We start from the raw sequence: 57,671 nt of genomic DNA, 5'->3' as shown, positions 1-57,671 counted from the left end.
GCGTGACCGGGGGCGGCCCGCGGTCGCCGTGGGAGCGCCTGCTCGGGACCTGGGACCTCGTGTCGTTCGTCCGGCTCGTCGACGGCGACCCGGTCGGTGACGTCCTCGGGCCCGACCCGGTCGGCCGGCTGACCTACCAGCCGGACGGGCGCGTCACCGCCCTGCTCGCGCGTCGCGACCGTCCGTGGCGGTCCGGTGAGACGTTCCTGTCCGCCGGCGACGAGGCCCGCGGGGCCGCCGCCCGTGAGTTCGTCGCCTACTCGGGCCGGTTCGAGGTCGTGGACGACCGCGTCGTGCACCACGTGGACATCTCGCTGTACCCGGAGCACCCGGGGACCGACCTGGTGCGGACCGTCTCCTGGCGCGACGGGCTGCTCGAGCTGCGCACGCCGTCGCGCGACACCCGGTCCGGGCGCTCGATGTGCGACCGCCTCACCTGGCGCCCGGAGTCCGGGGCCTGCCGTCCGCCGTCGGTGACGAGCGCAACGGCGACACAGGGCCCGGAAGGCTGGTGAAACAGATGACGGATCCTGTAGCACTGATGCATCAACTCCGGACCGCGTCGTCGCGGCACTGACCGCGGACCGCCCCGGATGCCAACGACGTCGATCCCTGGAGGTCAATCGTGCGGGACGCAGTAATCGTCGAAGCGGTGCGTAGCCCGGTCGGCAAGCGCAAGGGTGGTCTGGCCGGGGTGCACCCGACCGATCTGTCGGCCCACGTGCTGCGGAGCGTGGCGGAGCGGTCGGGGGTCGACCCGGGCGAGATCGAGGACGTGATCTGGGGCTGCGTGTCGCAGTCCGGTGAGCAGACCCTGGACATCGCCCGCAACGCGGCGCTGGCGGCGGGGTTCCCGGAGTCGGTGACGGGTGTGACCGTCGACCGGCAGTGCGGGTCGAGCCAGCAGTCGGTGCACTTCGCCGCGGCCGGCCTGATCGCAGGCCAGTACGACGTCGTCGTCGCCGGTGGTGTCGAGTCGATGACCCGGGTGCCGATGTTCTCGTCGAGCCAGGGCGAGGACCCGCTCGGTGCGGACTTCGCGGCGCGGTACGGCACCGCCCCGAACCAGGGTGTGGGCGCGGAGATGATCGCCGAGAAGTGGGGCTTCTCGCGGCAGCAGCTCGACGAGTTCGCGCTGCGGTCGCACGCGCGTGCCGCCGAGGCGCAGGACGCGGGCCGGTTCGACGCGCAGATCGCCCCGCTGGCCGGGGTGGAGGCCGACGAGGGTGTGCGGCGTGGCGGGACGCTGGAGGGCCTCGCGCAGCTGAAGACGGTGTTCAAGGAGGCCGACCAGGGCGGGGTGATCCATGCGGGGAACTCGTCGCAGATCTCCGACGGGTCGTCGGCGTTGCTGATGACGACCTCGGAGAAGGCGGCGGAGCTGGGGTTGCGGCCGGTGGCGCGGGTGCACACCGCGGTGCTGGCGGGTGCGGATCCGGTGATCATGTTGACGGCGCCGATCCCGGCGACGGAGAAGGCGCTGGCGAAGTCGGGTCTGGGTCTGTCGGACATCGGGGCGTTCGAGGTGAACGAGGCGTTCGCGCCGGTGCCGCTGGCGTGGCTGGCCGACATCGGTGGGGACGACGCGGGTGTGGCGCAGCGGTTGAACCCGAACGGTGGGGCGATCGCGCTGGGGCACCCGCTGGGTGGCTCGGGTGCACGGATCATGACGACGCTGGTGCACCACATGCGGGACAACGGCATCCGTTACGGCCTGCAGACCATGTGCGAGGGCGGCGGGCAAGCGAACGCCACCATCCTCGAACTCCTCTGACACACCTCTGATCCCGGTGCGCCGCCGCCGCACGCGTGCCGGCGGCGCACCGACCCCACAGCTCCCCGGAAGGACTGGATTCATGGGCATCACCGGCTCCGTCGCCGTCGTCACCGGCGGCGCCTCCGGCCTCGGCCTGGCCACCACCGAGAAGCTCCTCGAGCAGGGCGCGAAGGTGGTGATCATCGACCTGCCTTGGTCGCAGGGTGCGGCCGTCGCCGACAAGCTGGGCGAGAACGTGCGCTTCGCCCCCACCGACGTCACCGACGAGGCGCAGGTGCGGGCCGCCCTGGACCTGGCCGAGGAGCTCGGCACCGTCCGGGTCGCGGTCAACTGCGCGGGCATCGGCAACGCGGAGAAGACCTTCGGCAGGAAGGGGCCCTTCCCGCTGGACGGGTTCACGAAGGTGATCAACGTGAACCTGATCGGCACGTTCAACATGATCCGGCTGGCGGCCGAGCGGATCGCGAAGGCCGAGCCGGCCGACGGCGACCGCGGCGTGGTGATCAACACGGCGTCGGTGGCGGCGTTCGAGGGGCAGATCGGGCAGGCGGCGTACTCGGCGTCGAAGGGCGGCATCGTCGGGATGACGCTGCCGATCGCGCGTGACCTGGCGGACCTGGGGATCCGGGTGTGCACGATCGCGCCGGGGCTGTTCGAGACCCCGCTGCTCGGAAGCCTGCCCGAGGACGTGAAGGCGTCGCTGGGCAAGCAGGTGCCGCACCCGTCGCGGCTGGGGCAGCCCGCGGAGTACGCGACGCTGGCCGCGCACATCGTCGAGAACCCGATGCTCAACGGCGAGACGATCCGCCTCGACGGCGCGATCCGGATGCAGCCGCGCTAGCGAGCCCGGCGCAAGGACGAGGCGTCCGATGCGGCGCACACCGCACGAGTCCGACCACGAGGAACTCCGGACGTGTATGCGGGTGGCTGCAGCACGTTGCACGCTGCGTGATTCGGGCAGTAGTGGTCTTGCTCGTCACGCACCTCCGAACACGGCGAGATCGATCGGGTGCTCCAGGCGCCGGCGGAGCCGCTCTGCTGGCTCAGTAGGCGCCCGCGGGGCCGCACCGACGTCATCGCCGCCTTGCTGCGTAGCCAGCGGCGCCTCTGGTCCTCGCTGCTGGTGAAGCCGGACCATCCCCGTTCGTGGAGGCCGATCCGCCCGCAGGCCAAGATGATGTTGCCGGTGTTCGGTCGGGGTGGTGTCGTGCACGGTCGGCGAAGGGCAGGGAGCTTGTCGAGAGAAGGGGGATCGTCGGTCGCGGCGGCTGGCTGGGCGCATATCGATCACGATGCCTCCTGATGTCAACGGCGGGTTGGGAGTGACCCCGTAGCGACGGATTGGAACTGACCCCCGGCGTGGTGTGGTGATGGTCAGTCGTTGCTGGCGCGGTTGTGTTTGGCCAGGAGCTCGCGTCGGGCGCGGGTGCGGTAGGAGTCCCCGGACAGGGTCAGGACTTCGGCGTGGTGGACGAGGCGGTCGATCATGGCTGCGGCGACGACGTCGTCGGAGAAGGTCTCGCCCCAGCGGCCGAAGGGCAGATTGCTGGTGACCATGACGCTGCCTTGTTCATAGCGGGAAGCGATGAGCTGGAAGAACAGGTTCGCTGCGTCCTGGTCGAACGGGATGTAGCCGACCTCGTCGATGATGATCAGTTTGTAGCGGCGGATCTTCTTCAGCTCGGCCTCGAGCCGGCCGCTCTGGTGCGCGGCGGCGAGTCTGGTGATCCAGTTGCTGGCGGTGTCGAACAGGACCGAGTAGCCGGCGTGGGCGGCTTTGACGCCGAGCCCGATCGCGAGGTGGGTCTTCCCGATCCCGGGCGGGCCGAGCAGGATCACGTTCTCGCACTTGGCGACGAACGTGCTCGTGGCCAGGTGGGCCAGGATGTCGCGGCGCAGCGAGGGCAGATGGTCGAGGTTGAAGTCCTCCAAGGTCTTGACCTGGGGGAAGTGCGCGGTGCGGATCCGCATGACCGTGCCCTTGGACTCGCGGTCGGCGACCTGGCGCTGCAGCAGCGCGCCCAGATACTCCTCGTGCGACCAGTTCTCCTCACGGGCCTGGGCGGCAAGCTGTTCCCAGCTGGCCGCGATGGTCGGGGTCTTCAGGACCCGGGTCAGGTAGGCGATCATCGCCGGCAGTCCGTCGGGGACCGCGGCCAGCACCGGACCGGCCGGCCCCGAGCTCCCAGCGGGGTCGGTGGTGATCTTCGGTGGTGTGGTTGTCATGAGCTGCTCGCTTCCTCGGCAGTGGAGACGAAGTCGACACCGAACAGGGCGTCGTAGTCGGGCAGTGCGCGCAGGGTCACCGGGTGGCCGTCGAGGTGACGGCGTGCTGCGGCCTGTCGGGTGTTGCGGTCGTGGGCCAGGGCGCGGCGCATCGCCGCGGCGGTGTGCTGGTGCGCCGGGTCGGTGATCACCGCGTGGCGGGCCCAGCTGCGGTCGTGACGGGCGACGACCTGGCCGGCGCAGTAGACGACGACCTCGCGCGGTGAGGCGGCGACATCGACGAACCGGCCGATCATCTGCGGATCCACGGAGTAGTCGTTGGCATCGACGCGGACGTAGTAGTCCCGTGCCAGCCGGATCCGCTGGGCCAGCCCGATCGGCGGGTCCAGCGGCGGCAGCGGAGTCATCGCCGCGTAGTCGTGGGCGAGCACGTCCACCGGGCGGCCGCCGATCGCTCGGACGGTGCGGGTGTTGGCCCGGGCCAGCCAGTCGTCGATCTGGTGGTTGAAGTCGGCTGGGGAGGCGAAGCGACGTCCGGGCAGGAACGAGGTCTCGAAGTAGCCGTTGTTGCGTTCGACCAGCCCCTTGAACTCCGGATCCCGCGGTGGGGCAAGCCGGATCCGGGTGGCCAGAGTGCCGGCGAACGCAGCGGCCGGTGCCGAGACCCGCCCGGTCCCGCCGATCGCAGACTCCCGGTCCCAGACCAGCGTGCGGGTCACCCGCCCGACGTCGCTGATCAGCTGCCACATCCCGGACAGGATGTCCCCGGCCTGGCGCGAGGGGATCATCGTCGCGGACAAGAACCGCGAGTAGCCCAGCGTCATCACCAGCACCGGTAGGACCCGTTCCTAGCCTGGGCCGACGGGGATCGTGGTCTCGGGGAACCACAGGTCGCACTGGGTGATCTCGCCCGGTGCGTAGGCGACCCGGTCGACCGGGTCGATCCCGACATACTCGGGGCGGATCTGGCGGATCCGGTCCTTGAGCACGGTCAGCGAGTGCTCCCACCCGATCCGCTCTGCGATCACCGTGGCCGGCATGCGTGGGAACTGCGCCAGCAATGCCCGCACCTGCGGCTCGACCGCATCCGCCAGCGATCCCCGCGGGCCCCGTTCCCGCTTCGGCGGGCCCGGCGCCCGCAACGCGGAGCGCACCGTGTTGCGGGCCACCCCCAGCCGGCGGGCGATCTCCTTGATCGGGACACCCTCGGCCCGATGCAGACGACGGATCTCGGCCCAGTCCTCCACCGACAACACCCCCTCAGCGTCGTGCAGAGGGGGTCAATCCCAAGCCGACGCTAGGGGGTCAGTCTGAGCCCGTCGTCGACACCTGACGCCTGGTTCGTGACCGAACGGTGCAATCCAGGTGAACAATGCGGCCGGTCAGCGACGGCGCCGCCCGCGCTGCGTCGCGACCACGCTGCCTCGGCAACCGTGAGTGCGGGCATCAGCTGAGGTCAAGTCCGCTGGCGTGGTGTGTGACGACGACCGCGTGATCTTCTTGTTCGGTCAGGCGCTGAGCGCCGGGATGGTGGTGGTCGAGGTCGCCTCCTCAGCGCTGGTGGCGGTGTCGGGGATCGTGGTGACGCGGGAGCGGGCGAGGACGTCGAGGCCGAGGTAGCGGCGTCCTTCGGCCCATTCGTCGTGTTGCTCGGCCAGGACCGCGCCGACGAGGCGGATCAGGGAGTCGCGGTCGGGGAAGATCCCGACGACGTCGGTGCGGCGCCGGATCTCACGGTTCAGGCGCTCGGAGGGGTTGTTCGACCAGATCTGGCGCCACAGTTCTTTCGGGAAGCCGGTGAAGGCCAGGACGTCGGCTCGGGCGGCGTCGAGGTGCTCGGCGACCTTCGGGAGCTTGTCGGCCAAGGCGTCGAGGACCCGGTCGAACTGGGCGTGCACCGATGCGGCGTCGGGCTGGTCATAGACCGAGTGCAGCAACGCCCGCACCCACGGCCAGGACTGCTTCGGGGTCGCAGCCATCAGGTTCGCCGCGTAGTGCGTCCTGCACCTCTGCCAGGCGGCGCCGGGCAGGGTCGCCCCGATCGCGGACACCAAGCCGGCGTGGGCGTCGCTGGTGACCAGCGCGACGCCGGTCAGATCGCGGGCGGTGAGGTCGCGGAAGAACCCCAGCCAGCCGGCGCCGTCCTCGGCGGAGCTGACCTGCAGGCCGAGGATCTCCCGGTGTCCGTCGCCGTTGACCCCGGTGGCGAGCAGGGCGTGGACTGCCACGACCCGGCCGCCCTCGCGGACTTTGAGCACGAGCGCGTCGGCGGCGACGAAGGTGTAGGGGCCCTGGTCGAGCGGACGCGTCCGGAACTGCTCGACTTGGCCGTCGAGGTCCCGGGCCATCTCTGAGACCTGCGACTTCGACAACCTCGTGATGCCCAGGGAGTCGACGAGTTTCTCCATCCGCCGCGTCGAGACCCCGAGCAGGTAGCAGGTCGCGACCACCGTGGTCAGGGCCCGCTCCGCCCGGCGACGACGCTCCAGCAACCAGTCGGGGAAGTAGGAGCCGTTGCGCAGCTTGGGGATCGCCACGTCGATCGTGCCAGCGCGGGTGTCGAAGTCGCGGTGGCGGTAGCCGTTGCGGGTGTTCGTGCGAGCCTCGGAACGCTCGCCCCAGGCCGCGCCGCACACCGAGTCGGCGTCGGCGGACATCAGGGTGTTGATGAACGTGGTCAACATGTGGCACAGCAGATCCGGGCTCGCCTGGGACAGCTGCTCGTGCAGGAACTCGGTGGGGTCGATACTGGAGGGTGCGGTCATCGCGTGATCCATCTTCTGTGGGCTGTGAGAGGCGTTCAGAAGATCACGCGGTGGCCGCCCTACAGCTCGACCAGCTCGTCACCGGGCCGGTCGCACACCACCTTGGTGGACGCCACTCAGGGTTGTCGTCGAACGACCCTGGCAGTCAAGGGGTCAGGGGTTCGAATCCCCTCAGCTCCACCCTACGAAACAGGCGGTATCACCTACTGGTGGTGCCGCCTTTTTCGCGTTTGACCTGCGGTTCTGTCGAAGCTCTTGATCATAGGATGATCGTCTTATCTGATCATGGTTGTGTCTACTTTGGTCTCATCGTGTAGCAATCGTGGAGCACGCTGCTCCACGATGCGAAATGGGGTCAGGCTCCCGGTCCACTCCCGGACTGCCCAGGGGAACCGACTACAAGCCGCGCACCGGCAGAGCGTTCGTCCACACCGTCATCGACGACCACTCCCGCGTCGCCTACGCCGAGATCCACAGCGACGAGAAAGCCGACACCGCCACCGGTGTGCTACGCCGGGCCGTGGACTGGTTGAACGCCCGCGGCGTGACCGTCGAACGGGTCCTGTCCGACAACGGCAGCTGCTACCGATCACACGCCTGGCGTGACACCTGCAGCGAACTGGGCATCACCCACAAGCGAACCCGGCCCTACCGGACTCAGACCAACGGCAAGATCGAACGTTTCCACCGCACCCTCGCCGACGGGTGGGCATACGCCCGCTTCCACCCCTGCGAAACGGCTCGGCGAGACGCGCTCCCCGGCTGGCTGCACTTCTACAATCACCACCGGCCCCACAGCGCAACCAACGGCCTACCGCCGATCAGTCGCCTGACCAACCTGCCTGGACATCGGGACTGTTTCAAGATCGGTGTTTTCGGCCCGACACGCCGGGCTGAGGTGTCAAGTCCCGGGTTCGATAGAGGCTCGGTTCTCACGCTCCGGCGGGTTGCCGGGCGGGTTCTGTGACGGCGTGCAGGGCCTCGTGCTCAACGGGCGGGATCAGGCCGAGCTCGCCGTGTAGGCGGCGGTGGTTGTACCAGTCGATGTACTCGGCGACGGCCAGCTCGAGGTCGTCGGTGCCTCGCCACGGGCCCCGGTTGCGGACGAGTTCAGCCTTGAACAGCGAGTTGAACGCCTCCGCCATCGCATTATCGTAGGAATCGCCGACCGACCCGACTGAAGCCACAGCGTCGACTTCGGCGAGTCGCTCGCCGTACCGCACGGCGACATATTGGACTCCGCGATCCGAATGGTGTATCAACTCGGAGAGGTCCGCGCCCGCCCGTTGCCGGGTCCAGATCCCCATGTTGAGCGCGTCCAGCGCGAGATCGGTGTACAGGTTACGAGAGAGCTGCCAGCCCACGATCCGTCGGGAGAACACGTCCATCACGAAAGCCGCGTACACCCATCCAGAGAACGTGCGGATGTAGGTGATGTCAGCGACCCACAGGCGGTCCTGGGCGGGTGCGGTGAAGTCCCGTTCGACCAGGTCCGGGCGCCTGTCCGCGCCCTTGGCTCGGACCGTGGTGCGCGGCACACGCAGCCGGGACACTCCACGGAGCCCGTTGCGGCGCATCAGTCGTTCCACGGTGCAGCGAGCGACCCGGCGGCCGCCTACTCCGCCTTCCCGACATAACGCCGCCCACACCTTCCGGCTGCCGTAGACGCTGAAGTTGTCGCGATGCACCCGTTCGATCTCTTTCAAAGTCTCGGCGTCGGTGAGTGCCCGCGCCGAGGGCGGTCGCTTCTTCGACGCATGGAAAGTGGACGGGGCGATCGGAACACCCTTGGACTCAACCGGTCAGCGCAACACCCGGGTAGTTGATCATGATAGGGGTGTGGGATGGCGCGACTGGGACGACCTGGGATGTCCGATGCCGACCGCGCGGATCTGTGGGTCCGGTGGGGGCGTGGGGAGTCGATCAGTGACATCGCTCGGGCGATCGGACGCCCGCCGGGGTCGGTGTTCACGGTGCTCAAGTCCACCGGTGGCTACGTGCCGCCATCACGTCGTCGCCGACCGGGGACGCTGACCGCGGCCGAGCGGGAGGAGATCTCTCGTGGTCTGGCCCAGTATCGTTCGATCCGGGCCATCGCGGCTGGGCTCGGTCGTCCGGCCTCGACGGTGAGCCGGGAGGTCGCCCGCAACAAGGGTCGGCGTGCCTACCGTGCTGTGGACGCCGAGGACCGCGCCTGGCGCCGGGCCCAGCGCCCCAAGACGTGTCTGCTCGCCCGTCGTCCGCTGCTGTGTGGGTTCGTCGCTGCCAGACTGGGTGAGGACTGGTCGCCCGAGCAGATCGCCGGGCACCTGGCCAAGCACTACGCTCCGGGATCGGGGATGCGGGTGTCACACGAGACGATCTACAAGTCGCTGTTCGTGCAGACCCGCGGTGTGCTGGCCAAAGACCTGCAGAAACACCTGCGGTCGGGCCGTCCGATCCGGCGTAACGTGCACAACACCACCGGTGGGCAGTGGCGCTCGCAGATCCCCGGCGCGGTCTCCATCCACGACCGGCCCGCCGAGGTGACTGATCGGGCGGTGCCCGGGCACTGGGAAGGTGATCTGCTGCTCGGGCGTGGCACCACCCAGATCGCGACCGTGGTCGAGCGCGCGACCCGGTTCACCGTGCTGGTCGCGCTCGGAGGGCGCGACATGCACACCGTCGCCCACCAACTGTCCCGGCAGATGGCCCGACTGCCCGAACACGTCCGCAAGTCGCTGACCTGGGACCGCGGGATGGAACTGGCCCGCCACACCATCGTCACCGCCCGGACCGGGTTGGACGTCTACTTCGCCGACCCGGCCAGCCCCTGGCAGCGTGGCACGAACGAGAACACCAACCGGCTACTACGCCAGTACTTCCCGAAGGGCACCCGGCTCGACCACATCACCCAGGCCCAACTCGACCGCGTCGCGGAACGCCTCAACACCCGACCGCGCAAAACGCTTGATTTCGACACCCCGGCTGATAGATTCGGAGCACTGTTGCGCTGACCGGTTGAGTCCAAGGAAGCCGACTTGAGAATGGCGTTCGCCCGGCGCAACTCCCGAACCTCACGTTCGAGCTCTGCGAGCCGGGTCGCGTCGTCGGTGGTCGTGCCCGGCCTGGTGCCGTTGTCGATCTCGACCTGCTTGACCCAGCCCCGCAGCGTCTCCGGGTTGATCCCCAGCTGCTCGCCGATGCGCTTGAAGATGTTCCCGCCCGCGGACGCCGGGTCGGCCTTGGCGTCCAACACGAGCCGGATCGCTCGCTCCCGCAGCTCGTCGGGGTACTTCCTCGGGGCGGCCATCGGTCGATCATCCTCCAGGCTTGATGGTCTCCATCAAACCCGGGACGAGACAGTCGGGTTCAGCTCGACACCGCCGAGGCCGGCTGCAATCTCTGCTGAACGGCGAAGATGTGCCTGGAGCCGCGCCAGGGTCTGCGGGTCCACGACGATCCTTCGTCGCTGGTGCGATTTCGTGGTCTTCTCCCAGGTCCTGGCGCCGACCTGCCCGATCGAGGTGCCGATGTCGAGGAGTCCCGTGGTGAAGTCGATCCGGTCCCAGCGCAGAGTTCGCCCCGGCGGGCACCCGTCGTCATCGCGAGCCAGACGAGCATTCCCCAGTGCGGGTCACCCCACGCTTCGTTGGCGATGGCGGCCGCCTGGCTCGCCGTCGGTGGCTGCGGATCCGGTGTCGGTCGGGGTGGCGCCTCGGCCTGACGGACCGGGTTCGTGCCGACCCAGCGCCGGCGGACGGCGCGGGTGAACGCTCCGTTCAGGACGTTGTGGATCTGCCTGATGTAGGAGCCACCGAGCGGGCGGCAGGTGTGCGGCTTGCACCGCCGGTCGCAGTCGTGGACCCCTGTCGTGTGGTGGTCGGTCCTGGCTCGTCGGTCGCAGCGGCGACGGCAGCGCCGCAGCTCGGCGAAGAAGGCGTCGAGGGTCTCGCCGTCGATGCGCCCGATCCGCAGCTCTCCGAGGACCGGGCGGATGTAGTTCCGGCACATCGACTCGTAGCCGGTCCTGGTCGATTCCTCGACCTCGACGACGCTCAGGTAGCGGTCGAGGAGCTGGTTGACCGTGGTGCTGGTCCGCGGATTCCGACGCTCGTCGACCTCGGCGAGTAGCCGGGTGCGGGCCTTCTCCGCCTCCTTGGCCGCGTTCGGCCCCGCGGGGAGCGTCTCGCGCAGGTAGTGGCGCTTCCCCGAGAGCGGGTCGACGCCCGCATAGACACGGACCCTGAACGAGCCGCTCGGGAGGACCTCGACGTCGCCACGATGCCGCTTCCGTCGCGCGGGCTGACCGGCCATGACGGGAACCGTAGAAGCAGACTCGCGCCACGTCTCGCTCCACGGAACACGGTCAGAGCGCCGTCACGACGCTCTGACCTGGTGCCCCCGGTTGGACTCGAACCAACGACCTAGAGATTAGAAGGCTCTTGCTCTATCCAGCTGAGCTACGAGGGCCGGCCGCCCCGGACCTCGTCCGGTGCGCCCCCACCGTAGCGAGGAGGGCAAGCCATCACAGCTGCGGCTCCGCCGTCACGAACCACCCGATCTGGCCCGTGCGCCGGGCTTAGCGCCATCCGACCGGTTGAAGCACACGCCGAACGGGCCTCGCCTGCGACGCTGACGGACCGTGACGTCCATACTGTCCCCATGGTGCTGGGACTGCGATCCGCGCTCGGGTCGGATGTGGGCCGTCGCCGGACGTCGAACCAGGACTCCGGAGCGACGACCGGCCGACTGCTGATCGTGGCCGACGGGATGGGCGGTCACGCCCACGGCGAGATCGCGAGTGCGACGACGGTGTCGGTGTTCACCGAGCTGGAGTCTCGACTCCCGCAGGACCTCACTGACATCGACCTCGCGGCCGAGATGATCGAAGCGCTCAACGACGCCACGGACCGGTTGGCCCGCCGCGCCGCGGACGAGCCGGAGATGCGGGGGATGGGTACGACCGTCGTCTCGCTGCTCCTCACCGGTGACCAGCTCGCGCTCGCCCACATCGGGGACTCCCGGATCTACCTGCTGCGGGACGGCGAGCTGAGCCGGCTCACCCACGACCACACGATGGTCCAGCAGCTCGTCGACCAGGGCCAGATCACCCTCGAGGAGGCGGCGCACCACCCGCGCCGCTCCGTCCTGATGCGCGCGCTGAGCACCGACCACGCGCCGGAACCGGACCTCGACCGTGTCGACATCCTCGTCGGGGACCGCTATCTCCTCTGCTCCGACGGTGTGACCGCCGTTCTCGACGACGACGTCCTGCACCGCGAGCTCGCTTCCGGCGCCGAGCCGGAGCAGGTCGTCGATGAGCTCATCAGCCTCGCCAACGAGGGCGGCGGGCCCGACAACATCACCGCGATCGTCGCCGACGTCGTGGAGGTCGACGACGCCGGCGGCCCGGGTCAGGATCTGCGGATCGCCGGGGCCGTCGCCGAGATCGCCACCGCGGACTGATCCTCAGCGCCGGGCCACCACCCGGCGCAACCGGACTGTCCGCAGCGCCGTGCGGTGCCCCGCGAGGTCCGCACGCGCCCGGTCCGGGAGATCAGGCGGGTAGACGCCGGCCGCGCACAACTCGTCGGCGCCGCCCGACGCTGCGTCCCCGTCGAGGGTGAAGTCGAGACGGTCGTCGGCGAGTACGGCGAAGTCCGCGGCGGCCGCCAGCCACTCCGGGTGCTCGACGGCCGACCTGTGCCGCCACGCACCACGGACCGCCTTCCGCAAGGCGGCCCCGTGCCAGCCGAACGACCGCGGCGCCGGCACCAGGACCGAGATGAGCCCGTGCGGAGCGAGAACCCGCCGCAGCTCCGCGAACAGACCATCGATGTCCCGCAGGTGGGGGAGCAGCATCGGGACGGCGACCCGGTCCACCGACCGGGTCCGGAGGGGAAGCGCCACGGGCGACGCCGTGATCCGGAGTGGCTCACTGTCGCCCGCATCCACCACGATCTGCCCGGCGACGACGGTCGCCCGGACCCGACCCGTCGCACCCGGGGTACGGCACCAGGCCGCGGCCGTGAGCTGCGCGCCGGCACGCAGCCGGTGCAGGACGGGTGGAAGGACGTCTCCGTCGGAGTGCACGCGCCGAGTCTCGCGTGGCGACGCACCGGGCCTACGAGGCACCACGACGAACGGCCACCCGCGGTCGACGATCGTGATCAACCGCCTGAGCCCGTCGCCCCCGGGGACGACCTCCCGCCCACCGACCGCTCGTCGCGGCCGGACGCCACGACGGACGGTCGAGAAAAATCTTGAAAACAGTTGGCGAGCAGGCAGGCGTGGGACGAACGACGGATGGAGCTGCGGTTCGAACCCCCACCGCGAGCTTTCACTTGCGCGATCGGCGCTGGTCAACCAGTATCCGAGGTGAGCTCGTCAGGGCGACCGTTCGTCGCTCGGCAGGGTCGGGCTCGACCGCGGTGCCGTGCGGCCCGGAGACGGGTTTGCGCAGGTCAGCGGCTGTTTCCGACCCCGGTTTGACGTGCTCGAATCCCATGGCGTAACTTTCTTCCTGTCAGCGAGTGAGCCGGACAGAACGGGCCCTGAGTGGTTCGGTCAACAGGCCCCGTGGACGACTGACCTTCTGGTGGCTCGCCGGGTTTCTCGGTGTGGTTGTCTTGGTGGGTCGAGGCGATCCGTCTTCAGGATCCCGCTTCCTTGTGTTGGGGGTTGGGTGGTTGCGGTGCGGGTGTCTTTTGAGAACTCAACAGTGTGTCGAGCTATATGATCGGTTTGGCGTTTTGTGCCAAGTTTTGTTTGGTTGCAGCATTCGGCTTCGTCGGGTGTTGTGGCCAGTGTTTGTTTGTCGGGGTTTTGTTGGAGAGTTTGATCCTGGCTCAGGACGAACGCTGGCGGCGTGCTTAACACATGCAAGTCGAGCGGTAAGGCCCTTTCGGGGGTACACGAGCGGCGAACGGGTGAGTAACACGTGGGTGACCTGCCCTCCACTCTGGGATAAGCCTGGGAAACTGGGTCTAATACCGGATAGGACCATTGATCGCATGGTTGGTGGTGGAAAGTTTTTTCGGTGGGGGATGGGCCCGCGGCCTATCAGCTTGTTGGTGGGGTGATGGCCTACCAAGGCGGTGACGGGTAGCCGGCCTGAGAGGGTGACCGGCCACACTGGGACTGAGACACGGCCCAGACTCCTACGGGAGGCAGCAGTGGGGAATATTGCGCAATGGGCGGAAGCCTGACGCAGCGACGCCGCGTGGGGGATGACGGCCTTCGGGTTGTAAACCTCTTTCGCCAGGGACGAAGAGTGATTGACGGTACCTGGAGAAGAAGCACCGGCCAACTACGTGCCAGCAGCCGCGGTAACACGTAGGGTGCGAGCGTTGTCCGGAATTATTGGGCGTAAAGAGCTCGTAGGCGGTGTGTCGCGTCGGCCGTGAAAACTTGGGGCTTAACTCTGAGCGTGCGGTCGATACGGGCATCACTTGAGTTCGGCAGGGGAGACTGGAATTCCTGGTGTAGCGGTGAAATGCGCAGATATCAGGAGGAACACCGGTGGCGAAGGCGGGTCTCTGGGCCGATACTGACGCTGAGGAGCGAAAGCGTGGGGAGCGAACAGGATTAGATACCCTGGTAGTCCACGCCGTAAACGTTGGGCGCTAGGTGTGGGGACCATTCCACGGTTTCTGTGCCGCAGCTAACGCATTAAGCGCCCCGCCTGGGGAGTACGGCCGCAAGGCTAAAACTCAAAGGAATTGACGGGGGCCCGCACAAGCGGCGGAGCATGTGGATTAATTCGATGCAACGCGAAGAACCTTACCTGGGTTTGACATGCACCAGACATCCCTAGAGATAGGGCTTCCCTTGTGGTTGGTGTGCAGGTGGTGCATGGCTGTCGTCAGCTCGTGTCGTGAGATGTTGGGTTAAGTCCCGCAACGAGCGCAACCCTTGTTCCATGTTGCCAGCACGTTATGGTGGGGACTCATGGGAGACTGCCGGGGTCAACTCGGAGGAAGGTGGGGATGACGTCAAGTCATCATGCCCCTTATGTCCAGGGCTTCACACATGCTACAATGGCTCATACAGAGGGCTGCGAGACCGTGAGGTGGAGCGAATCCCTTAAAGTGAGTCTCAGTTCGGATCGGGGTCTGCAACTCGACCCCGTGAAGTTGGAGTCGCTAGTAATCGCAGATCAGCAACGCTGCGGTGAATACGTTCCCGGGCCTTGTACACACCGCCCGTCACGTCACGAAAGTTGGTAACACCCGAAGCCGGCGGCCCAACCCTTGTGGAGGGAGCTGTCGAAGGTGGGACTGGCGATTGGGACGAAGTCGTAACAAGGTAGCCGTACCGGAAGGTGCGGCTGGATCACCTCCTTTCTAAGGAGTCCCATCATGTGATGGGGCACCACATGGCTTCACAGGGTTCTTGTTGTGCAAGGTGTGCTCTGTGGGTTTCTGTGGTTCCTTCATTGATTCGCATCATTAATTCCGTTCGTGGGTTGGGTGCGTTGGGTGGAACGCAGTTCGTTGGACCGGTTGTGGCTTGGCATACTGTTGGGTCCTGAGGAGACACCTGGTTCCTGTGGATCGGTGGGTCTTTTCTGGTCGCTCTGGTCGAGGGCTTCCTAACGCCTGCTTGTTGTGGGTGGTGGTTGTTTCTTGGTTGGGTGTGGTTGTGGGTTGAGTGTTGCATAGTGGATGCGAGCATCTTGTTGTGGTCAAGTTGTTAAGAGCACATGGTGGATGCCTGGGCATCAGGAGCCGATGAAGGACGTGGGAGGCCGCGATAGGCCTCGGGGAGCTGTCAACCGAGCTGTGATCCGAGGGTGTCCGAATGGGGAAACCCAGCGCCCGTCATGGGGTGTTACCCGTACCTGAATTCATAGGGTGCGTGGAGGGAACGTGGGGAAGTGAAACATCTCAGTACCCACAGGAAGAGAAAACAATAGTGATTCCGTGAGTAGTGGCGAGCGAAAGCGGAAGAGGCTAAACCGTGTCCGTGTCAAGCCGGCAGGCGTTGCGGGTGCGGGGTTGTGAGGCGTGTCGTTCATCTTCTGCCGAGGATGGGGCAACGAGAACCGGTGTTAGCGGAACGATTCTGGGATGGTCGGCCGTAGTGGGTGATAGCCCCGTACGCGAAAATGTTTGGTTCTGTTGTGGGCATTGTTCTCGAGTAGCAGCGAGCCCGTGGAATTCGCTGTGAATCTGGCGGGACCACCCGTCAAGCCTAAATACTACCTGGTGACCGATAGCGGACAAGTACCGTGAGGGAAAGGTGAAAAGTACCCCGGGAGGGGAGTGAAATAGTACCTGAAACCGTGTGCTTACAAGCCGTCAGAGCCTTTCGGGGTGATGGCGTGCCTTTTGAAGAATGAGCCTGCGAGTTATGCTTCGTGGCGAGGTTAACCTGTGTGGGGTAGCCGTAGCGAAAGCGAGTCCGAATAGGGCGGTTGAGTCGCGGGGTGTAGACCCGAAGCGGAGTGATCTACCCATGGCCAGGGTGAAGCGTCGGTAAGACGTCGTGGAGGCCCGAACCCACCAGGGTTGAAAACCTGGGGGATGAGCTGTGGGTAGGGGTGAAAGGCCAATCAAACTTCGTGATAGCTGGTTCTCCCCGAAATGCATTTAGGTGCAGCGTCGTGTGTTTCTCGCCGGAGGTAGAGCACTGGATGGCCTAGGGGGCCGACAAGCTTACCGAAGTCAGCCAAACTCCGAATGCGGGTGAGTGAGAGCGCGGCAGTGAGACTGCGGGGGATAAGCTTCGTGGTCGAGAGGGAAACAGCCCAGATCACCGGCTAAGGCCCCTAAGCGTGCGCTAAGTGGGAAAGGATGTGGGATCGCCCGGACAACCAGGAGGTTGGCTTAGAAGCAGCCACCCTTGAAAGAGTGCGTAATAGCTCACTGGTCAAGTGGTCCTGCGCCGACAATGTAGCGGGGCTCAAGCGCACCGCCGAAGCCGTGGCAATGACATCTTTGGTGTTGTTGGGTAGGGGAGCGTCCTGCGTCTGGTGAAGCCCGGGAGTGATTTACGGGTGGAGGGTGTGGGAGTGAGAATGCAGGCATGAGTAGCGAATGCAGAGTGAGAATCTCTGCCGCCGGATGACCAAGGGTTCCTGGGCCAGGTTGTTCCGCCCAGGGTGAGCCGGGACCTAAGGCGAGGCCGTCAGGCGTAGTCGATGGACAACGGGTTGATATTCCCGTGCTCGTGATAGTGCGTCCATGCCGAGGCTGGTGATGCTAACCATCCGAACCCACCTTCGTTCCTTCGGGAGTGTTGTTTGTGGGGGAGCGTGGGATCCGATCTGGTAGTAGGCAAGTGATGGGGTGACGCAGGAGGGTAGCTCCGCCACGCGGTGGTTGTCGTGGTGTAAGCCTGTAGCCTGATCTCCTAGGTAAATCCGGGGGGTTGTGAAGGGTGAGAGGTGATGCGTAGCCGATTGAGGCGAAGAGGGTGATCCCATGCTGTCGAGAAAAGCCTCTAGCGAGTGCTGTTGCGGCCCGTACCCCAAACCGACACAGGTGGTCAGGTAGAAAATACCGAGGCGATCGAGCGAACTGTGGTTAAGGAATTCGGCAAAATACCTCCGTAACTTCGGGAGAAGGAGGGCCGGTTGTCTTGATGCCCCGTGCGGGCTAGGGATGGCCGGTCGCAGAGACCAGGCCCAAGCGACTGTTTACTAAAAACACAGGTCCGTGCGAAGTCGCAAGACGATGTATACGGACTGACGCCTGCCCGGTGCTGGAACGTTAAGAGGACCTGTTAGTCCCTTTCGGGGGGCGAAGCGGAGAATTTAAGCGCCAGTAAACGGCGGTGGTAACTATAACCATCCTAAGGTAGCGAAATTCCTTGTCGGGTAAGTTCCGACCTGCACGAATGGCGTAACGACTTGGGCGCTGTCTCGACCACAGACTCGGCGAAATTGCACTACGAGTAAAGATGCTCGTTACGCGCGGCAGGACGGAAAGACCCCGGGACCTTTACTATAGCTTGGTATTGGTGCTCGGTTCGGCTTGTGTAGGATAGGTGGGAGACTGTGAAGCTATCACGCCAGTGGTGGTGGAGTCGTTGTTGAAATACCACTCTGGTCGAATTGGGTGTCTTAACCTCGGGCCATGATCTGGTTCAGGGACAGTGCCTGGTGGGTAGTTTAACTGGGGCGGTTGCCTCCCAAAGAGTAACGGAGGCGCCCAAAGGTTCCCTCAGCCTGGTTGGCAATCAGGTGTTGAGTGTAAGTGCACAAGGGAGCTTGACTGTGAGACTGACGGGTCGAGCAGGGACGAAAGTCGGGACTAGTGATCCGGCACCACCTTGTGGAAGGGGTGTCGCTCAACGGCTAAAAGGTACCCCGGGGATAACAGGCTGATCTTGCCCAAGAGTCCATATCGACGGCATGGTTTGGCACCTCGATGTCGGCTCGTCGCATCCTGGGGCTGGAGTAGGTCCCAAGGGTTGGGCTGTTCGCCCATTAAAGCGGTACGCGAGCTGGGTTTAGAACGTCGTGAGACAGTTCGGTCCCTATCCGCCGCGCGCGTTGGAGACTTGAGGAAGGCTGTCCCTAGTACGAGAGGACCGGGACGGACGAACCTCTGGTGTGCCAGTTGTCCCGCCAGGGGCACGGCTGGTTGGCTATGTTCGGGAGGGATAACCGCTGAAGGCATCTAAGCGGGAAGCCTGTTCCAAGATGAGGTCTCCCACCACCTTTGAGTGGGTAAGGCTCCCAGGAGATGACTGGGTTGATAGGCCGGAGATGGAAGCCCTGTGAGGGGTGGAGTTGACCGGTACTAATAGGCCGAGGGCTTGCCACAACGAGTTGTTCGCATCCACTGTGTGACCCTGAGCCCATAACCCCTGTGCGGGTTGTGTGTTCGTAGGTCCCCCTATGCTGTTGTGTGGGGGTTTGTTGAATAGTGTTGTCGGTGGTCATTGCGGTAGGGGAACGCCCGGTCCCATTCCGAACCCGGTAGCTAAGCCTTCCAGCGCCGATGGTACTGCACTCGCCAGGGTGTGGGAGAGTAGGTCGCCGCCGACATTCAACATGATCAGGTGATGCCCCGGACTTTCGAGTCCGGGGCATCATTTGTTTCCGGGGCATTTGTTCCGGTCCGCTGTAGGTGGGCCGGTGGGCGCAGCGCCTTGTGTGCCTGTGGCCGGGACGTCCCGTCCCGTCCCGTGCCGGCTGTGGGCCGGGCGGGGCATGTCGCACAGGTTTCTGCGACCTCGCATCTGCTGCAGGTTCTGCGAGGTCGCAGGACGGTGTGCGAGGTCGAACGCACCCGCGGCGATAGATGAGGCGCGGCGGGGTGGGAGTGGGCGGGGCCTCGGCCCGGGAGCCTGGCCACGGTGACCCCCAGTCCACCGAGGACGCCGGCCCCACCGACGACGTCGCTCCACCCGAGGGCGCTGCTCCACCGGAGGGCGCTGCCGCACCGGTGCGAGCGGCGGGAGCGGGGCGACGCACGTCGGTGACGTCGTTCTGCTGCGCGCGGGAAGGGCAAGGGACGGGGTTCTCCGAGGGCCCGCGGGGCCGCCGACGGGACGTCAGGTGCCGCGGTCACCGAGGAACGCGCCGTACGGACCGCGGAACACGGACGGGGGTCGGGTGGAACCGGACGGGCTTCGTGTACGACAGTGATGGTATGGACTGTCAGGGCTACCGCGAGGTGCTGTCCGCCCGGCTCGACGGCGAGGCGGCCGACGACGAGCGCGCGATGGCCGAGGACCACCTCGCCGGCTGCGCGTCCTGCCGTGCCTTCACCGACGGTGCCGAGCGGCTCGGCCGGCTCGCACGCGTCGGTCCGGCGGAACCGGTCCCCGATCTCACCGACCGGGTGCTCGCCGCGCTCGGCGTAGCCGCTCCGGCTCCGGCACCACCGCCCGCGGCCGTCCCGCGGCTGAGCTGCCTCGACGGCGGCTGCTGCGGCGGCTCGGCGGCACCGGCCCCGGTGGGCGCGGCGACCTCGGCCTGCGGATGCGCGAGTACCTGTGGCTGCGGCTGCCAGCAGGGTGCACCCTGCCGCTGCGCCGTCCGCGCCGCCTAGTACTTCAGCCGCAGTTCGTGATATCTCTAGGCTAGGCTTTGATCTTGTGTATGTGGAGGAGGGTCTCGAGGCGTGGGCCGGTGGCTTGGACGGGTTGTTCGGGCTGGTGGCGGGGCGGTTCTTCCGGACAGAGCCGCGGCGTCGGGCACGGGCGTATGTGCGCGGGCTGTTGGCACCGTTGGCGGGGAAGAACGGGTGGACGTTGGCCGAGGTCGCCGGCGACACGACGCCGGATGGCATGCAGCGGCTGCTCAACTCCGCGACCTGGGACACCGACGGTGTCCGCGACGATCTGCGGGACTACGTGGTGGAGCACCTCGGCGAGGCCGGTGGGGTGCTGATTGTCGACGAGACCGGGTTCCTGAAGAAGGGGGCCAAGTCGGCCGGGGTGCAGCGCCAGTACTCCGGCACCGCGGGCAGGGTGGAGAACTGCCAGCTCGGAGTCTTCTGCGCCTATTCCACGAGCACGGGCCGCACGCTGATCGACCGCGAGCTCTACCTGCCGAAGTCCTGGACCGGGGACCGGGAACGCTGCCGGTCCGCGGCGGTGCCTGACGAGGTCGAGTTCGCCACCAAGGCGGTACTGGTGTCAACGGATCCTGAAGACTGACCCTCCTGGGGATCGGCAAGTTTGACCCCTCGGTTGGTCTGTCAGTCCCGGTCGGCGCGGTTCTGTTTGGCCAGCAGCTCACGGCGCTGGCGGGTCCGGTAGGAGTCTCCGGTCAAGGTCAGAACCTCGGCGTGGTGAACCAGACGGTCGATCATGGCTGCGGCGACGACATCGTCGGAGAAGGTCTCGCCCCAGCGTCCGAAGGGCAGGTTCGAGGTGACCATCACCGAGCCCTGCTCGTAGCGGGAGGCGATGAGCTGGAAGAACAGGTTCGCCGCGTCCTGGTCGAAGGGGATGTAGCCGACCTCGTCGATGATGATCAGCTTGTAGCGGCGGATCTTCTTCAGCTCAGCCTCCAACCGTCCGGCCTGGTGGGCGTCCCGTCCCGGCTTTACTGCCGGTGGTTTGGTGGCCAGTGATCATCTGGCCGATGGTTCTGTGTCAGCGTAGTGGGCTGCCTCGAACTCGGTGGGGCTGATCATGCCCAGACTTGAGTGCAGTCGGCGGTTGTTGTACCACTCGACCCAGCTGGCGGTGGCGTACTCGACGTCGGCGATCGTGCGGTAGGGGCCGTCGTGGAAGACTCGGGTGCGGATGCATTCGGCCTTGTAGAGGCCGTTGATGGTCTCCATCAGGGCGTTGTCGTAGGCGTCGCCGACGCTGCCGACCGAGGGCCGTATGCCCTCGAGGTGCAGGTGCTCGGTGAACCGCAGACTCGTATATTGCGACCCGGCATCGGAATGGCAGATCAGCTGGTCCCGGGCCACGGCTTTGCCCTCGTGGGCACGTCGCCACAGCGCCATCCGTAACGGCACGTCCACCAGCTCGACGTCACGAGTGAGCGCGGCGTGCCAGCCCACGATCTTCTGCGAGAAGCAGTCCACGATGAACGCCACGTAGGTGAACGACTGATACGTGCGCACGTAGGTGAAGTCGGTGACCCACTTGCTGTCGGGTGCTGAGGCGGTGAAGTTGCGGTCGAGCAGATCAGCGGCCCGCTGGGCGGTCGAGTCCGGGATGGTCGTGCGCGGCCGTTTCCCGCGGACCACTCCGGCCAGCCCCACCGAGCGCATCGCCCGGTCGACCGCTCCGAACCCAGCCTCGGGCAGCACCGTTCGACGGATCAGGGCCAGCATCTTGCGACGCCCATAAAGTCCCTCTGGGGCCAGCACCGGTTCGCCGGCGCGGTTGGTGGTGAACGCCGCCGCACGGACGGCGTCTTCGACCAGGGCGTCGGTGACGGTCCGGGCCGCGACCCGGCCGGCGGCGCCGTTCCTGGTGCCGGTCCGAGCGCACCAGGCCCGCAAGGTTCGTGCCGCGATCGTGAGCCCCAGGGTGTTGAGGGCAGCAAGGATCGACTCGACGGCATGACCAGCAGCCCGCATCTGATCGACGAACGCGACGATCAGCGGTTTCGGGGGTCGAGCTCCCCCACGAAGAAAATCGTCGCCGACTTGAGGACCTCGTTGACCTCGCGCAGGCGCTTGTTCTCCGCCCGCAACCGCCGCAGCTCCTCGCGGTCATCGCTGGTCACGCCCGCTACGACGCCGGTGTCGACGTCGTGCTGGGACACCCAGCGACGCACGGACTCACGCGACACCCCGAGTGACTCAGCGACCTGGACATGCACGGCACGCTCGGTCGAGTACGCCGAACGATGCTCGGTCACCAGACGCACAGCCTGGCTCCGAACCGCTGGGTCGATCTTCTTGGGCACGACACCCATCCTCTCAGCCTGCTCACAACGGAGCGGCAGAGAAGCCGGGACGGTTCAACGTGCTGTCCTGACCGATGCCAGCCGACGAGCTTGCCGGAGCCGACTTCGGGGAGCGACCCCAGCTGGTTCGGGTTCATTTTGACCGTACTGCCCGAAGCCGCCTTCAGCAGAAAAGATCTGGTGACATTCCTGGAGAGTCGCAAGATTGGCACTCGTCGACTCTTTGGTGGAAATCTCACCCGCCATCCCGCATATATCGGGCGCAACTTTTGAGTTTCTGACGATCTGGCAGATGCCGATCTTATTACTGAGATCACCTTTTGGGTGGGCGTGTATCCCGGCCTAAGTCTTGAAAAGATAGAATATGTGGCGAAGAGCATCCGGGAGTTCGCACTGTCCGGCGGCGTCGGGCCTGACTGAAAGTCCTTAGACCGTCTAACACACCTGTGATAATTTGCCAGGCTGTGGGCTATATCGATGTAAACTCTGTCTCCTACGGGCTGCCGAACGGTCGGGTGTTGCTGGACAAGGTCTCGTTCCGGGTGGGGGAGGGTGCCAAGGTCGCGCTGATCGGGGCGAACGGATCCGGCAAGACCACACTGTTTCGGATCATCGCTGGAGACCTGGTGCCGCACGGTGGAGCGGTGAGCCGGGGCGCGAGCCTGGGGGGCATGAGGCAGTTCGTTGCCCGTGAAGGCGACCAAGTGCGCGATCTGCTGCTGTCGGTGACAGACCCCCTCATCCGCCGGGCCGCCGCCGCCGTGAACGCGGCAGAGGCCGCCATGGAGGAGGACGGAGGCACTAAGCCGCAGATGGCCTACGCGGCCGCACTGGCTGACTGGGGCGACGCGGGCGGCTACGACGTCGAGGTCCTGTGGGACGTCTGCACCACTGAGGCGCTCGGCCTTCCGTTCGACCGGTGCGGGCAGCGGCAGGCGGACTCGCTGTCCGGCGGCGAGCAGAAGCGGCTCGTCCTGGAGATGCTTCTGCGGGGGCCCGATCAGGTCCTGATGCTTGACGAGCCCGACAACTACCTCGATGTCCCCAGTAAGCGATGGCTGGAAGAGCGTCTCGTGGAAACGCCGAAGACCGTCCTCTTCATCAGTCACGACCGTGAGCTGCTGGCGCGCACGGCGAGGAGCATCATCACGCTCGAGCTCGGGGCCGCGGGGAACACCGCCTGGGTGCACCCGGGCGGTTTCGAGAGCTACCAGCAGGCGCGGGCTGACCGGTTCGAGCGGTTCGATGAGATGCGCAACCGCTGGGACGAGGAGCGCGCCAAGCTGAAGTCCCTGGTGCAGATGTACAAACAGAAGGCCTCCTACAACTCGGACATGGCCTCGCGCTATCGCTCCGCCCAGACACGTCTCGCTAGATTCGAGAGCGCCGGTCCGCCGCCCGCGCAGCCGCGCGAGCAAAGTCTGGCGATGCGGCTGCGCGGCGGACGTACGGGGAAGCGTGCCGTGATCTGTTCCGGCCTGGAACTCACCGGGCTGATGGAGCCGTTCGACCTCGAGGTGCGGTTCGGCGACCGAGTAGCCGTGCTCGGTTCCAACGGCTCGGGCAAGTCGCACTTCCTGCGCCTTCTCGCAGCTGGCGGCAGTGCTCCTGAGCCCGAGCACGAGCCGGTGGGCGACCTTCCGATCGAGCCCGTTTCGCACGAGGGGGTGGCCCGGCTAGGTGCGCGGGTGCGGCCCGGCTGGTTCGCACAGGTCCATGGACGGCCTGATCTAGCCGGCCGAACGCTTGTTTCGATTCTGCACCGCGGCGACGAGCGCCGGGAGGGGCTGCCCCGCGATGCGGCCTCGCGGGTGCTGGCGCGTTACGAGTTGGCCGGCGCTGCGGAGCAGGAGTTCGACTTGCTGTCAGGAGGGCAGCAGGCGCGTTTCCAGATTCTCCTGCTCGAACTCGGCGGCACCACACTGCTCCTGCTGGACGAACCCACCGACAACCTCGACCTCGTCTCGGCCGAGGCGCTGCAGCACGCACTGCGCGGCTTCGAGGGCACGGTGCTCGCGGTCACGCACGACCGGTGGTTCGCTCGGGAGTTTGACCGGTTCCTGGTCTTCGGCTCCGACGGAACCGTCTACGAGTCGCGAAGTCCGGTGTGGGATGAGAAGCGCATCGCGCGCTGATGCTGCTGAGCAGCGCCGGGCCCTGTGTTGCGTCTCGGCGGAGCAGCTACGGTGGAGCTCTGTGATGGAGGCCGTCCGTCGAGCGCGAGGTCCGTTCTGCATCCGCTGTTCGGTCGGCCCCGCCAAGCCCGCCGCCGGGCTGGCCAGTACTGGTGTCTTCTATTTGTCACATCTGTGACAGACTCAGCAAATGCCGACTCGCATCGACCTCGAACAGCGTCGCAGTGAAGTCATTGAGGCGGCGTTTCGACTGTTGGCCGCCGAAGGAATCACGGGTCTCTCGCTACGTAAGGTTGCTGCCGAATCGGGACTGAACATTGGATCGGTTCGCCACTACTTCGATGATCACCGTAATCTTCTCGTTGCAGCGGTTACCGAAGTCGGCGATCGTATGGGAAAGAGACTCACTGAGCCTTTTTCAACCTGACCAGCGAGCTTCTGCGTCAGGAGATCGCGAAGGTTGCAGCGCAACTGCTCTGACCCGAATCCGCGAGTAGCGCTGGTGTCCGGACTGGGGAGATGGCGATAGGTGCCCGCTGACCTGCGATGATCGTGTTTGCGACGACACGACATTGCGGGTTGAGAGGACACCTATCAGGTGCGAACAGTACGCAAGCGACGCCCGCGGTGTGCGCGGGTGCGTCTCGGCGCGCCGGACGCGGCGCTGACCAGGTTCTCCGGGCTGGCCGCGGTGACCGAACTGATCGACCGGCTCGGGATCATCGACAAGCTCGACGCCGCGGTCGGGCCCATCAAGGACCGCGACCGCGGGTGCAGCGCCGGGCAGATGCTGGTCGGCATGTCGGCGGCGCAGCTGTGCGGGGAGGACTTCCTGGTCGGGCTGGACCGGCACCGCGCCGACACCGCCGGGCAGGCACTCACGCCGGTGCCGGGGTTGGCGTCCACGACCGCCGCCGGGCTCGCGCGCAAGTTCATCGAGGGGCAGTGGGCGGCGGTGGAGACCGGGCTCGGTGACGTGCACACCACCGCGCTGGACCTGCTCGCCCAGGTCGACCCGGACCGGGCCGAGCAGCTGACGGCGGACGTGACGATCGATCTGGACACCACCGATGTCGAGGTTTACGGCCGGCTCAAGCAGGGCGTGGCGTTCAACCACCAAGGCCAGCGGGTCGCCCGCCCGCACGTCGCGACCTGGGCCGACACCGCGGTGGTGCTGGCCGCTGACCTCGGTTCGGGCCGGGATGACCCCCGCGCCACCAGCGCCGAGCTGTTCTACCGGGCGCTGGCCGCGCTCCCCGCGCAGGCGCGGGCGGGGCGAGTCCGCGTGCGTGCGGACGCGGGCTACTTCGCCGGGCAGCTCGCCCGCGCAGCCCTGTTCGTCGGCGTGGAGTTCGCCATCGGCGCCCGACGCATCGCGCCGCTGTGGCGCATCCTCGACGGCGTCGCGGCCGACGGGTGGACCGACGCGATCGACATGACCGGCGCGCAGGTCGCGGTGGCCGACTATTGCCCGAACTGGTGGCCCGCAGCGACCCAGCTGCTGATCCGTCGGGTCCGGCTCGACCTGGACCACGGCCAGGTCTCCGGTGACCCGCGAGCGCGGCGCCGACGCACCCTGCACCCCGCCCAGCGGGCGCTCCCGCTCGACGACCTCGCTACGGTGGCCAAGGTCGACGGGGTGTTCGCCTACTCGTTCATCGTGACCAACCTCGACGTCTCCACACCTGCCGCAGCCGCGCAGGCCGAGTACTGGTACCGCCACCGCACGAAGGTGGAGAACCTGTTCCGCGACACCAAGCACGGCGCCGCGCTGCGCCACCTCCCCTCCGGACACCTCGCGGTGAACCGAGCCTGGATGTGGGGCGCACTCCTGGCCGCCACCACCAGCGGGTGGCTGCACCACCTCACCGCCCGCACCCGCGACGGGCGCCTGGTCGGGCACGGCGTCCGCGGCGGCCAGGCCATGATCGCCACCCTGCGCCGGCGGCTGATCACCATCCCCGCCCGCCTCGTGCGCCACGCCCGCGGCCTCACCCTGCGCCTACCACCCGGCGAGCACCTACTCGCCGAGGTCCTCGCCCGCGTCCGCGCCCTGCCCGCTCCGTCCTGACCCGGCCGCACCGGCCCCGACCAGCACAGGAACCCGCCACCCGAGGCGACACTCGGGCCGCCCGCTTGCCCACCACCCAACTCCCGACCCAAGCAACATCAACTTTGGCCGACCAAGATCAGCTCATGACCTACTCGCGGATTCGGGTCTGACCACAGCTGCACAGGTCACCGGCTCGCTAGCTCGGCGTCTGCACCCACACAACCAGGCCCCTGAGCTGCCGGAACGGCAGGTTGAAAAAGGCTCACTAACCTGGGACTGCGGCGCCGAGATGGCCGCACACGCCACGGTCACCAAGGGCTCCATGCCGGTCTACTTCGCCCACCCCCACAGCCCCTGGGAACGCGGCAGCAACGAGAACACCAACCGCATCCTGCGCGAGTACTTCCCCCGAGGCGTCGAGATCACCCCGGATCCGAGCTACCTCGCCATGGTCGCTTCCGACATCAACGACCGACCCCGTAAGATCCACAACTGGAAGAAGCCCTCCGAGATATTCGCCGAGCTCGTCGAGATGGATGCTTCAACCGCCTGAACTCGCGGTGCTGAGTACGAGGTAGCTGGGTCACGGCCGCCGAGGTCCCGCTCGCCCCGGAGCTGGCCGGGGCAGATCGGTGCGAAACACTCCCACCATCAGACACACAGCGATCGTCGCCTCAACATCACCACGCGACGAGAGGCCAGACCGCCGACATTCGAACAGTTCTGGCCACGCGTCGAACTGTAAGCGGGTCGCCGTCGCGCCCAGCCAGATGACGGTGCGCCCGCAGCACACCGCTGTTCGGCAGGGAGTGCGCCGACGCTCGGGTTCGCGGCGGCGACCTGAGCGGAGTCGGTCCGGTGCCCGGCGGCCGAGGTGCTCGGCCGGCCGGGCGGTGCGAGGTCGTCCGACACGCGCCCTCACGCGTGCGCGGTGAAGTGCCCGTCGTGGGCCTGGCGCAGCCGGTACTTCAGGACCTTCCCGCCGACGGTCTCGGGCAGGGAGTCGACGAACAGCACGTCCTTCGGGCACTCGAAGCCGGCCAGCGTCGCGCGGCAGTGCTCCATCAGCTCCCCGGCGGTCGTGCGGCAGCCCGACCACCGCGGCCCTCGCGACGCCGGGGTGGTCGCCAGCACCGACTCCACGCGCAGGCTGGACACGTTCTCCCCACCGGACTTCACGATGTCCTTGAACCGGTCGACCATGATCCGCAGGCCGTCGGCGTCGACCTGGGCGCTGTCGCCGGAGTGGAACCAGCCGCCGCGGAACGCCTCCCGGGTGGCGGCCTCGTCGCGGTAGTAGCCGGGGGGTGACGATCGGGCTCCGGTAGACCAGCTCGCCGGGCTCGCCCGGCCGATCCACCAGGCTCGCGCCGAACTCGTCGACGAGGTCGGAGGCGAGCACCGGGCTCGTCGACGAGGTCGGAGGCGAGCACCGGGCTCGGGACCCCGACGTAGTTCAGCGCGGGCGCGGTGCGGTCGTAGACCTCGCGCCACCGGGTGGGCCAGAACCGGTGGCAGGCGATGGCCTCGGTCTGCCCGAGATCCCGACGACGGCGAGATCCTCGCTCGTCTGCGCGCGCAGCGAGGCGTACACGTCGGGGGCGGGTGCGGGTCCGTAGGTGGACGCGGCGGCCTCGGTGCCGACGGCGACGGCTTCGGCGAGCTCGGTGTCGGGGCGGGCCGCCACGGTGTGGCCGAGCACCGCCGCGGCCGCGCCATCGCCGGGACCGCCCAGCACATGGGCGTCACCACCCAGACCGCGCTGCGCAGCGCTACTTCGACGACAACTGGGGCCACCAAGCTGCGCGCCCGCGGTAGAGAGCCAGCCGAACCCGGGCCAGGGGAACCGGTCAGCTGCGGTCGAGGCGAGCGAGGATCTGCTCCAGCATGGTCTGACTGGCGTTCAGGCGTTCGTTCAACGCGGTGAGGTTTTCAGAGACCGTGTCGATGCGCTGCTCGACGCCGGTCAGTCGCTGCTCGACAGCGACGGTGAGCCGGTCGACCTTGCCGTCGACGGCGTCGATCTTGTCCTCCACGCGCGTGCTGATCTCGTAGAGGGACTCGACGTCGGCGCCCTGCTGGCGCAGCCTGCGCTCGACCTCAGGAGAAGACACCCTCGGGAGGCTACCGGGGCGATCGCCGCTACCGCGTTGGGCACCGAGGGGTTCTTCGACGGTCGGGCGCCGGCGCGGGCTCTCGGGCCGCTTGCGAGGTCCAGGGCGCGGTCATGTGCTGCAGGTGGCGGCGGGCCTGTGCGGTGCGGTTCCCCCATGATCGGGGAGGCATCAGCTATAAGGGGTAGCGATGCCAGAGGTACGGAAGCGCTACGACCGGGAGTTCCGTGACGGAGCGGTCCGGGTCGTGGAGGAGACGGGCAAGCCGATCGCCCAGGTCGCCCGTGACCTGGGGGTCAACGAGGGCACGCTGGGCAACTGGGTGGCCCGTGCACGAGAGGCCCGCGAGGACACCGAGGGCCTGTCTCGCGGCGGCGTCGAGGAGCTCAAGCGGCTGCGCGCGGAGAACGCCGAGCTGCGGATGGAGCGTGATGTCCTCAAGCGATCCGTGGTCCTGTGGGTCAAGGAGGCGACGAAGTGAGCGTGGCCCGTTTCATCGCCGACCAGAGGACCTTCCACCGGGTGCCGCACACCACGCTAGTGGCGTCCACCAAGGTGGTGTGCGACCGGCCCGGTGACGAGCTGGTCGAGCTGTAGGGCGGCCACCGCGTGATCTTCTGAACGCCTCTCACAGCCCACAGAAGATGGATCACGCGATGACCGCACCCTCCAGTATCGACCCCACCGAGTTCCTGCACGAGCAGCTGTCCCAGGCGAGCCCGGATCTGCTGTGCCACATGTTGACCACGTTCATCAACACCCTGATGTCCGCCGACGCCGACTCGGTGTGCGGCGCGGCCTGGGGCGAGCGTTCCGAGGCTCGCACGAACACCCGCAACGGCTACCGCCACCGCGACTTCGACACCCGCGCTGTGCGGTTCCCCCATGATCGGGGAGGCATCAGCTATAAGGGGTAGCGATGCCAGAGGTACGGAAGCGCTACGACCGGGAGTTCCGTGACGGAGCGGTCCGGGTCGTGGAGGAGACGGGCAAGCCGATCGCCCAGGTCGCCCGTGACCTGGGGGTCAACGAGGGCACGCTGGGCAACTGGGTGGCCCGTGCACGAGAGGCCCGCGAGGACACCGAGGGCCTGTCTCGCGGCGGCGTCGAGGAGCTCAAGCGGCTGCGCGCGGAGAACGCCGAGCTGCGGATGGAGCGTGATGTCCTCAAGCGATCCGTGGTCCTGTGGGTCAAGGAGGCGACGAAGTGAGCGTGGCCCGTTTCATCGCCGACCAGAGGACCTTCCACCGGGTGCCGCACACGCTGGCCTGCGCCCTGTTGGGGGTGTCGATCTCCTGGCTGTACAAGTGGCTCGACCGCGCCGCGCGTTCCGACGGTGGTGCCACCGCGACCGAGAAGCGCCGCTGCGCGTTGGACGCCGCCGTGGCCGTGGCGTTCGACGACGCCCAGCGGCTACACGGCTCACCCCGTCTGCACGCCGACCTGTGTGAGGCCGGATGGCGGGTGTCGGAGAAGACCGTGGCGGACTCGATGCGCCGCCAGGGCCTGGTCGCCCGCCGGATCAAGCGGCACAACGGGCTGACCCGCCAGGACCGCACGGCGCCGAAGTTCCCGGACCTGCTTCGTCGGGGTTTCACTGCGGCCGAGCCGAACCGCAGATGGGTCGGGGACATGACCGAGATCCCCACCGCGGCCGGGAAGTTGTATCTGGCCACGGTGATCGACCTGTACTCGCGGCGGCTGCTCGGCGCGGCCACGGGGCTGCACCCGAACCCCGAGCTGGCGTGTGCGGCGATCCGGATGGCGGTGGCGGCCCGCGGCGGGGCGGACCGAATCGCCGGGGTGATCTTCCACACCGACCGCGGGTCGACCTACACCGCGGGCGCGTTCACCGCTCTGTGTCGGCGGCTCGACATCCGTCAGTCGATGGGCCGGGTCGGGTCGTGTTTCGACAATGCCGCGGCGGAGGCGTTCTTCTCCAGCCTGGAGTGGGAAGTGCTGTCCCGCAACGACTTCGACACCATCAGTAGGGCGCGGGCGGCGGTCATCGACTGGTGTTACGGCTTCTACAACCACCGGCGGCGACACAGTGCCGCCGCCGGGCTCTCACCGATCAACTACGAGAACGCCGCCCTCACCCGAGACGCGGCATAAGAACCCTCCACGATCTCGGGGGAACCGCACTGGCACGATCGACGTGGCGATCCCCAAGCTGCGCAACGGCTCCTACTTCCCCGACTGGTTGCTGGAGCGTCGTCGCCGGGCGGAGCGGGCCCTGACCACGGTGGTCGCGACCTGCTACCTGCTCGGGGTCTCGACGCGGCGGATGGAGAAACTCGTCGACTCCCTGGGCATCACGAGGTTGTCGAAGTCGCAGGTCTCAGAGATGGCCCGGGACCTCGACGGCCAAGTCGAGCAGTTCCGGACGCGTCCGCTCGACCAGGGCCCCTACACCTTCGTCGCCGCCGACGCGCTCGTGCTCAAAGTCCGCGAGGGCGGCCGGGTCGTGGCAGTCCACGCCCTGCTCGCCACCGGGGTCAACGGCGACGGACACCGGGAGATCCTCGGCCTGCAGGTCAGCTCCGCCGAGGACGGCGCCGGCTGGCTGGGGTTCTTCCGCGACCTCACCGCCCGCGGTCTGACCGGCGTCGCGCTGGTCACCAGCGACGCCCACGCCGGCTTGGTGTCCGCGATCGGGGCGACCCTGCCCGGCGCCGCCTGGCAGAGGTGCAGGACGCACTACGCGGCGAACCTGATGGCTGCGACCCCGAAGCAGTCCTGGCCGTGGGTGCGGGCGTTGCTGCACTCGGTCTATGACCAGCCCGACGCCGCATCGGTGCACGCCCAGTTCGACCGGGTCCTCGACGCCTTGGCCGACAAGCTCCCGAAGGTCGCCGAGCACCTCGACGCCGCCCGAGCCGACGTCCTGGCCTTCACCGGCTTCCCGAAAGAACTGTGGCGCCAGATCTGGTCGAACAACCCCTCCGAGCGCCTGAACCGTGAGATCCGGCGCCGCACCGACGTCGTCGGGATCTTCCCCGACCGCGACTCCCTGATCCGCCTCGTCGGCGCGGTCCTGGCCGAGCAACACGACGAATGGGCCGAAGGACGCCGCTACCTCGGCCTCGACGTCCTCGCCCGCTCCCGCGTCACCAGGATCCCCGACACCGCCACCAGCGCTGAGGAGGCGACCTCGACCACCACCATCCCGGCGCTCAGCGCCTGACCGAACAAGAAGATCACGCGGTCGTCGTCACACACCACGCCAGCGGACTTGACCCACACGCTGGCCTGCGCCCTGTTGGGGGTGTCGATCTCCTGGCTGTACAAGTGGCTCGACCGCGCCGCGCGTTCCGACGGTGGTGCCACCGCGACCGAGAAGCGCCGCTGCGCGTTGGACGCCGCCGTGGCCGTGGCGTTCGACGACGCCCAGCGGCTACACGGCTCACCCCGTCTGCACGCCGACCTGTGTGAGGCCGGATGGCGGGTGTCGGAGAAGACCGTGGCGGACTCGATGCGCCGCCAGGGCCTGGTCGCCCGCCGGATCAAGCGGCACAACGGGCTGACCCGCCAGGACCGCACGGCGCCGAAGTTCCCGGACCTGCTTCGTCGGGGTTTCACTGCGGCCGAGCCGAACCGCAGATGGGTCGGGGACATGACCGAGATCCCCACCGCGGCCGGGAAGTTGTATCTGGCCACGGTGATCGACCTGTACTCGCGGCGGCTGCTCGGCGCGGCCACGGGGCTGCACCCGAACGCCGAGCTGGCGTGTGCGGCGATCCGGATGGCGGTGGCGGCCCGCGGCGGGGCGGACCGAATCGCCGGGGTGATCTTCCACACCGACCGCGGGTCGACCTACACCGCGGGCGCGTTCACCGCTCTGTGTCGGCGGCTCGACATCCGTCAGTCGATGGGCCGGGTCGGGTCGTGTTTCGACAATGCCGCGGCGGAGGCGTTCTTCTCCAGCCTGGAGTGGGAAGTGCTGTCCCGCAACGACTTCGACACCATCAGTAGGGCGCGGGCGGCGGTCATCGACTGGTGTTACGGCTTCTACAACCACCGGCGGCGACACAGTGCCGCCGCCGGGCTCTCACCGATCAACTACGAGAACGCCGCCCTCACCCGAGACGCGGCATAAGAACCCTCCACGATCTCGGGGGAACCGCAGCACGCTCGGTCGAGTACGCCGAACGATGCTCGGTCACCAGACGCACAGCCTGGCTCCGAACCGCTGGGTCGATCTTCTTGGGCACGACACCCATCCTCTCAGCCTGCTCACAACGGAGCGGCAGAGAAGCCGGGACGGTTCAGCTCGCTGGTCAGGTTGAAAAAGGCTCAGTCATCAAACTCACCTCACGAACACTCACGCCGTCTCGGTCTCGCACACCGTACGACACACTTGTACAGTGTGCGAGGGGCGGGCGCGGGCTATCTTGCACGCTGTTCGATGAGGAAGAGGGCCGTCCTCTCGCACGACGTTCGACCTGGTGACTAGACTGGGCCTATGGCGGTGGACAGATTGAGCCGGGAGCAGATCGTCCGCGCCGCAATCGAGCTGCTCGACGCCGATGGCGTCGACGGCCTGAGCATGCGTCAGCTCGGGAGCCGTCTCGGTTCGGGGGCCACCTCGGTCTACTGGCACGTGGGCAACAAGGACAACCTCGTGGCGCTGGCCGCGGATGCCGTGTTCGGCGAAGTCGACCTTCCTGACCCGGCCGAGATCGGATGGCGCGAGGCCATCGTCGCCAGCTCGCACGGGCTGCGGAACGTGAGCCTGCGCCACCGGTGGCTGATCCCGGTCCTCGGCGCGCACCCGACCATCAACGGCAAGCACATCGCCAGCTACCAGAATCATGCGCTCATTGCGTGCGAGCTCGCGGGCTTCAGTGGGCACGACCTGGACTGGGCCGGCGGCACCGTGCTCGCCTTCGTCGTCGGTGCTGTATGGGGAGAGACGTCCGCGACGGCGCCCGCGCTCGGGGAAAACACAGGCGGCGACGCCGTCGCGCAGGCCCGCGAGCACGCACGGGAACATCCGAAGCTGCTCGAGCGCTACGACGCCCTCATGAAGGCCGACCCCGAAGAGGTCCGAGAGCAGAGCTTCACGTTCGGTCTTCGGACGATTCTCGACGGACTCGCAGCTCAGCTGAGGAACACTACCTCCTCAAACTGAGTCCTAGGGGGTTGCACCGAGCGACCTTTTCCAGCGTCAACTCCTGCGCATGGACGCCTGGCGCCTGTCGTCGCCGTTCTCGGTGCACGCGACCAGCTGCACGCGGGTGCCGCTCCACCGGGCGTGAACGAGGCCCCATCTCCTGCAGGACCTCGAGCAGCATTCGGTGGTACTTCGTGCTCACCCCGCGCGCGGCCCGTGCATCCTTCTGTCAACGGCGGGTTGGGAGTGACCCCGTAGCGACGGATTGGAACTGACCCCCGGCGTGGTGTGGTGATGGTCAGTCGTTGCTGGCGCGGTTGTGTTTGGCCAGGAGCTCGCGTCGGGCGCGGGTGCGGTAGGAGTCCCCGGACAGGGTCAGGACTTCGGCGTGGTGGACGAGGCGGTCTGTCTCGTCCCGGGTTTGATGGAGACCATCAAGCCTGGAGGATGATCGACCGATGGCCGCCCCGAGGAAGTACCCCGACGAGCTGCGGGAGCGAGCGATCCGGCTCGTGTTGGACGCCAAGGCCGACCCGGCGTCCGCGGGCGGGAACATCTTCAAGCGCATCGGCGAGCAGCTGGGGATCAACCCGGAGACGCTGCGGGGCTGGGTCAAGCAGGTCGAGATCGACAACGGCACCAGGCCGGGCACGACCACCGACGACGCGACCCGGCTCGCAGAGCTCGAACGTGAGGTTCGGGAGTTGCGCCGGGCGAACGCCATTCTCAAGTCGGCTTCGGCTTTCTTCGCGGCGGAGCTCGACCGCCCCAGCAGGTAGTCCTCGACTATATCGAGGAGAACAAGACACAGTTCGGGGTCGAGCCGATCTGCGCGGTGTTGAAGGACGCCGGTGTTCCGATCGCCCCGTCCACTTTCCATGCGTCGAAGAAGCGACCGCCCTCGGCGCGGGCACTCACCGACGCCGAGACTTTGAAAGAGATCGAACGGGTGCATCGCGACAACTTCAGCGTCTACGGCAGCCGGAAGGTGTGGGCGGCGTTATGTCGGGAAGGCGGAGTAGGCGGCCGCCGGGTCGCTCGCTGCACCGTGGAACGACTGATGCGCCGCAACGGGCTCCGTGGAGTGTCCCGGCTGCGTGTGCCGCGCACCACGGTCCGAGCCAAGGGCGCGGACAGGCGCCCGGACCTGGTCGAACGGGACTTCACCGCACCCGCCCAGGACCGCCTGTGGGTCGCTGACATCACCTACATCCGCACGTTCTCTGGATGGGTGTACGCGGCTTTCGTGATGGACGTGTTCTCCCGACGGATCGTGGGCTGGCAGCTCTCTCGTAACCTGTACACCGATCTCGCGCTGGACGCGCTCAACATGGGGATCTGGACCCGGCAACGGGCGGGCGCGGACCTCTCCGAGTTGATACACCATTCGGATCGCGGAGTCCAATATGTCGCCGTGCGGTACGGCGAGCGACTCGCCGAAGTCGACGCTGTGGCTTCAGTCGGGTCGGTCGGCGATTCCTACGATAATGCGATGGCGGAGGCGTTCAACTCGCTGTTCAAGGCTGAACTCGTCCGCAACCGGGGCCCGTGGCGAGGCACCGACGACCTCGAGCTGGCCGTCGCCGAGTACATCGACTGGTACAACCACCGCCGCCTACACGGCGAGCTCGGCCTGATCCCGCCCGTTGAGCACGAGGCCCTGCACGCCGTCACAGAACCCGCCCGGCAACCCGCCGGAGCGTGAGAACCGAGCCTCTATCGAACCCGGGACTTGACAGTCGATCATGGCTGCGGCGACGACGTCGTCGGAGAAGGTCTCGCCCCAGCGGCCGAAGGGCAGATTGCTGGTGACCATGACGCTGCCTTGTTCATAGCGGGAAGCGATGAGCTGGAAGAACAGGTTCGCTGCGTCCTGGTCGAACGGGATGTAGCCGACCTCGTCGATGATGATCAGTTTGTAGCGGCGGATCTTCTTCAGCTCGGCCTCGAGCCGGCCGCTCTGGTGCGCGGCGGCGAGTCTGGTGATCCAGTTGCTGGCGGTGTCGAACAGGACCGAGTAGCCGGCGTGGGCGGCTTTGACGCCGAGCCCGATCGCGAGGTGGGTCTTCCCGATCCCGGGCGGGCCGAGCAGGATCACGTTCTCGCACTTGGCGACGAACGTGCTCGTGGCCAGGTGGGCCAGGATGTCGCGGCGCAGCGAGGGCAGATGGTCGAGGTTGAAGTCCTCCAAGGTCTTGACCTGGGGGAAGTGCGCGGTGCGGATCCGCATGACCGTGCCCTTGGACTCGCGGTCGGCGACCTGGCGCTGCAGCAGCGCGCCCAGATACTCCTCGTGCGACCAGTTCTCCTCACGGGCCTGGGCGGCAAGCTGTTCCCAGCTGGCCGCGATGGTCGGGGTCTTCAGGACCCGGGTCAGGTAGGCGATCATCGCCGGCAGTCCGTCGGGGACCGCGGCCAGCACCGGACCGGCCGGCCCCGAGCTCCCAGCGGGGTCGGTGGTGATCTTCGGTGGTGTGGTTGTCATGAGCTGCTCGCTTCCTCGGCAGTGGAGACGAAGTCGACACCGAACAGGGCGTCGTAGTCGGGCAGTGCGCGCAGGGTCACCGGGTGGCCGTCGAGGTGACGGCGTGCTGCGGCCTGTCGGGTGTTGCGGTCGTGGGCCAGGGCGCGGCGCATCGCCGCGGCGGTGTGCTGGTGCGCCGGGTCGGTGATCACCGCGTGGCGGGCCCAGCTGCGGTCGTGACGGGCGACGACCTGGCCGGCGCAGTAGACGACGACCTCGCGCGGTGAGGCGGCGACATCGACGAACCGGCCGATCATCTGCGGATCCACGGAGTAGTCGTTGGCATCGACGCGGACGTAGTAGTCCCGTGCCAGCCGGATCCGCTGGGCCAGCCCGATCGGCGGGTCCAGCGGCGGCAGCGGAGTCATCGCCGCGTAGTCGTGGGCGAGCACGTCCACCGGGCGGCCGCCGATCGCTCGGACGGTGCGGGTGTTGGCCCGGGCCAGCCAGTCGTCGATCTGGTGGTTGAAGTCGGCTGGGGAGGCGAAGCGACGTCCGGGCAGGAACGAGGTCTCGAAGTAGCCGTTGTTGCGTTCGACCAGCCCCTTGAACTCCGGATCCCGCGGTGGGGCAAGCCGGATCCGGGTGGCCAGAGTGCCGGCGAACGCAGCGGCCGGTGCCGAGACCCGCCCGGTCCCGCCGATCGCAGACTCCCGGTCCCAGACCAGCGTGCGGGTCACCCGCCCGACGTCGCTGATCAGCTGCCACATCCCGGACAGGATGTCCCCGGCCTGGCGCGAGGGGATCATCGTCGCGGACAAGAACCGCGAGTAGCCCAGCGTCATCACCAGCACCGGTAGGACCCGTTCCTGGCCTGGGCCGACGGGGATCGTGGTCTCGGGGAACCACAGGTCGCACTGGGTGATCTCGCCCGGTGCGTAGGCGACCCGGTCGACCGGGTCGATCCCGACATACTCGGGGCGGATCTGGCGGATCCGGTCCTTGAGCACGGTCAGCGAGTGCTCCCACCCGATCCGCTCTGCGATCACCGTGGCCGGCATGCGTGGGAACTGCGCCAGCAATGCCCGCACCTGCGGCTCGACCGCATCCGCCAGCGATCCCCGCGGGCCCCGTTCCCGCTTCGGCGGGCCCGGCGCCCGCAACGCGGAGCGCACCGTGTTGCGGGCCACCCCCAGCCGGCGGGCGATCTCCTTGATCGGGACACCCTCGGCCCGATGCAGACGACGGATCTCGGCCCAGTCCTCCACCGACAACACCCCCTCAGCGTCGTGCAGAGGGGGTCAATCCCAAGCCGACGCTAGGGGGTCAGTCTGAGCCCGTCGTCGACACCTTCCTGGTCGAGGACTTCGTCGGCGAAGAACTGGAACAGGGGTAGTGCGCCGTGGTCAACATCCGGGCCCACGTCGCGGTTCCCATGCGCCACTGAAAGTACGCCGATCACGGACGAAGTAGTGTCCACACCGGCGCCATCTGATAGACGGCATCTAAGGTGCCCGTATGGGAGACGTGCTGGGATGCGTCAATGGGACGCGCGTGCGATGCGCGATGGGACACGTACATGTAGTACGGCCGGGCGGATGATCATGGTCTGCTGAGGGCCTGAAGGACCTGGCACATCGGGCGTCGAACGACCCTCTTAGAGCGTGTTTGAGAAGGGTCGGCGTGTCTGCGCTGGATGCGTCCGGGTGTGGTCCATCGTGGAGGAGTGGCTCGGCGTAGGCGGCGGTACCCCTCGGACACCAGCGATGAGCAGTGGGCGTTGATCGAGCCGCTGCTGCCAGCGGCGGGGCGGGAGGCCGGCCGGAGAAGCACGCGCGCCGTGATGTGGTGGATGCGATCCTCTATGTCGTGCGCGCCGGGTGCGCGTGGCGTGCTCTACCAGTTGATTTCCCGCCGTGGCAGACGGTGTACTGGTACTTCAACCGGTGGGAGCAGCAGAGGGTCACCGAGCAGATCCTCCCGATCGTGCGCCGTCAGCTACGCGCTGATGAGGGCCGCGACCCCGAACCCAGCGCGGGGATCATCGACTCGCAGTCGGTGAGGAGCGCTGACACGGTCGGGCGGGACACCCGCGGCTACGACGCCGGGAAGAAGATCAACGGCCGGAAGCGGTTCATCGTGACCGACACCCTCGGCCTGCTGCTGACCACGATGGTGTGCTCGGCGTCGGTGCAGGACCGCGATGGCGCCAAGTCGACCCTGCTCGACCTCTACCTGCGCACGAGGGTGCGGTTCGTCTACGCCGACGCCGGGTTCGCCGGGCGCCTGCTGGACTGGGCGACCACGATCCTGCACACCAGCGTCGAGATCGTGCGCAAACCGCCTGAGCAGCGCGGATTCGCCGTCCTCCCGCGGCGGTGGGTGGTCGAGCGGACCCTGGCCTGGGTCACCGCGCACCGCCGCCTGGCCCGGGACTACGAACGCCACCCCGCAGTGTCCGAGGCCATGATCCGCTGGGCGGCGATCAACACCATCACCCGCCGCATCGCCCGTGGCGAACCCGCCCGACGCCAGCAGAAGTACGTAGTCACACCCTCAACATGATCTTCTCAAACACTCACCTAGTACTCCAGCCGCAGTTCGTTAGCTGGGCTGTCTTCGTTGCCGGTAGTGGCTTTCGCGGGCTCGGTGTTGGTGACGGCGACGCCAGATCGACCAGGCCCAGCCCACGGTGCGGACGGGGATGTGGATCAGAGATGCCAGGAGACGTCGGATCTCGGCGAGGGTGAGCGGGATGAGCCCGTGAGCAGGTCTTTTGGGGCGATCGCCGCGGTGACCGAGAGGTAGGCGTGGGCGAGCATGGCCAGGGTGATGTGGCGGTACCAGGCGTCGTAGCGGCGGACCTGGTACTGGTCGAGTCCGATGTCGTTCTTCGCGGTCTGGAAGCACTCCTCGATCGCCCAGCGCGCCCCGGCGACCCGGATGAGGTCGTCGTCGCCGGTGCCGGGCGGTCCAGCGCAGAGGTAGTAGGCCAGCTCCGGCTCCATACCGGACTCGAGTTGGGTGGCGGTGAGGATCTGGCGCCGGACCAGTAGCCAGCGCCCCCACCCAGCGGGGGCGTCCGGGGGCGGGTACAGGCCGGCCACCGCCCAGTCATAGAGCCGCTCGCCCTTGGCCCCGGGACCGGCTGAGCGACGCTTCCACGCCTGCTGCGGGGCACGCGCGACCAGGTCGTCAGCACGTCGTGACCCGACCAGCCCGGCGATGTCGACTGCGAGGTCAGCACCACTGGGTGAGAGCGGGATGGATTGGCTGCGCGGTACGGCGACGACATAGCCGATCCGGCGCCGCTCGCACCAGGAACGGAACTCGTGATCCTGTCCGTAGGCCTCGTCCGCGGCCACCCATGCTGCCGGGGCTCCCGCGTCGAGAGCCCGACCGATCATGTCGGTGGCCAGTACCGCCTTGGTGGCGAACTCGACCTCGTCAGGCACCGCCGCGGACCGGCAGCGTTCCCGGTCCCCGGTCCAGGACTTCGGCAGGTAGAGCTCGCGGTCGATCAGCGTGCGGCCCGTGCTCGTGGAATAGGCGCAGAAGACTCCGAGCTGGCAGTTCTCCACCCTGCCCGCGGTGCCGGAGTACTGGCGCTGCACCCCGGCCGACTTGGCCCCCTTCTTCAGGAACCCGGTCTCGTCGACAATCAGCACCCCACCGGCCTCGCCGAGGTGCTCCACCACGTAGTCCCGCAGATCGTCGCGGACACCGTCGGTGTCCCAGGTCGCGGAGTTGAGCAGCCGCTGCATGCCATCCGGCGTCGTGTCGCCGGCGACCTCGGCCAACGTCCACCCGTTCTTCCCCGCCAACGGTGCCAACAGCCCGCGCACATACGCCCGTGCCCGACGCCGCGGCTCTGTCCGGAAGAACCGCCCCGCCACCAGCCCGAACAACCCGTCCAAGCCACCGGCCCACGCCTCGAGACCCTCCTCCACATACACAAGATCAAAGCCTAGCCTAGAGATATCACGAACTGCGGCTGGAGTACTAGTACTGCAACGGCACCTGCGGCGTTTCGCCAGGCGCCTGACCCCTTCGGTATCGTCGGTGATTCGGATCACTGCGCGTTGCGTGTGCCGCGACGGCACAGTGTCGGTTGGGCGCATCGTTGCACCCGGCAGAAGGAACACTGATGGCACCGTCCACGCCCGCTCATCCCGACCTGATCGCGGTCGAGGATCTGTTCGCCCTGCCCGCGCACAGCAAGGCGGTGCTGTCTCCGGACGGCACCCGGATCGCCTATCTGGCGCCGTGGAGCGACCGGCTCAACGTGTGGGTGCGTGACCTCGGTGCGGTCGACGGCGTCGACGGCGAGCCACGCCGGGTCACCGCGGACCGGACCCGCAACATCCTGAGCTTTGCCTGGACCGCGGACTCGCGGTGGTTGCTCTACGCCCAGGACGACGGCGGCGACGAGAACTTCCACCTGTTCCGGGTCGAGGTGACTCGGCCGGACCGCCCGGTGGTGGATCTGACCCCGTATCCAGGGGCCAGGGTTCTGAAGTGGGATCAGCCGGTCGCGCGACCGGGGACAGTGCTGTTGCAGATCAACCAGCGTCGGGTCGACGAGATGGACCTGGCGGAGCTGGACGTGGCCACCGGCGAACTGACCGTGCTGGCTCAGAACCCGGGCCAGGTGATGGACTGGTCGCAGCCCCCGACGGGCGGCTGGTCGTCCAGATGCTGGCCGCTGACGGCACGATCGTCGTGGCGCGCTGGAACGACGGCGCCCCGGAGACCATCGCCGAGTTCTCCGGCCGCGATCACCTCTACGGACTGGTCCCCGGGGAGCTGACCGCGGACGGGTCCGGCATGTGGTTCGGCTCCTACACCGGGTCCGACCGGATGCGGCTGGCCCGACTCGACCTGACCACCGGGGTCGAGACCGAGGTCGACAGCCATCCCGAGCTGGACCTGGACGCGCTGCGCCGCGCAGTGTTGCAGGGGGTCAGACAGACCGAGTCACCGCTGATCCGCCACCGGCACACCGGGGAGCTGCTGGGGGTGCGATACCTCGGTGAGCGCCAGGTCATCCACGCGTTGGACCCGCACTTCGCCGATGTACTGGCCAAGGTCGAGCAGTTGTCCGACGGCGATCTGGAAGCGATCTCCACCGACGACACCGGCACCCGCTGGGTGGTGTCGTTCACCCACGACCGCGACCCGGACCGCACCTGGCTCTACGACCACTCCACGGGCGCGTCGCGGCTGCTGTTCGCCGACGACCCACGCCTGGACCCGGCCGCGCTGGCCCCGATGACGCCGGTGACGATCACCGCCCGCGACGGGCGGGCGCTGCCGTCGTACCTGACCCTGCCGGTCGCGACCGAGCCGACGACCCTGCCGTTGGTGCTGTTGGTGCACGGCGGACCCTGGTACCGCGACGCCTGGGGGTTCGGCCCGCAGACGCAGCTGTTGGCCAACCGCGGCTACGCGGTCCTCCAGGTCAACTTCCGGGGTTCGGTCGGCTACGGCAATGCTCACACTCAGGCGGCGGTCGGGGAGTTCGCGGGGGCGATGCACGACGATCTGATCGACGCGGTGAACTGGGCGGTGGGCCGCGGCCTGGCGGATCCGGAGCGGATCGGGATCGTCGGGGGCTCCTACGGCGGGTACGCGACGCTGGTCGCGGTGAGCTTCACTCCGGATGTGTTCGCCGCCGCCGTGGACTACGTCGGGATCTCCGACCTGGTGTCCTTCGCGAAAAGTGTGCCGCCGTTCGTCCGCAGGAACCTGACCAACTTCTGGGGCCGTTACGTCGGTGATCCGGACGTCCCCGAGCAGGCTGCGGACATGGCGGCCCGGTCCCCGATCCACCGGGCCGACCGGATCCGCACCCCGCTGCTGGTCGTCCAGGGCGCCAACGACGTCCGCGTGGTGCGCGCGGAGTCCGACACCATCGTCGCCGCTCTGCGCGATCGCGACGTCGAGGTGGAGTACCTGGTCAAGGACGACGAGGGACACGGGTTCGTCAATCCGCAGAACCAGATCGACTTCCACCGCGCCACCGAGCGGTTCCTGGCCCGCCACCTCGGCGGACGGACCGACGCCGAACCGGCACCGCACCGAAGCCATAGGAACGATCTTCCGTGATGCTGCCGCAGCCCACGCCCCACGAGATACCCCGGTGAGGTCGACGACCATGCTCCGCCCCGTCCGACGACACGAGGTCCCCGCCACGATCGCCAGCGGCCGCGAACCCGACACCGACCGAGACGCCTGGGAACCGCGCTCGGTCGGCCCGGGCGCGCACGGCGAGCGCGCCTACGACTGGACCGCGGTCACCCTCGACACCGACGGCCTCCCCTCCGGGTCGGGGGCACTGGCTGCTGGCCCGCCGCCAGACCACCGTTCCCGAGGGCAAGACGGTCCGTGAGCTGGCGTTCTACCGCTGCGCCGCACCCGCCGCCACACCGCTGCGGGAGTTGGTCCGGGTCGCCGGGGCACGGTGGGCGATCGAGGAGTGCTTCCAGACCGCGAAGAACGACATCGGACTCGACCAGTACCAGGTCCGCCGCTACGACGCCTGGTACCGCCACATCACCCTGGCCATGCTCGCCCACGCCTACCTCTCGGTCACCGCGGCGATCGCCCCAAAAGACCTGGCAGCGGGCTCATCCCGCTCACCCTCGCCGAGATCCGACGTCTCCTGGCATCTCTGATCCACATCCCCGCCCGCACCGTGGGCTGGGCCTGGTCGACCTGGCGTCGCCGCCACCAACACCGAGCCCGCGAAAGCCACTACCGACGACGAAGACAGCCCAGCTAACGAAGTGCGGCTGGAGTACTAGGCGAGCGGTGCCGACCGCGGCGGCCGGTCCGGTACCGCCGCGACCGCCGGGCGGTGCGCACGGCGGGCTCGCCGACCGGCCCCCGGAGCCACCCCGTCGGTGGCGCCGCGACCGGTACCGGCGTGGTGCAATAGCAGTGCCGACATCCCGCTACCGCAGCGACTACACGCAGCGACGACACAGCAGTGACGACGAGGGAGCCGCATGAGTGCACCGCGCACGCCCGGCCCGGGCGCGCTGTCCCCGCAGGCGACACCCGAGCTCGCCGACGAGCTCACCCGCATCGCGTGGCGGGTCGACCGCTGGATCGACCCCGGCCCGGCGTCGGTCGTCGCGGGGGCGGGGGTCGCCGCCGTCGCCGCCGCCCTGCTCATGCCCTGGTCGACCCACGGCGCCGGGTGGGAGGTCCTCACCGGCCGGGTCTCCATGGGGCCGCTGCCGTGGCTGTTCACCGTGGTCGCCGTCGTCGCGGTGGGGGTGTCGGTGCTCGCCCTGCTGACCCGCTTCTGGCCGCTGGCCTGGACCGCGGCCACCGTCACCGGCGTCGGCGCGGTCACCGGGCTCTGGGCGGTGTGGTCGCGCCAGACCGCCGTCGCCGGCACCGACGACATCGGACCGGGTCTGGTCGTCACCGTGCTCGGGGTGCTCGTGCTGTTCGGCACCTGGACACGCACCGTCGTCGCCTGCGGGCCCCGCGCCCCGCACGGCCCGCCCGCCTGACCCCTGCGGTTCAGGCCGCCAGCACGGGTACCCGGCGCGCGACCAGGTCCTCCAGGACACCGACCGCGTCCTCCACCGGCGGCAGCGCCAGCATCGCGCGCTGCGCCGAGCGGATCCGCGCGCGGACGTCGTCGTCGGTCAGGAGACGCGTGCAGGTCGCGGCGATCTCGGCGGCGTCGGGGGCGCAGTGCGCGCCCAGCCCGAGCTCGGCGACCCGCCCGGCGTTGTGCTCCTGGTCCCCGAACTGCGGCAGCACCGCCAGCGGGACGCCGTGCCGCACGGCCTCGCGGATGCCGTTGTAGCCGCCGTGGGTGAGGAACAGGTCCGCGACCTGGAGCAGCAGCGGCTGCGGCACCCACGAAGCAGGATGCACGTGCGGGGGCAGGTCCAGGTCGTCCACCGGCAGGCCGCCGGTGGACAGCACCACCTCGGCGTCGAGCCGGGACGCCGCCTCGGCCACGGTGCGCAGCGCCGCATGCGGGTCGACGGGGGCGCGGCGCTGGGCGCGTCCGGCCATCGCCGGCATCGCCGTCCCCAGCCCCGCGAGGACGAGCGGCCGGTTCCCGGGCAGCGCGGCGACCCAGCCGGGCAGCGTCTCGCCGCGGGTGACCTGGTCGTCCTGGCGGAACGCCCGCGCCGGCACCATGTGCGGCTCGGCCAGCGAGAACTGCTGCGGCATGCAGTCCAGCCGCCCCCACCGGTGCAGCGCAGCCGGGGCGTCCGGGACGGCGAAGCCGAGCTCCTCGCGACGCTCGGTCAGCGCGTCGGCGACGACGTGCGGGGCGAGGACGTTGCCCGCGCCCGACGGTGCCGCCACGCACGGCACCCCCAGGTGCTCGGCCACCAGGAACCCCGCGGTCTCGCCGCCGTCGCGCAGCACCAGGTCCGGGACCCCGTGAGCCCGCACGAGTGCGAGCAGCGCCCGCGCCGAGCCCGTCACCTGCGGACCCGCGAACAGGGTCGGCAGCAGCGCCGTCGTCGCCTCGGCCGGGGTCAGCGTCGCCAGCGCGGCGGGCCCGCCGAGCCGGGCGAGGACCGGGCCGAGGTGTCCGGCGGCGTCGGCCATCGTCGGGAGCACCGGCTCGACGACGACGGGCGCACCGTCGAACACCCCCGCGACGTCGGGCGGACATGCCACCACGACCCGGTGGCCGGCATCGCCCAGCGCCCGGACGAAGGGGAGCACGGCCCGGCCGTGCGAGGGCGAACCGGTGACACTGCAGAGAACGAGCACCCGGTCATGATCGGTCGGATCGTTGCGATAGGCAAATGATCATGTGTGGGTCCAGCGCCCCAGCACCATCAGCGTCCGGGTCCCGGTGACGGTGCCGTTGCGCCGCAGCCGGTCGATGACCTCCTGCAGGTGCGCGAGATCGCGCACCCGGACCTGGACCAGGGCGTCGAGGTCACCGGCGAGGGTGTAGACCGCCTGCACCTCCGGCTGGCGCGACGCCGTGTCGACGATCTCCGAGACGCTGGCGGTGCCGGCGTAGCGGATCTCGCTGAACGCCTCGACCGGCCAGCCCAGTTTGGCGTGGTCGACCTGCACGGTGAAGCCGGTGATCACCCCGGACTCGCGCAGCCGGTCGACCCGGCGCTTGGTCGCGGCGGTGGACAGCCCGACGCGTGCGGCCATGTCGGCGTAGGTGCGGCGCGCGTCCTCGTGCAGCAGCCGCAGGATCGCGTGGTCCAGCTCGTCGACCTCGGTCTCGGGCACGGCACCTCCGGCGCAACGGATTCACGTCTGTGTGGTCGTCACACGCTATCCGTTGCGTTCTCTCGGTCAGAGTCCCCTCGGCTGTTGCGTCGTGGCGCTCGTCACGCTGTCCTGGGCGGACCGCGCCGCCCACCCGACGAGGAGCCGTCACCGATGACCGTGCTGGACGCCAAGTACCTCGCTACCCACGGGCGGGCTCCGATGACCGGGATCCAGGCGCTGGTGCGGCTCGTGCTCGAACAGGCCCGCCTCGACACCGCGCGCGGCTTCGACACGGCCTCGTTCGTCTCGGGCTACCAGGGCTCCCCGCTCGGCACCTTCGACGCCGAGCTCGGCCGCGCCCGGACCCACCTCGACGCCGAGCGCGTGGTCTTCCGCCCCGGGCTCAACGAGGAGCTCGCCGCCACCGCCGTCGCGGGCACCCAGCTGCTCGACGCCGTCCCCGGTCGCCGCCACGACGGCGTCGTCGGCTGGTGGTACGGCAAGAACCCCGGCCTCGACCGGGCCGCCGACGCGATCCGGCACGGCAGCCTGGCCGGCACTGCCCGGCTCGGCGGCGCCGTCGCGATCATCGGCGACGACCCGTCCTGCAAGTCCTCCACCGTGCCCAGCTCCTGCGAGCCGATGGCGCAGTCCCTGACGATGCCGCTGCTCGCGCCCGGCTCGGTGGCCGAGGTGATCGAGCTGGGCCTGCACGCGGTCGCGCTGTCCCGGGCCACCGGGCTCTGGACCGGCCTGAAGATCATCGCCGACGTCGCCGACGCCTCCTGCACCGTCGACCTCGGCGCACTGCGCCCGGAGCTGGTCGGCGTCCCGGCCCCGCCCGCCACCGACCGCGCGCAGGCCGGCCCGCTCGTCGGGCCCGCCGCCGTCGAGGCCGAGCACGACCAGCTCACCCGCAGGCTCGACCTGGCCCGCCAGTACGCCCGCGAGACCGGGCTCAACCGCGTCACCTTCACCTCCCGTGACCCGCACCTCGCCGTGTTGGCCTCCGGCACCGGGTACGCCACCGTGCTGCGGGCGTGCGAGGACCTGGGCCTGGGCGAGGCCGAGCTCGACGCACTCGGCGTGCGTCTGGTCCGCCTCGCCATGCCGTTCCCGGTCGACGCCGACGCGCTCGCCGGACTCGTCGAGGGCTGCGCCGAGGTGCTCGTGGTCGAGGACAAGGTGCCGTTCCTGGAGGGCCATCTGCGCGACGCGCTCTACGGGCGCGACCACCGGCCGACGGTCACCGGCCGCCGCGACGACCGCGGCCGCCCGCTGCTGTCCGCCCGCGGCCAGCTCGGCGCCGAGGACGTGGCCCGCGCCCTGGCCGCCCGGCTCACCGCCGCCGGACGGACGCTGCCCGCCGCGGCGAGCGCGCACCTCGAGCGCCTCGCCCCGCCGAAGCCGTCGCGGATCGGTCTGGACCTGCTCGGGAACCGGACGCCGTACTTCTGCTCCGGCTGCCCGCACAACACCTCCACCCGCACCGGCGACGACACGCTCGTCGGCGTCGGGATCGGCTGCCACGCGATGATCGCCCTCGACGGCGAGCACCGCGGCCGCCAGATCGGGCTGACCCAGATGGGCGGCGAGGGCGCCCAGTGGATCGGCCTGGCCCCGTTCACCGACGACCGCACCCTCGTGCAGAACCTCGGCGACGGCACCTTCCACCACTCCGGCTCGCTCGCGATCCGCGCCGCCGTCGCCGCCGGGGTCACCATGACCTACAAGCTGCTCTACAACGACGCCGTCGCCATGACCGGCGGGCAGCGTGCCGAGGGGCGGATGAACGTCCCCGACATCACCCGCTCGCTCGCCCTGGAGGGCGTGCGCCGCATCGTCGTCACCACCGACTCCCCGCGCGACTACCGCGGCGTCGCCCTCGACCCGATCGCGAGCGTCCGCCACCGCGACGAGCTGGCCGCGGTCGAGCAGGAGCTCGCGGCCCTCGACGGCGTCACCGTCCTGATCCACGACGACCGCTGCGCCGCCGAGGAGCGCCGGCTGCGCAAGCGCGGGAAGCTGCCCGCCCCGGCGGAGAAGGTGCTGATCAACGAGCGGGTCTGCGAGGGCTGCGGCGACTGCGGTGACCAGTCGACCTGTCTGTCGGTGCTCCCGGTGGAGACCGAGTTCGGCCGCAAGACCACCATCCACCAGTCGTCCTGCAACACCGACTACTCCTGCCTCAAGGGCGACTGCCCGTCGTTCCTCACGGTGGTGCCCGGCACCCGGCCGCGCCGGGAGATCCCGCCGCTGCCGGTCACGCTCGTCGCCCCCGAGCCGCGGGTCGACCCGGACGCGACCCTGATCCGGATGCCCGGCATCGGCGGCACCGGCGTCGTCACCGCGTCGGCGATCCTGCAGATGGCCGCCCACCTCGACGGGCTGTTCGCCGCCGGGCTGGAGCAGGTGGGGCTCGCGCAGAAGGGCGGCCCGGTCGTCTCCGACGTCCGGATCGCCAAGCAGCCCCACCACGGGATCCTGCGCGCCTCCCGCGGCACCGCGGACGTGTTGATCGGGATGGACCTCGTCGGCACCGCCTCCGACGCGACGCTCGCGGTCGCCCGGCCCGGGCACACCGTCGCCGTCGTCAACACCTCGCTCGTGCCGACCGCGGCCATGGTCACCGGACGCGTCGTGCTGCCCGGCTCCACCGACGACGCCGTCGAGCGGATCGGCGCGGTCACCCGCGACCTGCTCGCCGTCGACGCCCAGACGCTGTCCGAGTCGCTGTTCGACGACCACCTGCCCACCAACATGCTGCTGCTCGGTGCCGCCTACCAGCACGGGGTGCTCCCGGTGTCGGTCGAGGCGCTGGAGGAAGCGATCCGGGTCAACGGCGCGGCCGTGGAGACCACGCTGACCGCGTTCCGCTGGGGCCGGGCCGCCGCGATCGACGCCGCCGCCGTGCGCCGGGCGCTCCTCGCGCCGCAGCCGGCCCCGGTCGCCGTCGACGAGGCGTCCGCCGCGCTGGCCCGCTCGGTCGCCACGGGCCCCGAGCTCACCGAGGCGCTGGCCACCCGCATCGCCGACCTCACCGGCTACCAGGACGCCGCCTACGCCCACCGCTACGCCGAGGAGGTCCGCCGGGCGGCGGCCATCGCCGCCGCCCGGGCCGGTGACGCGGCCGGCGAGCGCGTCGGCGCCGCCTACGCCCGCGGCCTGCACCGGCTCATGGCCTACAAGGACGAGTACGAGGTCGCCCGCCTGCACCTGGACCCGGTCGAGACCGCCCGCCGCGACGCCGCGTTCGGTCCCGACGCCCGGGTCTCGGTGATGCTGCACCCGCCGGTGCTGCGCGCGCTGGGGATGAACCGCAAGATCGCCCTCGACGGCCGGCTGGCCGGCCCCGCGTTCCGCGCGCTGCGCGCGGCCCGGCGGCTGCGCGGCACCCCGCTGGACGTGTTCGGCTGCGCCGGGGTCCGCCGGGTGGAGCGCGAGCTGGTGGGGGAGTACCAGACGCTGGTCCGCGCCGCGCTGGACCTGCTCACGCACGACACCGTCGACGGTGTGGTCGCCGTCGCCGAGACCGCGGACCTGGTGCGGGGCTACGAGGACGTCAAGCTCGGCAACGTCGAGCGGTTCCGGGAGCAGGCCCGGACCGCGCTCGCCGCCCTGACCGGCTGACTCTCAGCGACTCGCGCGGGCGTGCCTCAGGCATCCCTGAGCGTTGCGGCGCACAATCTCCCGCGTGGGGGAACGCCTGATCGCACAGCACTGGAACGACCGTCTCCGGGAGACCCGCACCGGGCGACGGTGGCGCCGCCCGGACCCGTCGGTGCTGCGGCGGCTCGGGATCGGGATCCTGGCCGGCGGGCTCGTCCTCGCCGGGTGCGCGGCACCCGCCGCGGCCGGCGTCGCCGCCGTCGCCTCGGTCGTGCCGCCGGGGACGACCGGCGACCTGCCGAACGCGGCGGCGCTGCCCGCGGCGACGGTCCTCACCGACCGCGACGGCACCCCGATCGCGTACCTCGACGAGCAGTACCGGATCCCCGTCCCCTACGACCGGATCTCCCCGTCGATGGTCGCCGCGATCGTCGACGTCGAGGACCGCCGGTTCTTCGACGAGTCCGGGGTGGACCCCGTCGGCACCCTGCGCGCACTGGTCACCGACGCCGCGGGCGGCGCCGTGCAGGGCGGCTCCACCATCACCCAGCAGTACGTGAAGAACTGGCTGATCGACGTCGTCGACCGCGACGACCCCGCCGCCCAGCGGGCCGACCACGCCGACACCCCGACCCGCAAGATCCGCGAGGCGGTGCTCGCCCAGCGCCTGGCGCACAGCACGTCCAAGCAGGACGTGCTCGCCGGGTACCTCAACACCGTCGAGTTCACCGGCAACGTCTACGGCGTCGAGGTCGCCGCGCGCGCCTGGTTCGGCACCGATGCCGCGCACCTGACGGTCCCGCAGGCCGCGTTGCTCGCGGGCGCGGTCAACAACCCCACCCTGTTCGACCCGTTCCGCCACCCGCAGGCCGCGACCGACCGGCGCAACACCGTGATCGCGGCGATGCGCGACGCCGGGTCGCTCACCCCGGCCCAGGCCGCCGAGGCCACGACCGCGCCGCTCGGGGTGCGCCCCGGCGGGCCGCAGGTCCCCGGGCACAACTGCTACGGCGCCACCGACGGCGCCGGGTTCCTCTGCGAGCACGCGGTGTCCGAGCTGGAGAAGGCGGGGTTCACCGAGCAGCAGCTCGACACCGGCGGCTACACGATCCGCACCACCCTCGACCCGGCCGCGACGGCGTCGGCACAGCAGGCGGTCGACGCGAACGTGCCGCGCACCCAGGACGGCGTCGCCAACACCCTGGCGCTGATCCGGCCCGGCCGCGGCGACGCCGCCACCGGCGACCACCAGATCCTCGCCATGGTCGCCAACCGGCGGCCCGGCACCGACGCCGCGGCCGGCGACACCACGCGCGACCTCGTCGCCGCGCCGTCGAACGTCTTCGGTGCCGGTTCCACCTTCAAGATCTTCACCACCGCCGCGGCACTGGAGGCGGGCACCGTCGGCTACGACAGCACGCTGCCCGACCCGGCCTCGGCGTGCTTCCCCGGCGCGGGGAGCAGCTGCTACCCCGTCAGCAACGACACCCCGAACTACCCGGACCCGATCCCGCTGCCCGTCGCGCTCGCGACCTCGCCGAACACCGCGTTCGTCGACCTCGAGGAACGCACCGGGATCCCCCGGGTGGTGGAGATGGCGCGCCGGCTCGGGCTGCGCGACACCCTCGCGTCGAACGCGGCGGGCGGGACGCCGGACCCCTCGTCGCCGGACGCGCGGATCTCCCAGCCGCAGTCGCAGTTCTTCGCGGACCTCCCGTCGTTCACCCTCGGGGTCGGCCCGGTGTCCACACTGGAGGAGGCGAACGTCGCTGCGACGATCCAGAGCGACGGCGTCTGGTGCGCCCCGGACGCGGTGCTGTCGGTGACCGGCCGCGACGGTGCGGCGGTGCCGGTGAACCGGCCCGCCTGCGAGCAGGCCGTCGCCCCCGGCGTCGCGCACACCCTGGCCGCCGGGCTCGGTGGCGACACCGTGACCGGCACCTCGGCGGCCGCGGCGCGGGCCGCGGGCTGGACGCGCCCCACGATCGGCAAGACCGGCACGACGAACTCCTCGGAGTCGGTCGCGTTCGTCGGGGCCACCGGCGGGATCGACGGCGTGGCGGGGTCCTCGATGGTGTTCGCCGACGGCCCGAACCCGTCGGAGATCTGCCCCGGCGACCCCGTGCACCTGGGCGACTGCGGGCACGGCGCGTTCGGCGGGACCGTCGCGGCGCCGCCGTTCTTCGCCGCTGTCGACCCGCTGGTCGCCGGGCGGGCCGACGTGCCGCTGCCCGACCCGGACCCGGCCTACCTGCAGCCCCGCAACGGGTGACCGGGCCTACTTCAGCAGCTTCTGGACCTCGCGGAAGCGCGGATGCGCGGCGTCGCGCAGCCACTCGAACAGCACCATCTCCGAGGTGACGACCTCCGCCCCCGCCGCGCGCGCCCGCTCCAGCGCCAGCTGCTCGTCCTGCGGGAACCGGGACCCGACGGCGTCGGCGACGACCACCACCCGGCGGTCCTCGGCGCGCAGCTCCAGCACGGTCTGCAGCACGCAGACGTGCGCCTCCACCCCGGCGACGACCATCTCGGTGCGGCCGGGCGGGAACAGCACGCCGTCGTCGGCGGCGAAGCGGGTCTTGGGCATCACCAGGTGCGGCAGGCCGGCGAGCCGCTCGACGGTCGGGCCGAGCTTCTCCGGGACCTGCTCGGTGGCCAGCACCGGGACCTCCAGCAGGGTCGCGGCCTCGGCGAGCCGGGCGGCGCGCTCGACGACGCGATCGCCGTCGTGCATCGCGGGGACCAGGCGCTCCTGCAGGTCGACCAGGAGCAGGACGGCCTTGCCTGCGGTCATCAGCACGGCGGAGACGATACGGCCGGCCTACATGTACGAGTCCGCCGAGCACCGCGTCGCCAAAGGCGGGGTACCCGGTGGGCCACGCCGCCGTGGTGCGCGAGAAGGCCGACGAGGGGACCCGCGAGGCCGCGCGGGAACGCTACGAGCGTCGCTGGCGCGGTTAGGGGCCGGAACCTGGCAGGATGGGCCCCGTGACCGTCCACCCCGACCCGGCGGCCGTCGCCGCCCGCCTCGACGCCGAGGACCCGCTCGCCGCCCTCCGGGAGCGGTTCCTGCCCGCCGACGGCGTCGTCGCCTACCTCGACGGCAACTCCCTCGGCCGCCCGCTGCGCGCGGCGGCCGAGCGGATGGAGCGCTTCGTCCGCGCGGACTGGGGTACCCGGCTGATCCGCGGCTGGGACGAGGGCTGGATCGACCGCCCGCGCACCCTCGGCGACCGGATCGGCGCCGCCGCGCTGGGGGCGGGGCCGGGGCAGGTCGTCGTCGCCGACTCCACCACGGTGCTGCTCTACAAGCTGGCCCGTGCCGCCCTCGACGAGCGTGCGGCGCACGGCCGGGACGAGATCGTCGTCGACACCGACAACTTCCCGACCGACCGCTACGTGGTCGAGGGCATCGCCGCCGAGCGCGGCGCGTCGCTGCGCTGGATCGAGTCCGACCCGGCCGCCGGGGTGACCCCTGAGCAGGTCGCGGCGGCCGTCGGGCCGCGCACCGCGCTGGTGCTGCTGTCCCACGTCGCCTACAGGTCCGGGTTCCTCGCCGACGGCCCCGCGATCACCCGGGTCGCGCACGACGCCGGCGCCCTGGTGCTCTGGGACCTGTCGCACTCGGTCGGCTCGGTCCCGGTCGAGCTCGACGCCTGGGGCGCCGACCTCGCGGTCGGCTGCGGCTACAAGTACCTGAACGGCGGGCCGGGCGCGCCCGCGTTCGGCTACCTCGCCGCCCGGCACACCGGCGCGCTGCGCCAGCCGATCATCGGCTGGTTCGGCCACCGCGCCCCGTTCGCGATGGGCCCCGGCCACGAGCCGGCGCCCGACGTACGGGCGCTGCTGTCCGGCACCCCGCCGGTGCTGGCCTCGGTGCCGCTGGAGTGCGGCGTGGAGCTGCTCGCCGAGACCGGGATCGACGCGGTCCGGGCGAAGTCGCTGCGGCTGACGGCGTTCGCCCTCGACCTGGCCGACACCCTGCTCGCCCGGCACGGCGTGCAGGTCGCCTCACCGCGCGACCCCGACCGCCGCGGCGGGCACGTCACGCTGCGCCGGTCCGACTTCGCCGAGGTCAACGCCCGGCTGTGGGAGCGCGGCGTGATCGGCGACTTCCGCGCCCCGGACGGCATCCGGATCGGGCTCGCACCGCTGTCGACGTCGTTCGGCGAGGTCGCGGCGGGCATGACCGCGCTGGCCGAGGAGGTCGCGCGATGAGCCCGGAGGACAACACGCGTGTGGTCGAGGACGGCGTCGTGCGCGACTTCCGGGAGAACCTGTCCTACGGCCGCTACCTCGACCTGGACCGGATCCTCGGGGCCCAGCACCCGCTCAGCCGGCCCGAGCACCACGACGAGCTGCTGTTCATCGTGCAGCACCAGACCTCCGAGCTGTGGCTGAAGCTGGTCCTGCACGAGCTGGGCACTGCCGCCGACGACATGGCCGCCGACGAGCTGGCCCGCGCACTCAAACGCCTGGCCCGGGTGAAGCACGTCCAGCGCACGCTGATCGAGCAGTGGTCGGTGCTGGCCACGCTGACGCCGTCGGAGTACGGGCAGTTCCGCGGCGCCCTCGGCACGTCGTCGGGGTTCCAGAGCTACCAGTACCGGGCGGTGGAGTTCCTGCTCGGCAACAAGAACGCCGCCATGCTGGAGCTGTTCGGCGAGGACCCGGCCGCGCACGCGCTGCTGGAGGCGGCGCTGCACCGGCCCAGCCTCTACGACGAGTTCCTGCGGCTGCTCGCCCGCCGCGGCTTCGCCGTCCCGCCGGACCTGCTCGACCGCGACGTCACCGTCGCCCACACCCGGCGCGAGGACCTCGTGCCGGTGTTCGCGGCGGTCTACGCCGACCCGCGGACCCACTGGGACCTGTACGAGACCTGCGAGGAGCTCGTCGACGTCGAGGAGAACTTCCAGCTGTGGCGCTTCCGCCACCTCAAGACCGTCGAGCGGACGATCGGGGTGCGGCGGGGAACCGGTGGGTCCAGCGGCCGGGACTTCCTGCGCCGGGCGCTGGACCTCACCTTCTTCCCCGAGCTCTACGACGTCCGCACGGCCCTCTGAGCCCGGAGCACCGACGCGCCCGGCCCGGCCGTCGGCGTCCGCGCGTCACCCACAGGGGGCAGGACGTGTGGCTCACGGCTCCTGTGCGCGGCGCCGTGCCGAGAGCCCCGACCGGTACTGCTTCGGGATCGCGTGCCCGCGGAAGTCCTGGTCCAGGGCCGCGTTCAGCGTCCAGTACGGGTCCACCAGGTGCGGACGGGCGATGGCACACAGGTCCGCCCGGCCGGACGCGATGATCGTGTTCGCGTCCTCGACGCTGGACACCGCGCCGACGGTGATCGTCGGGACGCCGGTCTCCTGCCGGATCCGGTCGGCGAACGGCGTCTGGTAGAGCCGCCCGTACCTCGGCCTCGCCTCGGTGCTGGTCTGGCCGGTCGAGACGTCGACGATGTCCGCGCCGTGCGCGTGCAGCATCGGGGCCAGGGCCACCGCGTCGTCGCCGTCGAAACCGCCCTCGACCCAGTCGGTGGCGCTGATCCGGACGCTGATCGGCCGGTCGACCGGCCACACCTCGCGCACGGCGTCGAGGATCCGCAGGCCCAGGCGGGCCCGGTTCGCCAGGCTGCCGCCGTAGGAGTCGGTCCGCCGGTTCGACACCGGGGACAGGAAGCTCGACACCAGGTACCCGTGCGCGAAGTGCAGCTCGATCATGTCGAACGCGGCGTCGGCGGCGCGGCGTGCCGCGGCGACGTGGTCGGCGACGACCCGGTCGAGGTCGGCCTCGGTCGCCTCGCGCGGGACCTGGCTGTCGGGCCGGTAGCGCACCGGCGACGGCGCCAGGATCTCCCAGTTGCCGTCGGGGAGGGGCTCGTCGATGCCCTCCCACATGACCTTCGTCGAGCCCTTGCGCCCGGCGTGGCCGATCTGGGCGGCGATCTTCGCGCCGGTGTTCTCGTGCACGAAGCGCACGACGCGGGCCCAGGCGTCCCGCTGGTCGTCGGTGTACAGGCCGGGGCAGCCGGGGGTGATCCGGCCGTCGGCGGAGGTGCAGATCATCTCCGTCATGACCAGCCCGGCGCCGCCCTGCGCCCGCCCGCCGAGGTGCACGAGGTGCCAGTCGGTCGGCACGCCGTCCACGGCGGAGTACTGGGCCATCGGCGAGACGACGATCCGGTTCGCCAGGGTCATGCCGCGCAGCCGGTAGGGGTGGAACATCGGCGGGGTGCCGGTCTCGACGTCGCAGCCCAGCTCGCGGGTGCGGTCGGCGAGCCAGGCGTCGACCCGGCCGACGTAGCCGGCGTCGCGCAGCTTGAGGTTGTCGTAGGTGACCCGCTGCGAGCGGGTGAGCAGCTGGAACACGAACTGCTCGGGAGCCAGGCCACGGTAGCGGCGCACGCCCTCGAACCACTCCAGGCTGGTCTGCGCGGAGCGCTGCAGCGACTCGACGACCGGCTTGCGGTCCTCCTGGTAGGCCTTGAGCGCGGCCTCGACGGTCGGTTCCCGGTCCACCGCGCCGACCAGACCGATCGCGTCCTCCAGCGCGAGCTTGGTGCCCGAGCCGATGGAGAAGTGCGCGGTGTGCGCGGCGTCGCCGACGAGCGCCACGTTCCCGGCGCGCCAGGACCCGCTGCGCAGCACGCCGAAGGACAGCCAGCCGGAGTTGTTGCCGATCAGGCCGTGGCCGTCGAGCAGGTCGGCGAAGACCTCCTCGCAGAAGCGCAGGGAGCGCCCGTCGTTCTCGCCGGGCCTGCGCTCGGCGGCGGCGAACTCCGCGAGCCCGGCCCGCGCCCAGGTGTCTGAGTCGGTCTCGACGATGAAGGTGGAGCGCTCGCCGTCGAACGGGTAGATGTGCGCCCAGAACAGTCCGAACCTGGTCTCGACGAACTGGAAGGTGAAGCAGTCGAACGGCCGGGTGGTGGCGAACCAGACGTACTGGGCGGTCCGCCGGTCCAGGGTGGGCCGGAACTCCTCGGCCAGCGCCTCGCGGATGCGGGAGTTCACGCCGTCGGCGGCGATGACCAGGTCGTGGTCGCGGCGGAGGGTGTCCAGGTCCGGCGCCTCGGTGGAGAAGCGCAGGTCGACCCCGAGCTCCGCGGCCCGCTCGCCGAGGATGCCGAGCAGCCGCTTGCGCTCCAGCGCGGCGAAGGCGTGCCCGTCGCTGCGCTCGCGGACCCCGAGGACGTCGACGTCGATCGCCGACCAGTGCCGGAACTCCGCGGCGATGAGGTCGAGCGACTCCGGGTCGGCGGCGCGGATGTTGTCCAGCGTCTCCTCGGAGAAGACGACGCCGAAGCCGAAGGTGTCGTCGGCGCGGTTGCGCTCGTAGACCACGACCTCGCGTGACGCGTCGGACTTCTTGAGCAGAATCGCCGAGAACAGCCCACCGGGGCCGCCACCGACGGAGACGATCTTCTGGGCGGGAGAGCTCACGGGAGACTCACCAGTCCTTCCTGGACGACCGAGGCCAGCAGCCGGCCGTCGGCGGAGTAGAGGCGGGCGGTGCCGAGTCCGGTGCCGCGGGTGGCGACCGGGGAGGTCTGGACCAGCGCGACCCAGGAGTCCATGCGGCCGTCGTGGTGCCACCACATGGCGTGGTCGAGGCTGGCGGTGACGACGCCGTCGTCGGCCCAGGCCGAGCCGTGGCGACGCAGGATCGGCTCGAGCAGGGTGTAGTCGCAGACGTAGGCCAGGGCGCTGCGGTGGATCGCCGGGTCGTCGGGCAGCCGTTCCCAGGCCTTCAGCCACACGGTCTGCCGGGCGACGCGCTCGCCGCCGGCGTCGGTGTAGAGCGCCGAGGGGGAGTGCCGGATGTCGAAGCCGCGGTGGAAGCGCCAGTACTCGGCGTCGCGGGTGTCCGCGCCGACGAGCACGTCGGCGGTGCTCGGCAGCTCGCTCGGGTCACCCGCCTCGGGCGGCAGCGTGTCGGAGTGCTCGACGGCGCCCGCGGTGGGCACCGCGAACTGGGCCATCGCCCGGAAGATCTCCTTGCCGCCCTGCAGGCCGCGCACCGCGCGGTGGGAGAAGCCGCGGCCGTCGCGGACGCGCTCGACCTCCCAGCGGGTCTGCGTGTGCACGTCGCCGGCGCGCAGGAAGTAGCCGTGCAGGTTCGCGACGCGGCGGTCCTCGCCGACGGTGAGGGTCATGGCCCGCTCGGCCTGTGCGACGAGCTCGCCGCCGTAGGCGCGGCCCGACGGGATGACCTGGTGGCGGGCGAGGAACGCGTCGTCGCCGTCCTTCTGCAGGTCCAGGGCGGCGAGCAGCGGGGCGACCGACCGCTCGGTGTCCGCGGGCATGGGGGTGGTGTGCTCGGTGCTCATGCGCGGCGGTATCCCTCGAGGCTCGCGTCGTCGACCTCGGGGAGGTTGACGACGATGTTGTCCGGCGTCCGGCAGGTCAGCCACACCAGTTCCTCGGTGGTCGACATGTTGCCCTCGACGTGCGGCATCAACGGCGGGACGAACACGAAGTCGCCCTCGGTCATCTCGATCCACTGCTCGTAGTTCTCGCCGTACCAGATGCGGCCGGTGCCCTTCAGCACGTAGCCGCCGGTCTCGGCCTCGCCGTGGTGGTGCGGCAGCGAGCGGTAGCCCGGCTCGTTGGAGACCCGGCCGAACCAGATCCGGGTGGCCGGGGTGTGCTGCGGCGACACGCCGGAGACACGGACGCAGCCACCGGACTGGCCGGTGCCGGTGTCCTCGGACCCGGCGCGGGTCACGACGGGGGCGGCCGACCAGGCCAGCTCGGTGGCGTCCTTGCTCTGCTCACTCATGCGCACTCCCTGTGCTCGGTGCCGGTCTTCTCGATGCGGATCGGGGTGGTCAGGACGCCGACGCCCGCCAGCTCGACCTCGACGACGTCGCCGTCGGCC

At 69.4% G+C, this 57,671-nt stretch carries 44 protein-coding genes, 1 tRNA gene, 3 rRNA genes, 8 pseudogenes and 1 other annotated feature (2 of these 57 only partly in view); of the genes and pseudogenes, 33 read left to right on the top strand and 23 right to left on the bottom strand.

Going from position 1 to position 57,671, the window contains the following annotated elements; translation table 11 throughout:
• From XF36_RS18430 to XF36_RS18415, 4 genes are all read left to right on the top strand, one after another.
• Window positions 1–6 carry the 3' end of an MFS transporter gene (locus XF36_RS18430; RefSeq protein ID WP_060712924.1) on the top strand. The gene continues 1,338 nt to the left of window position 1, outside the view, so only the last 6 of its 1,344 coding nucleotides appear in the window; the start codon falls outside the window, past its left edge; the stop codon is at window positions 4–6.
• On the top strand, window positions 3–515 hold the full coding sequence (locus XF36_RS18425) for a lipocalin-like domain-containing protein (RefSeq protein WP_060712923.1): 513 nt from the start codon (window positions 3–5) through the stop codon (window positions 513–515). The genes XF36_RS18430 and XF36_RS18425 overlap by 4 nt, the downstream gene beginning before the upstream one ends.
• A 110-nt stretch (window positions 516–625) precedes the next feature.
• A complete protein-coding gene (locus XF36_RS18420; RefSeq protein ID WP_060712922.1) occupies window positions 626–1,774 on the top strand; it encodes a thiolase family protein in 1,149 nt (382 codons plus the stop codon).
• Between the two features lie 82 nt (window positions 1,775–1,856).
• Complete coding sequence (locus XF36_RS18415) at window positions 1,857–2,618, top strand: 3-hydroxyacyl-CoA dehydrogenase (RefSeq protein ID WP_060712921.1); 762 nt, start codon at window positions 1,857–1,859, stop codon at window positions 2,616–2,618.
• 533 nt (window positions 2,619–3,151) lie between these two features.
• Here the strand turns inward: XF36_RS18415 and istB (XF36_RS18410) are convergent.
• The 3 genes and pseudogenes from istB (XF36_RS18410) to XF36_RS18400 form a co-directional block, all read right to left on the bottom strand.
• Complete coding sequence (gene istB / locus XF36_RS18410; protein ID WP_060713594.1) at window positions 3,152–4,003, bottom strand: IS21-like element helper ATPase IstB; 852 nt, start codon at window positions 4,001–4,003, stop codon at window positions 3,152–3,154.
• Window positions 4,000–5,259 (bottom strand): annotated as a pseudogene (istA, locus tag XF36_RS18405) (IS21 family transposase). Before istA (XF36_RS18405) ends, istB (XF36_RS18410) begins: the two are co-directional and overlap by 4 nt.
• A 252-nt stretch (window positions 5,260–5,511) precedes the next feature.
• On the bottom strand, window positions 5,512–6,768 hold the full coding sequence (locus XF36_RS18400) for an IS256 family transposase (RefSeq protein ID WP_060712920.1): 1,257 nt from the start codon (window positions 6,766–6,768) through the stop codon (window positions 5,512–5,514).
• Between the two features lie 367 nt (window positions 6,769–7,135).
• Between XF36_RS18400 and XF36_RS18395 the strand changes: the two are divergent.
• Window positions 7,136–7,615, top strand: a pseudogene (locus XF36_RS18395) (DDE-type integrase/transposase/recombinase); the annotation flags it as partial.
• A gap of 85 nt (window positions 7,616–7,700) precedes the next feature.
• Here the strand turns inward: XF36_RS18395 and XF36_RS18390 are convergent.
• The gene (locus XF36_RS18390) at window positions 7,701–8,546 is read right to left on the bottom strand and encodes an IS3 family transposase (RefSeq protein ID WP_145981415.1); all 846 of its coding nucleotides are present in this window, start codon (window positions 8,544–8,546) and stop codon (window positions 7,701–7,703) included.
• 66 nt (window positions 8,547–8,612) lie between these two features.
• On the opposite strand from XF36_RS18390, the gene XF36_RS18385 reads away from it, so the two are divergent.
• Complete coding sequence (locus tag XF36_RS18385; protein ID WP_060710806.1) at window positions 8,613–9,764, top strand: IS30 family transposase; 1,152 nt, start codon at window positions 8,613–8,615, stop codon at window positions 9,762–9,764.
• A gap of 14 nt (window positions 9,765–9,778) precedes the next feature.
• Here XF36_RS18385 and XF36_RS35725 read toward each other — a convergent pair.
• The 3 genes and pseudogenes from XF36_RS35725 to XF36_RS18375 all read right to left on the bottom strand — a co-directional run.
• Window positions 9,779–10,060: pseudogene (locus tag XF36_RS35725) on the bottom strand (transposase); the annotation flags it as partial.
• 59 nt (window positions 10,061–10,119) lie between these two features.
• Window positions 10,120–11,064: a hypothetical protein gene (locus XF36_RS18380; protein ID WP_060712918.1), complete on the bottom strand. Its 945-nt coding sequence runs from the start codon at window positions 11,062–11,064 to the stop codon at window positions 10,120–10,122.
• A 79-nt stretch (window positions 11,065–11,143) separates the two neighbouring features.
• Window positions 11,144–11,220, bottom strand: a tRNA-Arg gene (locus XF36_RS18375).
• A gap of 192 nt (window positions 11,221–11,412) precedes the next feature.
• Here XF36_RS18375 and XF36_RS18370 point away from each other — a divergent pair.
• Entirely contained in the window at window positions 11,413–12,216 is an 804-nt protein-coding gene (locus XF36_RS18370) for a PP2C family protein-serine/threonine phosphatase (protein ID WP_060712917.1), read from the top strand.
• 3 nt (window positions 12,217–12,219) lie between these two features.
• Here the strand turns inward: XF36_RS18370 and XF36_RS32575 are convergent, their stop codons facing one another.
• Entirely contained in the window at window positions 12,220–12,660 is a 441-nt protein-coding gene (locus XF36_RS32575; RefSeq protein WP_168169539.1) for a methyltransferase domain-containing protein, read from the bottom strand.
• Between the two features lie 915 nt (window positions 12,661–13,575).
• Here XF36_RS32575 and XF36_RS18360 point away from each other — a divergent pair.
• The 5 genes and pseudogenes from XF36_RS18360 to XF36_RS18340 form a co-directional block, all read left to right on the top strand.
• A 16S ribosomal RNA gene (locus XF36_RS18360) occupies window positions 13,576–15,095 on the top strand.
• Between the two features lie 339 nt (window positions 15,096–15,434).
• Window positions 15,435–18,524 (top strand): 23S ribosomal RNA (locus XF36_RS18355).
• 107 nt (window positions 18,525–18,631) lie between these two features.
• Window positions 18,632–18,748: ribosomal RNA gene (gene rrf / locus XF36_RS18350) — 5S ribosomal RNA — on the top strand.
• Together the 16S, 23S and 5S rRNA genes form the textbook arrangement of a ribosomal RNA operon.
• 607 nt (window positions 18,749–19,355) lie before the next feature.
• On the top strand, window positions 19,356–19,757 hold the full coding sequence (locus tag XF36_RS32570) for a zf-HC2 domain-containing protein (RefSeq protein WP_060712915.1): 402 nt from the start codon (window positions 19,356–19,358) through the stop codon (window positions 19,755–19,757).
• Between the two features lie 85 nt (window positions 19,758–19,842).
• A pseudogene (locus tag XF36_RS18340) lies at window positions 19,843–20,343 on the top strand (IS701 family transposase); the annotation flags it as partial.
• A 65-nt stretch (window positions 20,344–20,408) separates the two neighbouring features.
• On the opposite strand, the gene XF36_RS18335 reads toward XF36_RS18340, so the two are convergent.
• Window positions 20,409–20,726 (bottom strand): ATP-binding protein, encoded by a 318-nt coding sequence (locus XF36_RS18335; protein WP_304437842.1) that lies wholly within the window; start codon window positions 20,724–20,726, stop codon window positions 20,409–20,411.
• 60 nt (window positions 20,727–20,786) lie between these two features.
• Window positions 20,787–22,084 (bottom strand): IS3 family transposase gene (locus tag XF36_RS18330; RefSeq protein ID WP_145981349.1). Its coding sequence is split into 2 segments (ribosomal slippage): window positions 20,787–21,811 and window positions 21,811–22,084, totalling 1,299 coding nucleotides; the frame shifts between segments, so codons are not numbered across the junction.
• Between the two features lie 464 nt (window positions 22,085–22,548).
• Between XF36_RS18330 and XF36_RS18320 the strand changes: the two genes are divergently transcribed.
• The 4 genes and pseudogenes from XF36_RS18320 to XF36_RS18310 all read left to right on the top strand — a co-directional run.
• Window positions 22,549–24,219, top strand: a complete 1,671-nt coding sequence (locus XF36_RS18320) for an ATP-binding cassette domain-containing protein (RefSeq protein ID WP_060712913.1) — start codon at window positions 22,549–22,551, stop codon at window positions 24,217–24,219.
• A gap of 190 nt (window positions 24,220–24,409) precedes the next feature.
• Complete coding sequence (locus XF36_RS30605) at window positions 24,410–24,646, top strand: TetR/AcrR family transcriptional regulator (RefSeq protein ID WP_202968418.1); 237 nt, start codon at window positions 24,410–24,412, stop codon at window positions 24,644–24,646.
• Window positions 24,647–24,856: 210 nt separating this feature from the next.
• Complete coding sequence (locus XF36_RS18315) at window positions 24,857–26,290, top strand: IS1380 family transposase (RefSeq protein WP_060710862.1); 1,434 nt, start codon at window positions 24,857–24,859, stop codon at window positions 26,288–26,290.
• 238 nt (window positions 26,291–26,528) lie between these two features.
• A pseudogene (locus tag XF36_RS18310) lies at window positions 26,529–26,825 on the top strand (IS30 family transposase); the annotation flags it as partial.
• Between the two features lie 365 nt (window positions 26,826–27,190).
• Here the strand turns inward: XF36_RS18310 and XF36_RS34340 are convergent.
• From XF36_RS34340 to XF36_RS18295, 3 genes are all read right to left on the bottom strand, one after another.
• Window positions 27,191–27,475: an AMP-binding enzyme gene (locus XF36_RS34340; protein ID WP_060712912.1), complete on the bottom strand. Its 285-nt coding sequence runs from the start codon at window positions 27,473–27,475 to the stop codon at window positions 27,191–27,193.
• 253 nt (window positions 27,476–27,728) lie between these two features.
• Window positions 27,729–28,010, bottom strand: a complete 282-nt coding sequence (locus tag XF36_RS34330) for a hypothetical protein (protein ID WP_060712911.1) — start codon at window positions 28,008–28,010, stop codon at window positions 27,729–27,731.
• A 112-nt stretch (window positions 28,011–28,122) separates the two neighbouring features.
• Complete coding sequence (locus tag XF36_RS18295) at window positions 28,123–28,386, bottom strand: hypothetical protein (protein ID WP_060712910.1); 264 nt, start codon at window positions 28,384–28,386, stop codon at window positions 28,123–28,125.
• A 190-nt stretch (window positions 28,387–28,576) separates the two neighbouring features.
• On the opposite strand from XF36_RS18295, the gene XF36_RS18290 reads away from it, so the two are divergent.
• The 8 genes and pseudogenes from XF36_RS18290 to XF36_RS18250 all read left to right on the top strand — a co-directional run bounded on the left by XF36_RS18290 (window position 28,577) and on the right by XF36_RS18250 (window position 35,207).
• On the top strand, window positions 28,577–28,867 hold the full coding sequence (locus XF36_RS18290; protein ID WP_060710840.1) for a transposase: 291 nt from the start codon (window positions 28,577–28,579) through the stop codon (window positions 28,865–28,867).
• A 175-nt stretch (window positions 28,868–29,042) separates the two neighbouring features.
• Window positions 29,043–29,258 (top strand): annotated as a pseudogene (locus tag XF36_RS18285) (transposase); the annotation flags it as partial.
• A 47-nt stretch (window positions 29,259–29,305) separates the two neighbouring features.
• A complete protein-coding gene (locus XF36_RS18280) occupies window positions 29,306–29,596 on the top strand; it encodes a transposase (RefSeq protein ID WP_060710840.1) in 291 nt (96 codons plus the stop codon).
• A complete protein-coding gene (locus tag XF36_RS18275) occupies window positions 29,572–30,501 on the top strand; it encodes an IS3 family transposase (protein ID WP_414706198.1) in 930 nt (309 codons plus the stop codon). Before XF36_RS18280 ends, XF36_RS18275 begins: the two co-directional genes overlap by 25 nt.
• Window positions 30,473–31,573, top strand: a pseudogene (locus XF36_RS18270) (IS256 family transposase); the annotation flags it as partial. The gene XF36_RS18275 and the pseudogene XF36_RS18270, both read left to right, overlap by 29 nt.
• A gap of 48 nt (window positions 31,574–31,621) precedes the next feature.
• A complete protein-coding gene (locus tag XF36_RS18265; protein ID WP_202968417.1) occupies window positions 31,622–32,485 on the top strand; it encodes an IS3 family transposase in 864 nt (287 codons plus the stop codon).
• A gap of 366 nt (window positions 32,486–32,851) precedes the next feature.
• Entirely contained in the window at window positions 32,852–33,520 is a 669-nt protein-coding gene (locus XF36_RS18260; protein WP_060712907.1) for a TetR/AcrR family transcriptional regulator C-terminal domain-containing protein, read from the top strand.
• A gap of 440 nt (window positions 33,521–33,960) precedes the next feature.
• Window positions 33,961–35,207 (top strand): IS3 family transposase gene (locus tag XF36_RS18250; protein ID WP_238588955.1). Its coding sequence is split into 2 segments (ribosomal slippage): window positions 33,961–34,243 and window positions 34,243–35,207, totalling 1,248 coding nucleotides; the frame shifts between segments, so codons are not numbered across the junction.
• Window positions 34,242–34,370: a sequence feature (AL1L pseudoknot), on the top strand. Its footprint overlaps the gene before it by 129 nt.
• Here XF36_RS18250 and istB (XF36_RS18245) read toward each other — a convergent pair.
• Both istB (XF36_RS18245) and istA (XF36_RS18240) read right to left on the bottom strand, forming a co-directional pair.
• Window positions 35,118–35,987, bottom strand: a complete 870-nt coding sequence (istB, locus tag XF36_RS18245) for an IS21-like element helper ATPase IstB (RefSeq protein WP_082375497.1) — start codon at window positions 35,985–35,987, stop codon at window positions 35,118–35,120. The genes XF36_RS18250 and istB (XF36_RS18245) overlap by 90 nt on opposite strands.
• Window positions 35,984–37,243, bottom strand: coding sequence for an IS21 family transposase (gene istA / locus XF36_RS18240; protein ID WP_145981219.1), 1,260 nt, complete (start codon window positions 37,241–37,243; stop codon window positions 35,984–35,986). Before istA (XF36_RS18240) ends, istB (XF36_RS18245) begins: the two co-directional genes overlap by 4 nt.
• A 419-nt stretch (window positions 37,244–37,662) precedes the next feature.
• On the opposite strand from istA (XF36_RS18240), the gene XF36_RS18235 reads away from it, so the two are divergent.
• A protein-coding gene (locus XF36_RS18235; RefSeq protein WP_060713651.1) for an IS5 family transposase occupies window positions 37,663–38,531 on the top strand; the annotation gives its coding sequence in 2 pieces (ribosomal slippage) (window positions 37,663–37,774 and window positions 37,774–38,531; 870 coding nt in all).
• 146 nt (window positions 38,532–38,677) lie between these two features.
• On the opposite strand, the gene XF36_RS18230 is transcribed toward XF36_RS18235, so the two are convergent.
• Window positions 38,678–39,916, bottom strand: a complete 1,239-nt coding sequence (locus tag XF36_RS18230) for an IS701 family transposase (protein WP_414706251.1) — start codon at window positions 39,914–39,916, stop codon at window positions 38,678–38,680.
• A 197-nt stretch (window positions 39,917–40,113) separates the two neighbouring features.
• Between XF36_RS18230 and XF36_RS34320 the strand changes: the two genes are divergently transcribed.
• The 4 genes and pseudogenes from XF36_RS34320 to XF36_RS18210 all read left to right on the top strand — a co-directional run bounded on the left by XF36_RS34320 (window position 40,114) and on the right by XF36_RS18210 (window position 43,492).
• On the top strand, window positions 40,114–40,776 hold the full coding sequence (locus tag XF36_RS34320; RefSeq protein ID WP_238588954.1) for a TolB family protein: 663 nt from the start codon (window positions 40,114–40,116) through the stop codon (window positions 40,774–40,776).
• Complete coding sequence (locus tag XF36_RS18225; RefSeq protein WP_238588953.1) at window positions 40,662–42,074, top strand: alpha/beta hydrolase family protein; 1,413 nt, start codon at window positions 40,662–40,664, stop codon at window positions 42,072–42,074. The genes XF36_RS34320 and XF36_RS18225 overlap by 115 nt, the downstream gene beginning before the upstream one ends.
• Before the next feature lie 127 nt (window positions 42,075–42,201).
• Window positions 42,202–42,643: pseudogene (locus XF36_RS34315) on the top strand (IS701 family transposase); the annotation flags it as partial.
• A 333-nt stretch (window positions 42,644–42,976) separates the two neighbouring features.
• A complete protein-coding gene (locus XF36_RS18210; RefSeq protein ID WP_060712901.1) occupies window positions 42,977–43,492 on the top strand; it encodes a hypothetical protein in 516 nt (171 codons plus the stop codon).
• Window positions 43,493–43,502: 10 nt separating this feature from the next.
• Here the strand turns inward: XF36_RS18210 and XF36_RS18205 are convergent, their stop codons facing one another.
• A complete protein-coding gene (locus XF36_RS18205) occupies window positions 43,503–44,678 on the bottom strand; it encodes a glycosyltransferase (protein WP_238588952.1) in 1,176 nt (391 codons plus the stop codon).
• A gap of 87 nt (window positions 44,679–44,765) precedes the next feature.
• The gene (locus tag XF36_RS18200) at window positions 44,766–45,209 is read right to left on the bottom strand and encodes an Lrp/AsnC family transcriptional regulator (RefSeq protein WP_060712900.1); all 444 of its coding nucleotides are present in this window, start codon (window positions 45,207–45,209) and stop codon (window positions 44,766–44,768) included.
• A 153-nt stretch (window positions 45,210–45,362) separates the two neighbouring features.
• On the opposite strand from XF36_RS18200, the gene XF36_RS18195 reads away from it, so the two are divergent.
• Both XF36_RS18195 and XF36_RS18190 read left to right on the top strand, forming a co-directional pair.
• Window positions 45,363–48,821, top strand: coding sequence for an indolepyruvate ferredoxin oxidoreductase family protein (locus XF36_RS18195; protein ID WP_060712899.1), 3,459 nt, complete (start codon window positions 45,363–45,365; stop codon window positions 48,819–48,821).
• 64 nt (window positions 48,822–48,885) lie between these two features.
• Window positions 48,886–51,072 (top strand): transglycosylase domain-containing protein, encoded by a 2,187-nt coding sequence (locus tag XF36_RS18190; protein ID WP_238588951.1) that lies wholly within the window; start codon window positions 48,886–48,888, stop codon window positions 51,070–51,072.
• Window positions 51,073–51,078: 6 nt separating this feature from the next.
• Here the strand turns inward: XF36_RS18190 and XF36_RS18185 are convergent, their stop codons facing one another.
• Window positions 51,079–51,594, bottom strand: a complete 516-nt coding sequence (locus XF36_RS18185; RefSeq protein ID WP_193394043.1) for an isochorismatase family protein — start codon at window positions 51,592–51,594, stop codon at window positions 51,079–51,081.
• Window positions 51,595–51,788: 194 nt separating this feature from the next.
• Between XF36_RS18185 and XF36_RS18180 the strand changes: the two genes are divergently transcribed.
• A complete protein-coding gene (locus XF36_RS18180; protein ID WP_238588950.1) occupies window positions 51,789–53,018 on the top strand; it encodes a kynureninase in 1,230 nt (409 codons plus the stop codon).
• Complete coding sequence (gene kynA, locus XF36_RS18175; protein ID WP_060712896.1) at window positions 53,015–53,863, top strand: tryptophan 2,3-dioxygenase; 849 nt, start codon at window positions 53,015–53,017, stop codon at window positions 53,861–53,863. The genes XF36_RS18180 and kynA overlap by 4 nt, the downstream gene beginning before the upstream one ends.
• Before the next feature lie 72 nt (window positions 53,864–53,935).
• On the opposite strand, the gene XF36_RS18170 is transcribed toward kynA, so the two are convergent.
• The 4 genes in view from XF36_RS18170 to XF36_RS18155 are tightly spaced (each overlapping or abutting the next) and all read right to left on the bottom strand, a layout consistent with a single transcriptional unit that may run on beyond the window.
• Window positions 53,936–56,233 carry a bifunctional salicylyl-CoA 5-hydroxylase/oxidoreductase gene (locus XF36_RS18170; RefSeq protein WP_060712895.1) on the bottom strand — a complete coding sequence of 766 codons (2,298 nt, stop codon included), beginning with the start codon at window positions 56,231–56,233 and terminating at the stop codon, window positions 53,936–53,938.
• A complete protein-coding gene (locus tag XF36_RS18165; protein WP_082375496.1) occupies window positions 56,230–57,120 on the bottom strand; it encodes an acyl-CoA thioesterase in 891 nt (296 codons plus the stop codon). Before XF36_RS18165 ends, XF36_RS18170 begins: the two co-directional genes overlap by 4 nt.
• The gene (locus XF36_RS18160; RefSeq protein WP_060714804.1) at window positions 57,117–57,572 is read right to left on the bottom strand and encodes a cupin domain-containing protein; all 456 of its coding nucleotides are present in this window, start codon (window positions 57,570–57,572) and stop codon (window positions 57,117–57,119) included. The genes XF36_RS18165 and XF36_RS18160 overlap by 4 nt, the downstream gene beginning before the upstream one ends.
• Window positions 57,569–57,671 carry the 3' portion of a fumarylacetoacetate hydrolase family protein gene (locus XF36_RS18155; protein WP_202968416.1) on the bottom strand. It continues 434 nt past the right edge of the window, so only the last 103 of its 537 coding nucleotides appear in the window; its start codon lies off the right edge, out of view — the gene reads right to left on this strand; it ends in the stop codon at window positions 57,569–57,571. Before XF36_RS18155 ends, XF36_RS18160 begins: the two co-directional genes overlap by 4 nt.

The sequence above is a fragment of the Pseudonocardia sp. HH130629-09 genome (assembly GCF_001294645.1).
Lineage (GTDB): Bacteria > Actinomycetota > Actinomycetes > Mycobacteriales > Pseudonocardiaceae > Pseudonocardia.
This window is presented reverse-complemented; position numbering and strand designations above follow the sequence as displayed.

What these genes read in the sequence shown, in the direction of transcription:
- XF36_RS34340 (WP_060712912.1), bottom strand. Translation starts at nt 27,475, where the DNA reads ATGGTCGACCGGTTCAAGGACATCGTGAAGTCCGGTGGGGAGAACGTG.
- XF36_RS30605 (WP_202968418.1), top strand. Translation starts at nt 24,410, where the DNA reads ATGCCGACTCGCATCGACCTCGAACAGCGTCGCAGTGAAGTCATTGAG.
- XF36_RS18370 (WP_060712917.1), top strand. Translation starts at nt 11,413, where the DNA reads ATGGTGCTGGGACTGCGATCCGCGCTCGGGTCGGATGTGGGCCGTCGC.
- XF36_RS18380 (WP_060712918.1), bottom strand. Translation starts at nt 11,064, where the DNA reads ATGGCCGGTCAGCCCGCGCGACGGAAGCGGCATCGTGGCGACGTCGAG.
- XF36_RS18290 (WP_060710840.1), top strand. Translation starts at nt 28,577, where the DNA reads ATGCCAGAGGTACGGAAGCGCTACGACCGGGAGTTCCGTGACGGAGCG.
- XF36_RS18160 (WP_060714804.1), bottom strand. Translation starts at nt 57,572, where the DNA reads ATGAGTGAGCAGAGCAAGGACGCCACCGAGCTGGCCTGGTCGGCCGCC.
- XF36_RS18195 (WP_060712899.1), top strand. Translation starts at nt 45,363, where the DNA reads ATGACCGTGCTGGACGCCAAGTACCTCGCTACCCACGGGCGGGCTCCG.
- XF36_RS18165 (WP_082375496.1), bottom strand. Translation starts at nt 57,120, where the DNA reads ATGAGCACCGAGCACACCACCCCCATGCCCGCGGACACCGAGCGGTCG.
- XF36_RS18185 (WP_193394043.1), bottom strand. Translation starts at nt 51,594, where the DNA reads ATGACCGCAGGCAAGGCCGTCCTGCTCCTGGTCGACCTGCAGGAGCGC.
- XF36_RS18385 (WP_060710806.1), top strand. Translation starts at nt 8,613, where the DNA reads ATGGCGCGACTGGGACGACCTGGGATGTCCGATGCCGACCGCGCGGAT.
- XF36_RS18400 (WP_060712920.1), bottom strand. Translation starts at nt 6,768, where the DNA reads ATGACCGCACCCTCCAGTATCGACCCCACCGAGTTCCTGCACGAGCAG.
- XF36_RS32570 (WP_060712915.1), top strand. Translation starts at nt 19,356, where the DNA reads ATGGACTGTCAGGGCTACCGCGAGGTGCTGTCCGCCCGGCTCGACGGC.
- istB (WP_082375497.1), bottom strand. Translation starts at nt 35,987, where the DNA reads ATGACAACCACACCACCGAAGATCACCACCGACCCCGCTGGGAGCTCG.
- XF36_RS18260 (WP_060712907.1), top strand. Translation starts at nt 32,852, where the DNA reads ATGGCGGTGGACAGATTGAGCCGGGAGCAGATCGTCCGCGCCGCAATC.
- XF36_RS18415 (WP_060712921.1), top strand. Translation starts at nt 1,857, where the DNA reads ATGGGCATCACCGGCTCCGTCGCCGTCGTCACCGGCGGCGCCTCCGGC.
- XF36_RS34320 (WP_238588954.1), top strand. Translation starts at nt 40,114, where the DNA reads ATGGCACCGTCCACGCCCGCTCATCCCGACCTGATCGCGGTCGAGGAT.
- kynA (WP_060712896.1), top strand. Translation starts at nt 53,015, where the DNA reads ATGAGCCCGGAGGACAACACGCGTGTGGTCGAGGACGGCGTCGTGCGC.
- XF36_RS18210 (WP_060712901.1), top strand. Translation starts at nt 42,977, where the DNA reads ATGAGTGCACCGCGCACGCCCGGCCCGGGCGCGCTGTCCCCGCAGGCG.
- istB (WP_060713594.1), bottom strand. Translation starts at nt 4,003, where the DNA reads ATGACAACCACACCACCGAAGATCACCACCGACCCCGCTGGGAGCTCG.
- XF36_RS18225 (WP_238588953.1), top strand. Translation starts at nt 40,662, where the DNA reads ATGCTGGCCGCTGACGGCACGATCGTCGTGGCGCGCTGGAACGACGGC.
- XF36_RS18280 (WP_060710840.1), top strand. Translation starts at nt 29,306, where the DNA reads ATGCCAGAGGTACGGAAGCGCTACGACCGGGAGTTCCGTGACGGAGCG.